Genomic DNA, 57671 nt, shown 5'->3' on the forward strand with positions numbered 1-57671 from the left:
AGAATTCGAATATGAGATAACTCATACTATAACTGAAAAATTCAATCTAGTACTTGGCGTTTGTTCATTCAATAATGAAATTCAAATAGTTGAAATATACTATGATTTAAAACAAAAATCATATATCTGTCAAGCAAATGTTATATCTGAAGATTTTAATATTTCTAAAAAAGAATTGTTTCGACTGACAAAAGAAGATGTGAAGAAAGTTGGTTACTTTAATTTAGAATCTACATTTAATGAGCGGATTGGTAAAATATGGACAAACGATATTTCAGGAGATATAAGTAAAATTGACAATGCTTTTGATTTTAGTTTTAACTTTTATAATAGACAACCAATAACAAAAGGAAATAAACCAGATATAGTAATGACAGTAAATGAAGCAAAAAATGCATTTGCTATTTCTATAGATTATAATGCCAAAAATTCAGAATATTTGAAATTGTATTTGTTTGACAAAGAATTGAATAAAAAAATAGAAACTGAATTCTCAAGAGAAATCAACGATAAAAAATATAATTTTCAAAATATTCAAGTTGACCCCAATGGAAATTATATTTATTTATTAGGAAAAGCATATACAGAACTACAAGACAAGAAAAAAGAGGGTGGAAAATATTTATTTGAATTAACAAAAATCAATTCTGATTCGCAAAAATCCCAATTAATTAATATCAATGAAAATTTTATTGGCTCTTTAAAATCTGTTTTTCACAATAATCAACTGATTTGTATTGGATTTTATTCTGAAATTAACGATTTCCAGTACAAAGGAATAAGTTATTTTAAATTGGATACCAACTCGCTAGAAATTTTACAATCAAAATACAACCCGTTTTCTGAGCAATTTATGGTTGACAAATATGGGGAGGAAAAAGATAAAGAATTAAAATATTTAACTTTAAAAAATTATTTTTTTACCAAAAACGATGAGCTTTTACTTAACGCTCAGGAAGAATATTTAACCATTTCATCTTCCGGTTCTGGAATGAATGGTTTTGGTGGTGGTACTAGAACTTATGCTTCCTATGACGATATTGTTTCTGCCAAATTAAGTGTCGATGGTGATCTAGTTTGGGCAAGGAATATCAATAAAAAACAAGGTTTCCAAAATAGTGAAAATGAAAATTATGTTTCATACACCGCTGCAATAGTTGGAGACATGCCTTATTACTTTATTAATGCTGGAGAAAGAGTTAAGGAATTAGATGATAAAAGAATAGAGTTTAAAGATTCAAACAAAAACAAAGCCAATATCAATCTGATTAGAATAAAAGAAGATGGTGATTTTGAATATGAGAAAATTTTAGAAAATGAAGAAAACGAAGTTCCCTTTGTGGTTTCAAAAGAGGTTTAATTAGGTAGTTCTGTGTTTTTTCTAGGTCGAAAAAGGAGTAAAAAGCAACTATTAAAAGTAACGCTATAAATTTCAACGATTTCAATTATAATTTGAAGTACTTTAGTACATAACCCTTAAATTTGCATTTCTATTAAGAATAATTCATTAAAAACAAAACCTATGTCCTTCCAACCCGTATTTGCTGAATTTTGGGAAAAAGTAAAAGAAAGTATTGCCAATAAAACGTATGCAAAATTGACTCTCGCAAAAACCATAGGTGATACCGAACTGAAAAACATTTATGTACGACCAGTTTTGAATGAAGGTGTTTTTAGCCTTTCGGTAACTGCACGCTATAAAACCGAAGAAATTGAGAGTTTTCATACTCTTGATGAAACTTACATTGTTCTTGCTCCATATATGAATAACCCGTTTTTGACGGCACTTTTATTCACCACCGAAAATGATATTACCTTTAAACTCAACAAAAAAAGAGTGGGAAGCATCATTGAACAAGCGCCAACTTTTAAAAATGCATCGGATGTGATATTGGAAATGAAAGAGAAAGGTCTGTAGGTTTCAGAAGGCAGAATTCAGGTTGCAGATTATCCTAAACATTTAAGTTTTTACCTCATAATTAAAAGACTATTTAATTATGAGGTAAAAACTCTGAAATCTAAATTCAGCCTTCTGCAATCTACTGCTCCCCGTCCCATTCGGCATAAAACTGTGCGAGGAAGCCTTCCATATAGTGATGTCTTTCTTTGGCAATTTGTTTGCCTGTTTCGGTATTCATTTTGTCTTTCAACAATAACAGCTTTTCATAAAAATGATTGATGGTGGGTGCCTGACTGTTTTTGTATTCTTCCTTGGTCATGTGCAAATTGGGTGCAATTTGAGGATCATACATCGTTCTGTTCTTAAATCCGCCATAGTTGAATGCTCTCGCAATACCAATGGCCCCTATTGCGTCAAGACGATCCGCGTCCTGAACGATATCCAATTCGATAGACGAGAACTGCTTTTCGTTTTTTCTGCCTTTAAAAGAGATGTTATCTATAATTTGAATTACATGTTCGATAACCGATTCCGAAACGGACTGGCTCTTCAAAAATTCGCGAGCTATTTTTGGACCAACGGTTTCATCCCCATCATGAAACTTACTGTCGGCAATATCATGAAGTAATGCACTAAGTTTAACAACAGTTTCGTTGCACTTTTCTCCTTTTGCAATTAACAGCGCATTTTTATATACTCTCTGAATATGAAACCAATCATGACCTCCTTCGGCATTGACTAATTTTTCTTTTACAAAAAGAATCGTTTTATTTATTAAATCCAGATTACTCATTTGCTTTGTATTTATAAAAAAGCTGATTTTTAAAGTGTAAACCTCAAAAATCAGCTATGTCAATATTAATTTCTACTTTGAAAATCTAAATTCAGAATTTTAAAAATTACAATCTCGCAGGTTCAACCCATTTGAATTGAAAAGACTCCGAAGGAATAACCAATCTTTCAGAAATTTTTGCCATTCTGCCAGGTAATTTCATCAAATAATCACGTGCTTTTTCTGCTTCATCTGTCAAACCGGAAAATTTATCTATTTCCCATTTTTCGATTAATTTTTGCATAATTTCGACATAATCATTGGCCGTATAAACGCCAATTCGTTGTGCCGAATCTGAAAAATGTTCGAATGCAGAGCTGATTTTATTTCCAGATTCTCTCAGGAAATGTGCAGGCATTACGATTTTTTGTTTCATCATGTATTGAAAAGCAAGCATCATTTCGCTTGGATCTACTTTGAAAATTTGAGTAACAAATTCGCTATACGCATGATGATGACGCATTTCGTCACCCGCAATCATTTTGCACATTTTGGCTAATTTTTTGTCTCCGTAACTTTTTGCCAATTGAGAAACTCTATTGTGAGACACATAGGTCGCCAATTCCTGAAAACTGGTGTATACAAAATTTTTGTACGGGTCTCTACCGGTACCAATATCAAAACCATCGTTGATAAGATGTTGCGTGGTCATTTCGATTTCGCGCATATTTACACGACCGGACAAATACAAGTACTTATTTAATAAATCACCATGACGGTTCTCTTCTCCAGTCCATTGACGCACCCACTTGGCCCAGCCGTTTCTTTCAAGATTATCCACACCTTCTACTTCCATCAACCAATTCTCATAGGTTGGCAAAGCTTCTTCGGTAATCATATCTCCAACCATGGCTACCCAAAAATCATAGGGCAAATCTTTGGAGATTTCTCTAAGTTCTTTTACTTCTTCAAGAAAATTATCACTTTCTGAATTGGGTAAAAAGTCTGAAGGTTGCCAAATTTTTTCTACTGGAATCAAGTATTGATCAACAAAACCATCAACCTTACTTTCTAGAAATTGCATTACTTCTAGGCGAATGTTTTTTATAGACATTTTATATAAATATTAAATTTTTATTCCTTTTACAATAGCAGTTTCAGTCTTTTCCATGATTTCTTTAAACTCAAAATCCTTAACTGCAAATCCTTCATGAACTACAAAGGTAATACGATTTCCTAAACCATACGGAAAAGATCCATATTTTACGAGTTTCCATGAATTATTAATACTTATGGGAACGATATATGCCGATGGTGCATTCTTGCATAAAATCTTCAAACCAGTTTGGGCAAATTCTTTTGGTTTTCCGTCTCGACTGCGCGTCCCTTCAGGGAAAATAACAGCAGAACGTTTGTGTTTCTCAATATAATCGGCCATTTTTTTAATAGACGGAATGGCTTGTTTTGGGTCTTTACGGTCAATCAAAACCGAACCGCCATGACGCAAATTAAAAGAGACACTTGGAACTCCTTTTCCTAATTCTTTTTTGCTCACAAATTTGGGATGAAAACGTCGTAAAAACCAAATCATTGCAATGATATCATACAAACTTTGATGGTTGGCAACAAAAATAATAGGAACTCCTTTTGGAATACTTTCTCTATTCTCGAAACTAAAAGTTGTTCCAAGTAAGTGTACAATTCGCAATAAAATAAAATTTAGATAATCAACACTTTTTTTATGCGCCTGATAACCAAATACGTTTAAACATATCCATTGAATGGGGTGAAAAACAACCAATGTCAACAGAATTAATATTAAAACAATAAAAGATAAGGGATACGAAATTAACTTTAGCATACTATTAAATTTGCCACAAAAGTAAGAAATATATTTTTAGGAGATTTATATACAAAGCAATAAAACAAAATAGAATTAGACTATTGTATTTCAATTATTTAGATATTCATTTGAAATTTTAGTCGGCTCATTTTCTAAAAACAAGTTAAAATTCACTTAACCTGCATTTATTGTATCGCTGTACTTTAATTGTACCTTTGCCTATTACTAATTTTGACTCTTTTAAAAAAATGAACTTTACCTATCCCAAAACGGAGAAACTAAAAAGCAAAATCACCATTGGACTATTGTTTACCGAAGGAAAGTCGGTTTCTAAATATCCGTTGCGATTGGTTTATAATAAAGGAACTTTTGGTGATGGGGAGAAAATAAAAATTGGGGTTTCAGTTTCAAAAAAATATTTCAAAAAAGCCGTAGATCGCAACTATTTCAAAAGAGTTTTGAGGGAAACCTACAGACTGAACAAGCATTTACTACTAGACAATTTGGAGCAACCCTATTCTTTTATGCTTTTTTATCAAAGCAAAGACAGATTACCTTATGAAGAAATCAATACCAAAACCATACAGTTGTTTGAGAAATTTTTGTTGCAAATAAAGAAAGAAGAATAGCAATCGACATCATTTTATTTAAAAAAGAGATACAATTCAGCTTAGCTTGTAATCTAAATTAATTTTGTATTTTTAAAAATAAATTACAGCCCTATGAAATCAAAATTAATAATTACTCTTTTATTTTTATCGTTTTTTAGTTGTAAACAAGCCGACGCCGAAGCCTCTTCAAATGTATCAATGCAGGCAATTAAATTAGCTCCAAAAAAAAATATTGTTTCGGAAGATGCTAATTTTGAATCTCCGAATGCAGCGGACAAAATAATAACGCAAAAAATAATCAAGAATGGTAATTTGAGGTTTGAAACAGACAATTTGGAAACCACTTATGACCAAATAAAAATTGCCGTAAAAAAAGGGAAAGCCTTCATACAGAATGATAGTGAAGGAAAAGAATATAATTCAATTTACAGAAGAATAACGGTAAGAATTCCTAGTGAGAATTTTGATTCCTTTATAAAAGATATTTCAACCGGAGTTGCTTATTTTGACAATAAAGAAATTAGTTCCGAAGATGTTACCGAAGAATACATTGACATTGATGCTCGATTGAAAGCCAAAAAAAAACTGGAAAACAGGTATCTGGAACTTTTAGCTAAAGCAAACAAAATGTCTGAAATGCTGGCAATTGAAGCGCAGCTTTCGGCGATTCGAGAAGAAATTGAAGCCAAAGAAGGTCAATTGAGATACATGCAAAACCAGATTTCTTTGAGTACCATAACAATAGAATTTTATAAAACGGTGGCACAGGAAAGCGGTGTTACCATATCCTACGGAGCCAAAATCTGGAATGCTATTAAGTCAGGTTTTTATAGTGTTTCAAGCTTCTTTTTGGGATTATTAGAGATTTGGCCCTTTATTATTATAGCTACAGCCCTGTTTTATTTTATAAAAAAACGATTCAAGAAAAAAAACATATAACCATGCGTACCTTTTTCCAAAAAAAAATAATTATTCCCGTTGTTGCATCAGCCTTTTTATTTGTTGGGGTTAGTTTCAAAGATGACTACTTTGAAATCGCCAAACAATTGGAAATTTTCACTACATTATTCAAAGAACTGAATAAAAATTATGTAGACGAAACGACTCCAGCGGAGCTAATGAATAACGCCATCAAGGGAATGTTAAGTTCTCTCGATCCCTATACAGTTTACTTTAACGAACAGGAAGTTCTCAAATTTAAAATCAACAATACGGGTGAATATACAGGTATTGGGGCATTGATTACACGAAAAGACGACAAACTGATTTTAAGGGAACCTTATAAAAATTTTCCTGCAGATAAAGCGGGGCTCAAAGCAGGAGATGAAATTATTCAAATTGGAGATACTCCTCTTACCGACTTTAAAGACGATGCTTCACAACTTTTAAAAGGTTCAAAAAATACCAAAATTGACATTAAATACATTCGCCAAGGAAAAACACTCTCAACGGTTATTGTATTGGATGAAGTCGAAATTAAGTCGGTTCCCTATTTTGGAAAAATAGATGATAAAACCGGTTATATTGTGCTAGCTCGTTTCAACAATAAAGCCTCCAATGAAACTAGAGATGCTTTAGAACAATTAAAAAAACAAGGTGCCGAAAGAATTGTCCTCGATTTAAGAGGAAATCCTGGTGGATTGCTAAATGAGGCTGTAAACATTTGCAACCTTTTTGTTCCAAAAAATGAAATTATAGTAACGACAAAATCAAAAGTAGAAAAACACAACAACACTTATAAAACATCAAAAGAGCCAGTAGATACAAACATTCCTTTAGTGATTTTGGTAAATGGACGAAGCGCTTCTGCCTCCGAAATTGTTTCGGGTGCCTTACAGGATTTGGATCGTGCGGTAGTTTTGGGAAGCCGCAGTTTTGGAAAAGGATTGGTGCAAAGACCTGTAGAATTAACATACGGAACGCAACTCAAAGTGACAATATCCCGTTACTACACACCATCAGGCAGATGCATTCAAGCTTTAGATTATGCCCATAAAGATAAAAATGGTGTCGCCACAAGAACAGACGCAAAAAACTATAACACTTTTAAAACCAGAAAAGGCAGAACGGTTTATGATGGCGGAGGTGTTTTACCAGATGTTGAAATGGAAGAAACCAAGACCAGTACTATCGCTAATGCATTGCTAAAAAACGATGGAATCTTTAATTATGCGACTAATTATTATTACAAAAATCCAAATTTAGGAACTAAAATTCCAGTCTTGACAGACGCCGATTACTTGGATTTTAAACAATTTTTGAAAGCACAAAAACTCACTTTTGACACCGAAACAGAAATAGCTCTGAAAAACACTTTGACTACAGCCAAAAAAGAAAAACTAGACGAATCAATAGCGCCAGAATACCAACAATTACTTACTGCTTTGCAAAAATCCGAAAATGCTAAATTGGACAAAAACCAAAAAGAGATAAAAGGATTATTGCTTGATGAAATTATCATACGATACCAATACCAGGAAGGCTTGTATGATTATTATATAAAAAATAATGCCGAAATCAAGAAAGCGGTCAGTATTTTGAATAATCCTACTGAATACAATTCGATATTGAAAATATAACGAAAGCAAATATCAACCCCTAACCATCTCAATATGCGGAATGTCATCCTCAAGATACATTTCGCTTGTCTGAACAAAACCATGAGTTTCATAAAATTTTTTGAGGTATAGTTGTGCGCCTATAGTGATTTGACTTTCATTAAAATGAAGAAAAACACCTGCAATGGCTTCCTTCATCAACTCATGACCCCATTTTCTATCCCTATAATCGGGATCAACAGTTACTCTGCCAATCGAGGCATTGTCAAAACTAATACCAGATTTAAATAATCGTGCATGAGCCACAATTTTACCTTCAAAAGTTCCGAACAAATGTAAAGCCAACTTATCCTTACCGTCAGGATCAAGATAGACACAGTTTTGTTCAACAACAAAGACTCTACTTCGCAATTGTAGTATATCATACAATTCATTTGCTGTTAGCGCCTCAAAAGGCTTTATTTTCCATTCTAGGGACATATTCTCAAGTTAATGTTAATTAAAAAATACTGTTTTAATTATTGTATTTGTACTCCCTCGATAATTGATTCAAGTTCATGCATATAATCCCGTTTGTCCTTTGATGGAAAATAGCTAAAACCCGCAATAAACAAAACTCGATTTTTATCAGGATCTTCAATAAAATAATTGACATAGGAACCAAACATAAAACTGTCTCTCAATCGCCAAGTTCCTTTGGTTTGATAGGTCGTCTTAACGTCGATTTTTGTTTTCAAAAAATAAATCGGATAGGATTTGTCAATATACATTTTCGATAATGAGTCGGCTCCCTTTACATATAACGCACTAATGGAGTCCTGAATTTTTAAAATTCTAGAAGATAAATTGGATTTGTTTTTTAAAGCATTCAAAGGCAGTTCTGAAATCAACAAACTATTACTGCCGCCTACGAATTCTCTTTTAAACCATACAAAATCATTGTTTCTGATAATATAAGAATAACTTGAAGGAATCTTTAGCGTGATTTTGAATTGATTTTGGATTGATTTTGGATTAGAAATAGAATCACTAAGCAATCTTTGATGCTCAACGATTTCTCCTTTTTTTATAATTTGAATAATATTGGGAGCATTTTTTTCTAAAACATCAAGAATTGCAGCGACTGAATTTCCGGTAATATGAAAAACATTCTGAGGGCTTGCATATTGATTTTTATTGATGCTAAAACTATTCGAATCTCCTTTTTTAATGACGATTATTGACCTGCTATTGGTCATAAATCCTTCCATAAAATTAAGGGGGTATTGATTGATATCAAATAGCGGTTCTTCTTTTGGCAAACCTTCTACTGGTGCGGCAAATTTGTTTCGAATACTGTCACCCACCACTCCGTTCCATAACTTATCATCGATAACAACAGAAATAGAATTGATATTTCCTGAAGATGTTCTTGACAACTTATCCTCTTTCTTAGAACAAGAAAGAAAGAATGGAAAAACGATCAGAAATAAAACAGCAATTTTATTCATTATACATTTGAATATAAAATAGACTTCAAAAGTATAGAAGTTTATTGTATTATCCTTTTATTTTTAAATCCATTCCTGGTTTTAAATCGTCACCAGTAATATTATTCCATTTTTTTAAGTCAGATATAGTAACGCCTGGGTATTGTTTGGATATGCTAAATAATGAATCTCCTTTTTTTACCAAGTAGCTACTCTCACTATTTATTGAAGTTGTATTGTCTTTCTTCTTGAATGAATCAACAGTCGCTTTATTTGTAACAATAGCAATTTGATTTTTGGCTACAATTAAAGTATTTCCTATTGCAAGGTTATTGTTTGATAAATTATTCCATTGTTTAATATCCGTCAAAGAAGTTCCAAATTTCTTTGCAATGGTTCCTAAATTATCTCCTTTTTGAACAACATATTGAATGTCTTTTAGTTCTGGAGTATTTACCGCCACTATTTCTTTGCTTTCAATTGCCTGGTTGGCTATTTGTAAAGTTGCTCCCAATTTAACATTTGCAGAGGTTAAGTGATTCCATTCTTTAATTTCGGCTACAGTAGTATTGTATTTTTTTGCTATAGCATTGAGGTTGTCTCCTTTTTGAACAACATAAAAAGGAGCTGTATTAGAAACTAATGTATCCGTCTTGTCAACAATTGTTTTAGAATCCGTTGTCGTTGCTTTTTGGCTTTCTTTGGCAAAATTTGCTTTATTTGCACTTAGACTTGCCACCATGCTCTCTTTTTCGCCTGTGGCGTTTTCAATAATAATCTTCAAGGATTTACCAGATGCTACTGAATTGCCTTTAATGTGATTCCATTTTTTTAAATCAGAAACAGCAACATCATTCTTTCTCGCTATATCGCTAAGATTATCACCGCGTTTTACCTTGTAATATTTTGTTTTTGTATTAGAAGCTAGAGCAATTGCAGCAGAATCTTTAATGAAGAAATTCTTTTTCCCCTGATTCGTTTTTTCTCTTTTATCTAATTCGTATTGAGCGTAAGCATAAATTTTGTCTTCGTTTGAAGTAAAAACAGCAACTTTGGAAGAAGGCAGTGTTAGATAATGGTTTTTTCCAGCATAATTTGGAATCACATTCCGTTTGTAAGAAGGATTTAAAGCTTCCAATTGTTCAATAGGAATGTCTAATAAATTTGAAATTTGAGCAAAAGACATTTCCTTTTTAATCATTATCGTATCGGTAGCAAAGTGTTTTACAAGTGCTTTTTTCGGAATGATTCCGTGTACTGTATGATATTCGTAAATGTACATTGTTGCAAGAAATGCCGGAACATAACCTTGAGTTTCTTTTGGTAATTTATCTTTAATATTCCAAAAATTTTGCTGGCCTCCAGAGCGTCTGATGGCTTTGGTAACATTTCCAGGTCCTGAATTATAGGATGCTAGAACCAGATCCCAATCTCCAAAAATTGCAAACATATTGGTCATATATTGTGCTGCGGCTTCAGAAGATTTCAATGGATCAGACCGTTCGTCTACATAGGAATCAATGTTTAGATTGTATTGTTTCCCTGTTTGGTACATGAATTGCCACAAACCGGTTGCTCCTACCTTAGAAACTGCTTTTGGATTTAAAGCGGATTCTACAACGGCCAAATATTTAATCTCTAAAGGAACGTTTTGTTTGGCTAATGCTTCTTCGAAAATAGGAAAATAATATTCGGATATTGCCATTTGATTGGCAAATGCTTTTCTTCTGTTTTTAAGAAATGATTTTATCAAGTTTTCCAAACCCTGATTGTATTCAATATTAAAAGGAGATTTGGCATCCATTGCCGCCAGTCTTTCTTTCAATAATTCAGTAGGCAATTCTTTATCGATATCTTTATCAACATTAACTGTATTTATTTCTTTATCAAGGTCACTATAAATATCACAATTGGCCACTTGATTCATCCATAAACTATCTGTTTTAATAGTTCTGTCGTATTTAACAAAAGTGTTTTTAATGGAATCTAAATAAGATATTGGGGAATCTTTGATCAGTACTTCACTTTTCGACGCAAAATTTTGCGAAAACATAGAAATAGAAAGCAAAAGAAAAAACGATAAGATTGTATTTTTCATAGGATGAAATTTATTGTTTTTTTAAAGGTTTTCCTAAGCAATGACAGGAATTCACATTAAATAATGGTAGCTAAAATTTTTCTCGAATAATGATCATTTCATTGTCATAAATGCCAGATCAATGTGCTATTATTCAAATGATTACAAATCCTTTAATGCAAACTTAAAATGTATTTTTTAAAATCAGACATAAATAATGTTAAATGTACAAAAAAAATCGCTATTTGACCTAAATATTTAAAATTTGTATGAAAAAAATTTCAAATAAACATTTCTTCATTAAATATAAACTTGCCTTAAAAAATAATTTATGCAAACACATCTGATTCTTAGAAAAGTAAAAAAATTAAATTGACTTAAAGAGAACAACGTCATTAAATTCATATTATTTCATAAAAAAAACCTATTAGCGAAATGAATCACTAATAGGTTTTTAAAATATCTAAATAAAATTGTCAATAAATTGCTGTATTAGTCTAAAATCGCAGCAATTCCAGGCAATGTTCTTCCTTCCAACATTTCTAACATTGCACCACCTCCTGTAGAAACGTAACTCATTTTGTCTTCTAGACCAAATTGTTTAACTGCCGATACTGAATCACCTCCACCTACAAGCGAAAACGCCCCATTTGCAGTAGCAGCCGCAATATAATTTCCAAGTGCAATAGTTCCTTTTGCAAAACTTTCCATTTCAAAAACACCTAAAGGTCCATTCCAAAGAATAGTTTTTGATTCCATTATGACTTTTTCAAAATTGGCTAACGATTTTGGCCCAGCATCGAGTCCTTGCCATCCATAGGGTATTTGCTTTACATCTACAATTTGAGTATCTGCGGTATTAGAGAAGTCATTGGCAGCAATGACATCAACTGGTATATGAATTTGAACGCCTTTTTCTTTGGCTAATCTTAATATTTCTAATGCCAATTCTTGTTTGTCATCTTCGCAAATAGAATCACCGATTTTACCTCCTAATGCTTTAACGAAAGTAAATGTCATTCCACCACTAATAATCATGTGGTCTACTTTATCAAGAATATTTTCGATTACGGTAATTTTTGAAGACACTTTTGATCCACCAAGAACTGCCGTTACCGGTTTTTCACTGTTTTTAAGTACTTTATTCAAACTTTCAATTTCTTTGGCCAATAATAATCCAAAACATTTGCTTTCAGGAAAAAATTGAGCAATAATAGTGGTTGAAGCATGTGCTCTGTGTGCCGTTCCAAAAGCATCGTTTACATAAATATCACCAAGTGATGCCAATTCTTTAGCGAATGCAACATCTCCAGCTTCTTCTTCGTCGTGGAAGCGTAAATTTTCTAATAATAAAACTTCTCCAGGCTGCAAATTTTTTGCTGCCTTTTGAGCCTCTTCACCCACACAGTTTGAAGCAAATTGAACGGGTACTCCAAGTATTTCAGAAGTAGTTTTTAGGATATGCTTTAGGGAGTATTTATCTTGCGCACCTTTTGGTCTTCCTAAGTGAGACATCAAAATTACGCTTCCTCCTTGAGCTAAGATAGCATCTATAGTTGGTTTTGCCGCTTCGATACGAGTGGCATCAGTTACATTAAAGTTTTCGTCTAAAGGAACATTAAAATCAACACGGATTATTGCTTTTTTATTTTTGAAATCAAAATTATTTAACGTCTTCATGGTTCTTTTTTTTAGTTGTTTTTGAAAGAATAACAAAGATAGAACATTTAAATAAGTAATAAATTTGAAAATTCTAAAAAAATTGTGAATTTACTAACGAAATCGATGTAAACTCCATAATAACCCGTTGGGTGAAATTATTTTTTACCACATAGAAACATAGAATTTATAGTTTTTAAAAGAAAGAAATAGACGTTTTACTCTTCACATAGATATTCTATGTGTGAAATAGTGCTATTTCTATATATTCTTTGCCTATTTAACATTAATCTATGATTCTATGTGGTTAAATTCTTATTTTATTTGAATTTAACCCAACGGGTAAACAATACTAAAAGAAGTCAAAATATCAAAATCAAATTAATACAAAAAAAAGAGATGCACAGTTGTACATCTCTCCAAATAAAATATATAATTTTTTAACTTTAATCGTGTACAGGACTTTGCGTGCAAGGACAGTTACTAGCGCCCTGAAGAAATCTAAGTCCAATTGTTAAGGAATGTGTACCAGAATTATGTTCTGCTAAATTGTTAAGTGTTATTTGGTACGAATACCCCATGGTAAATATGCCTTTTTGAAACCCAAATATAGGTCCAATACCCAGCGGTTTCCCAATTTGATCGTTCAGGAAACGGTACGATGCGCCTATCCAATAATACTCTTCGTATCGGTTAAATTTCCTGTATTTAAAGTTTAAATCCGTACTAGAACGTCCATCACTTTGAAACAATTGATAAAAAACGGATGGTTCCAGCTCTTCCCTGTTTCCGATATCAAAAACATAACCTGTATAAATTTGATAATTGGTCAGTAAATTAGGTTCAAGTTGAGTTGTATAATCAAGATTCTTTTGCAAAATATTAGTGGCATTAAAACTCGCATAAAACCCCCCAAATCGATATAAAAGTCCCACCTCAAAGTTGTTATTGGTTGTCGATCTATTATCGGTAATTCCAGGATCTAATTCATGGGGAGGCAAAACAAATCTAAATGAGTTAAAAATGTATGAAATACCAAAAGACAAATATTGTTTGGAATAATAATCTAAAATAATATGGTGCGCAAAAGTAAGCTTCCCCCCAGCTTGACGAGTGTTTCCATTGCTGTCATTATACAAAGACAATCCAACCCCCGATTTGTCTAAAACCCTAAAATCGGCATAAAGTGCTTGGCTTTCTGGAGCGTCTTTGACTCCCACCCATTGCTTATATCCATTAAGATTGACTCTAAAATTATCTCCGATCCCAGCAAAACTTGGAGATAAAATAAAAGGATTATCTGCTAAATATTGAGTAGCTACCGGCACATTCAACTCCTGACTGTAACTATATGTTACAGTCAAAAGGAAAAAGTATATTACGATTTTTTTCATTTTATTTTGTTTTATTTATAAGATAACCTCTTAATATTTGTTATCTGTACAACGTAAAGTGACCAATAAATTCGCGATCGTCTTTGGTGTTTCTGAGTTTCAAGATATACCAGTAGTCACCCATTGGCAACTCAGTTCCATTGTATGTACCATCCCACGATTGTCCAGAACCAAAGGTACCTACTTCACGGCCATAACGGTCATAAACTACAAACTTAATATCTGGATAGTTTTCTGTGTTGGTTGGTTTCCATGTATCATAATGACCATCACCAGTAGGTGTAAATATTGGTGGTATAATAATATCGATAAACTCAAAGTACTTAGTTACTGTGACCGAACAGCCATAACTGTCTGTTACTGTAACTGTATAATCACCCGATTTATAATAAATGTACTTGTTGTTTGAACCCGTTGATTCCCCATTAAAAGTGTACTGATAAACACCAGAACCTCCTGTTGTGGTCGCAACAATTTCATTTAAACCACCAAGACCTAAGGTCATAGCCACAGGCTTGATATCGTCAATAACAAAATCTTCGGTTTTCTGACTACAACTATTAGTATGTCTTGCCATAACAAAATGGGTACCCGGAGCTACATCCCTAAAAGTATTGTCAGCTTGATAAGGAGGAATTCCGTCTAAAGCATAATCCACATCAGCTGGATTAGTATTACTTTTATCTATTGAAATTGTTACTACATTACCTGGTGCATTATTAAAACAATTATATTCCCTTTCTATATGAGGATCTAAAAATACTGCAGGATCTAATGGCACAAGCAATTCAAATGTACATAAATTGGCATCCTTAATATAAACAGTGTGGTCGCCACCAGAAAGCCCCGTGAATAAAAATTGATTCAGAACATAAGTCCCGTTAGGATCATCTATACTTGTGCTGTAAGGAGCCGTTCCTGAACCAGGAGTAATCACAATACCAAACTCACCTGTTTTTTCACCTGCACATAATTCCTGTACGATAGGGATAAGAGGATCTACTTTGGCATCTATCGGAAGTGGTTCAGTGATTTTAAAATCATAAACATAATTACATCCCTTTACATCCTGAATAATTGCTTTGTAATCACCAGGTACTAAATTTGTAAAATTACCGGTAGATACAAATTTGCTCAATTCAGGAGACAACGCATATACAATGGCAGGACTACCACCTGTAGCAATGATTTCAAGCTTACCATCGCCATTACCATTACAAGTAACAGGGACAACATTTGGCACATAAGTTAATTTTGAGCTAGGCGCTCCAATCGTAATTGGTTTACGAGCAGATGTACAATCTCCACTTTTCACTTCCACCAAATAACTTCCTGCTGGAAGACCTCTAAAGAAACCAGGAGTTGGTTGTGTTGGAGTTGGAACAATAGAATTACCAGCACTATCCAATAATGTGTAAATATAATTTCCAGAACCCCCTTCAGCAATTGCAGTAATTTGTCCATTACTATCACCAAAACAATTGATGAATGGAGCATCATTTTCAAATTTGAAATCTAAAGGCTCTAATGGAGCTACAGAAACACTATTTGATGAAGAGCTTGAACATCCGTTAAAATCTCTTACATAAAACAATGGATTTATACCTACGGCAGTAAACGGAACTGTAATCGGTGTTGAATTTGCAAATGAACCCAATACAGTAGCAAAATTTGGATCTGCACTATACGTATAAGGACCTGTACCACCAACTGCTGATAATATAAGCGTAGCAGGACTTAAACAAGTTTGTACAGAAGTCTTAACCAAACTAGCCGACACAACTGTAGGTTGAGCAATCACTAAAGTATTTGTATTAGCAGAACAATTCCAAGTATCCGTAACAATGGCTTTATAACTTGCAGCACCTAAATTGATAAATACATTAGACGGTTGTGGACCATCAAGCGTAACTGTTCCATTAGGATAAGTTGCTTCTAGAGAATAATTGTAAACTCCAGAACCTCCATTTACTGTATTGACCGTTATGGTAGCATTAGTCTCTCCAAAACAAGTTAACATCGGTTTATCAACAATTATTGTAGCAGTAATTGGAGTTGGATTAACAAGACTAATTGGAACTTGTCTTTCACAAAAAGTACTGTTTAAACTTGTTTGATTGTCTCTTACTTTTACAATATAATTACCCGCAATTAATCCATTAAAATCGGTAGTTGCACTCCAAGGTGAGATAATTCCCGAGGTCGTTTCTTCCAATTGGAAAACATAATCTCCAGGCCATCCGCCAATAGCTGAAACAGAAATACTACCATCGTTATTTGCACAAGTAATTGCAGTATGTGTTTCGGTTATTGCTAATGCTTGTGTAGGTTGGTTAATAGTAAAACTTCTAATCTCAGTAGTACATTGTGGACTAGTAGGACTAGTAAGTGTAGCCGTAATAGAATACGTTCCGGCTATTAAACCAGTAATTAATTCTGGCGCTGCATTTGTACTGTTTCCAGTACGCACAATTGCACCAGAAGCATCTTTAATGATATAGCTATACGGTCCAGATTCATCTGTAGGCAATGGACTTCTATCAATAAAATTGAATTCCACACTACCTTCATTAGAACCATAACATACCACGTCTGATTTGTTAACTACATTTAAGTCAAACGTATTTGGCTCATTTACGTAATGTATCTTTTGAATAGCACAACCAGTTTCTGGGTTGGTTACAGTAACCATATAATCACCTACTGTTAATCCAGTAAAGACTCCTGTTGGAATAGGATCTGTAACATTGTAAGTACTACCCGCGCTTAGTCCTTTTACATTATAAATTAAGGTTGGCATAGGTACTTTTGTTCCAGTTGTAGCCACATTTACTTGGATTTCTTCATCATTAACACAAGTTATTGCTTTAGTTACATTAATAGCAGTAGCTGCAAAATCAATACTTACAAATGGATTTATAGTTGCTGTAGTTGTTCCTACGCAACCTTTAGTATCATAAACATTTATAGTAAATGTACCTCCAGACAAATCGGTTTGGGTAAACACATTACTAGCTCCACTTTGAACTATTGTGGCCCCTTTTACAAATTCGTAAATAGGATACGTTCCAGAACCACCCGTTGGAGGATTCACAGTGATGGTAGCCAAGTTCAGAGTATTCGACGGAGTTGCAACAGAACAACCATAGTCTACCACTACAGGAGCAGGAACAACAATCGTTGCTGGTTCATTAACCGTGATTGTTTTACTGTCTGGACAACCTCTCGATGATGTTGTGGTAATCGTATAAGTTCCTGCTTCTAAATTGTCAAAAACATTAGAAAGCTGGTTCGGTCTACTTACAGCTACCCCAAGAGGCAACGGATTTAAAGTAGTACCAGTTAAACTATAATTGTAATCCGGGTTATTATTTACTGTTAACGTAGAAGGATCTAAAGCTACAGTAATAGAACCATCGCTACTACCTTGACAACTTACAGCTAAAGGAGTTAAAACCATACCCGTCACCAATGTTGGTGCATCAATAATTACTTGTACTGATTGTACACAGAAAGGTAAAGGAGTTCCTGTATCTCTAACGTTCAGGGTGTACGTTCCCGCTGCTAAATTGCTAAATACATTAGACGGACCATAAGCTCCTGCTCCAATGCTGTATTCATAGTTTGGTAAACCAGAACCATCACTAGCAGTCAATGTAATTTCACCATCAGGAAGAGCGTTACAACTTCTAGGTTTAGAAACAACTCCTTGTAATCCAAGCGGTTTTAAAATAATTGCAGGAACAACCGATGTAGCTGTACATTGATTCGCGTCTCTAATTGTTACAGTATAACTTCCTGGAGTACTAACATTAAATGAAGTAGTGTTTTGGAAACTATTTCCATCCAAGCTGTATTCTAATGTTCCAACTCCAGTTCCCACAACATTGATAGTATATCCAGCAGCATTAGCACATTGGCTAGCAACTGTTGCAGTAACTGTTGGCAATGGATCAACAGAAATGTTTACCGTTTGCATAGCTGTACATAAATTCGCATCTTGTACATAAACATCTATTGCATCAAACAATGGAGCAATTTGACTCGTTACAATTGCTTTGGTATTAGATGAAGTGTACAAACCTAAAGGCGATGAACCCGAAGGTACAAAAGCATAAGTATAACCCGGAGTTCCATCTTTTACAGATGTACTTGGAACAGTAATCGTAGCTCCAAAATTGTTGCAATTTTGATTTACCACTGTAATAACAGCCGATAAGTCTAATAGAGCAGGTTCCGTAATAATCACAACATTTGAAGTTGTAGTACAACTTGGAAAAGCAGTCTCTATCACTTTAACTGTATAAGTATTTCCAGCACCAAGTCCAAACGGAATTACAAATGGATTTGAAGTAGCCGTATCGTGTGAACCTGTAGTAAGAGGCAACGGATTTACTCCATCGTACACTTGATAATCATATGTGCCAGAATAACCCGTTACGTTGATTTCTATAGCACCATTGGTCTCGTTTGTACATTTTACATTTGCCGCTGTTGTAGCAACAACATTGATTGTATTAAATAATGGAACATCATAAGTCGTTGATGTTAAACTACAAGTCGTATTATTATCAAATACTTTAAACTCATAATAACTACCTGCACTTAAAGCATTATATACAAATGAATTGCCTACAACTGCTGTTATTGGCCCAACGGCAACACCATCTTGGTATGCTTGATACGTGAATGGGCTCGGAACATTCGATCCTCCAGTAATCACCACATTCATTTGCTGTTGGTTGTTTAAACAATCCATCGCTGGACCATTTGTGGCAATCACAGAAATTAATTTCGGCAATGGGTTTACAGCTGTTGTCAAAATCGTGCTTTGAACACATCCATTCGAATCTTTTACAAAATACGTTGGGTTCTGAACTGCGCCATTATCTACTAAATCAAAAGTATTGGTAGCAAAGTAATTCGTTCCGTCTGCGCTATAGGTATAAGTACCCGTTCCTCCACCACCTATTACAGTTACCACTGTTTTGGTTGGATCAACAGCACAACTGAATGCAGGTGCCGAAGCCGAAGCCGTTACGGCAACCGGAGTGGCAATGGTTACCCCAACAGGAAGTGAAACGCAGCCTCTTCCCGAAGTTACCGTTACATCATAAGTTCCAGGAGCTAATCCTATGAAAACAGGAGTCGTTTGCGTAAGAGGTAAACCTGGCGCAGCAGGCGTTAGCGTATAAGTATAATTTGGATTGTTGTTTAATGGATTTAAAGTAACAGTAATCGTTCCGTTGTTGTTCGTGCCTTGTGCGCCGTTACAGTCTACTGCAGTAATGGCAATATCCGAAGCTACCAAAGATACTGGTGTTGGATCAACCATGATTACAGCTGGTGTAGTGGTAAACTGACATCCTTTGCTATCCGTGATTTCAAAAACATAGCTGCCAGCAGCCGCTACCGAATAATCAGTATCAGTAGGATTAATAAATGCCGTTCCAACAGCCGAGAAAGTAACTCCATTATCTGAAGAAACTTTATAAGTGTAAGGACCATAACCACCCGTTGCCGTAATTTTAATTGTACCGTTTGTAGGTGCAATACAAGTCACTTCTTTGGTCTTAACAGCAGTTGCAAAAAGCTGTGGTTTTATAACGGTATTTGTAGCTACTGAAGTACACCCAAATGCATCTTTTACAACCACATCATAACTACCCGGAGTTACATTATTGAAGGTATTCGACACTTGGAAAGTTACTCCATTGTCAATACTGTACTCAAAAGGAGTTACCACAAACGTTGAAGCCGAGGTCGCATTGACAACCAGTGTCGCAGCATTAGTGCCATCATAGCAATAATCTGACGTTACATCAATAGTAGCTGTTGGATTAACTGGAACCAGTAAAGTAAAGTTATCAGCCACAGTATTACAACCATTAGCATCTGTTACCATAATTGTATAAGCTCCAGTAGTATCAGATAAATTATCAAAAACACCTGTAGTATTAGTTACTATTGGTCCTACCGGAGGCGTAAGTGTATAGGTATAATTACCCCATCCGCCAATACCAGCAATGGTTACAGCTCCATTGGACGCACAAGTTAGTGGTGTAACAGAAATAGTACGACTCAAAGGTAGAGTAGGTTCCGTAATAATCACAACATTTGAAGTTGTAGTACAACTTGGAAAAGCAGTCTCTATCACTTTAACTGTATAAGTATTTCCAGCACCAAGTCCAAACGGAATTACAAATGGATTTGAAGTAGCCGTATCGTGTGAACCTGTAGTAAGAGGCAACGGATTTACTCCATCGTACACTTGATAATCATATGTGCCAGAATAACCCGTTACGTTGATTTCTATAGCACCATTGGTCTCGTTTGTACATTTTACATTTGCCGCTGTTGTAGCAACAACATTGATTGTATTAAATAATGGAACATCATAAGTCGTTGATGTTAAACTACAAGTCGTATTATTATCAAATACTTTAAACTCATAATAACTACCTGCACTTAAAGCATTATATACAAATGAATTGCCTACAACTGCTGTTATTGGCCCAACGGCAACACCATCTTGGTATGCTTGATACGTGAATGGGCTCGGAACATTCGATCCTCCAGTAATCACCACATTCATTTGCTGTTGGTTGTTTAAACAATCCATCGCTGGACCATTTGTGGCAATCACAGAAATTAATTTCGGCAATGGGTTTACAGCTGTTGTCAAAATCGTGCTTTGAACACATCCATTCGAATCTTTTACAAAATACGTTGGGTTCTGAACTGCGCCATTATCTACTAAATCAAAAGTATTGGTAGCAAAGTAATTCGTTCCGTCTGCGCTATAGGTATAAGTACCCGTTCCTCCACCACCTATTACAGTTACCACTGTTTTGGTTGGATCAACAGCACAACTGAATGCAGGTGCCGAAGCCGAAGCCGTTACGGCAACCGGAGTGGCAATGGTTACCCCAACAGGAAGTGAAACGCAGCCTCTTCCCGAAGTTACCGTTACATCATAAGTTCCAGGAGCTAATCCTATGAAAACAGGAGTCGTTTGCGTAAGAGGTAAACCTGGCGCAGCAGGCGTTAGCGTATAAGTATAATTTGGATTGTTGTTTAATGGATTTAAAGTAACAGTAATCGTTCCGTTGTTGTTCGTGCCTTGTGCGCCGTTACAGTCTACTGCAGTAATGGCAATATCCGAAGCTACCAAAGATACTGGTGTTGGATCAACCATGATTACAGCTGGTGTAGTGGTAAACTGACATCCTTTGCTATCCGTGATTTCAAAAACATAGCTGCCAGCAGCCGCTACCGAATAATCAGTATCAGTAGGATTAATAAATGCCGTTCCAACAGCCGAGAAAGTAACTCCATTATCTGAAGAAACTTTATAAGTGTAAGGACCATAACCACCCGTTGCCGTAATTTTAATTGTACCGTTTGTAGGTGCAATACAAGTCACTTCTTTGGTCTTAACAGCAGTTGCAAAAAGCTGTGGTTTTATAACGGTATTTGTAGCTACTGAAGTACACCCAAATGCATCTTTTACAACCACATCATAACTACCCGGAGTTACATTATTGAAGGTATTCGACACTTGGAAAGTTACTCCATTGTCAATACTGTACTCAAAAGGAGTTACCACAAACGTTGAAGCCGAGGTCGCATTGACAACCAGTGTCGCAGCATTAGTGCCATCATAGCAATAATCTGACGTTACATCAATAGTAGCTGTTGGATTAACTGGAACCAGTAAAGTAAAGTTATCAGCCACAGTATTACAACCATTAGCATCTGTTACCATAATTGTATAAGCTCCAGTAGTATCAGATAAATTATCAAAAACACCTGTAGTATTAGTTACTATTGGTCCTACCGGAGGCGTAAGTGTATAGGTATAATTACCCCATCCGCCAATACCAGCAATGGTTACAGCTCCATTGGACGCACAAGTTAGTGGTGTAACAGAAATAGTACGACTCAAAGGTAGAGTAGGTTCCGTAATAATCACAACATTTGAAGTTGTAGTACAACTTGGAAAAGCAGTCTCTATCACTTTAACTGTATAAGTATTTCCAGCACCAAGTCCAAACGGAATTACAAATGGATTTGAAGTAGCCGTATCGTGTGAACCTGTAGTAAGAGGCAACGGATTTACTCCATCGTACACTTGATAATCATATGTGCCAGAATAACCCGTTACGTTGATTTCTATAGCACCATTGGTCTCGTTTGTACATTTTACATTTGCCGCTGTTGTAGCAACAACATTGATTGTATTAAATAATGGAACATCATAAGTCGTTGATGTTAAACTACAAGTCGTATTATTATCAAATACTTTAAACTCATAATAACTACCTGCACTTAAAGCATTATATACAAATGAATTGCCTACAACTGCTGTTATTGGCCCAACGGCAACACCATCTTGGTATGCTTGATACGTGAATGGGCTCGGAACATTCGATCCTCCAGTAATCACCACATTCATTTGCTGTTGGTTGTTTAAACAATCCATCGCTGGACCATTTGTGGCAATCACAGAAATTAATTTCGGCAATGGGTTTACAGCTGTTGTCAAAATCGTGCTTTGAACACATCCATTCGAATCTTTTACAAAATACGTTGGGTTCTGAACTGCGCCATTATCTACTAAATCAAAAGTATTGGTAGCAAAGTAATTCGTTCCGTCTGCGCTATAGGTATAAGTACCCGTTCCTCCACCACCTATTACAGTTACCACTGTTTTGGTTGGATCAACAGCACAACTGAATGCAGGTGCCGAAGCCGAAGCCGTTACGGCAACCGGAGTGGCAATGGTTACCCCAACAGGAAGTGAAACGCAGCCTCTTCCCGAAGTTACCGTTACATCATAAGTTCCAGGAGCTAATCCTATGAAAACAGGAGTCGTTTGCGTAAGAGGTAAACCTGGCGCAGCAGGCGTTAGCGTATAAGTATAATTTGGATTGTTGTTTAATGGATTTAAAGTAACAGTAATCGTTCCGTTGTTGTTCGTGCCTTGTGCGCCGTTACAGTCTACTGCAGTAATGGCAATATCCGAAGCTACCAAAGATACTGGTGTTGGATCAACCATGATTACAGCTGGTGTAGTGGTAAACTGACATCCTTTGCTATCCGTGATTTCAAAAACATAGCTGCCAGCAGCCGCTACCGAATAATCAGTATCAGTAGGATTAATAAATGCCGTTCCAACAGCCGAGAAAGTAACTCCATTATCTGAAGAAACTTTATAAGTGTAAGGACCATAACCACCCGTTGCCGTAATTTTAATTGTACCGTTTGTAGGTGCAATACAAGTCACTTCTTTGGTCTTAACAGCAGTTGCAAAAAGCTGTGGTTTTATAACGGTATTTGTAGCTACTGAAGTACACCCAAATGCATCTTTTACAACCACATCATAACTACCCGGAGTTACATTATTGAAGGTATTCGACACTTGGAAAGTTACTCCATTGTCAATACTGTACTCAAAAGGAGTTACCACAAACGTTGAAGCCGAGGTCGCATTGACAACCAGTGTCGCAGCATTAGTGCCATCATAGCAATAATCTGACGTTACATCAATAGTAGCTGTTGGATTAACTGGAACCAGTAAAGTAAAGTTATCAGCCACAGTATTACAACCATTAGCATCTGTTACCATAATTGTATAAGCTCCAGTAGTATCAGATAAATTATCAAAAACACCTGTAGTATTAGTTACTATTGGTCCTACCGGAGGCGTAAGTGTATAGGTATAATTACCCCATCCGCCAATACCAGCAATGGTTACAGCTCCATTGGACGCACAAGTTAGTGGTGTAACAGAAATAGTACGACTCAAAGGTAGAGTAGGATTATTAATGGTTATGGTTTGCTCAGAGAAACATGTGGTTTCATCATCTGTAACTCTTATTAAATAAGTGTTTGCGGCCAAGCCTGTTAAGCTAATTGTTGGAGATGTATTACCATTAGGCGCTACTAATGGGAATGGTACCCCATTGATAGTACAGCTATATGTCCCAACACCAGTTCCGAAACCAATTACCGCTAAAGTAGCCGTACCAGTAGCCGAACCATTACAAATTACATCAGTTTTTGATGTAACTTGAAGGTCGATTTTAGTAACATCTATTACTTTGTAACTAACTTGATCTGTACAGAAATTGGAATCTGTTACGCGGAAAACATAATCACCAGGGATTAAACCAAAAAACACATTACTTGCACCATTATTGACAATCATTGGTGAAGGCGCAATGGTTTCATAAGTTAGTGTTCCAACTCCATTTGTGCGAATCACAGTAACATCACTAGTAGGAGCTAGACAAGTAACTGTAGATTGTGTAAATGCAGGCAAATTGAAAACTGGAGGATTCAGTTTGAAAATATCTACAGTACCCAACACTTCACAATTGTTGCTGTCTTTTACTTTATAAGGTATAGCCAACTGATCAGAACCTGTATCGTTTACAGTAAATATTTTTACAGTTCCATAAGCACCTCCGTTAAAACTATATTCGTAAGGACCTGTTCCCGTTAATGGTGTAGCGTTAAGCGTTACTGTAGCCGCTTGTGCCACATTTCCTGCGCCACAAGTAAGTGGAGCAATAATTGGCACATCAACCGCTAATTGGGTAGGTTGAGCAACTGTTATAGGTGCATTAGCATACTCACACAAATTTCCTTTGCTTCTAACAGTAACAATATAGGTTGTTGCTGCAGTTAGTAAATTAAATTGATTTGAATCTTGGTATGCATAAGAAACTGGACCTCCCGTTAATTTATATTCATATGGTCCTTCACCAGAAGTAACATCAACCGATATACTTCCCGTACTATCACCAAAACATTTTACATCTACTACTGTAGTAGTAAATACGGTTGGCACTTTAGGATCAACGACAATTGTTTCAGTTACACTACAGGTACCATCAGTAATAACAAAAGTATAGGTGTCAGGTGTCGCTGCCGAATAATCGAAAGTAGTACCAACAATTGGCACACTTACTCCAAAAGCACCGCTACCAATTTTCACTGTATAAGAATACGTACCACTACCAAAACCACCTGCAACATCCCCATGAATTGTAGCATCCTCTGTACCCACTGTACAATCCAATTGTTTGGTAATACTAAGTCCTGATACTATCTCATCCCTTACTACATAAGGAGTAGGCGCAATACATCCATTTCCATCTTTGATTGCCAAAGTATAAGAACCTGGTGCGCTTATTGTAAAATTAGGACTTGATTGAAAACTGCTACCGTTAATGCTGTACGTTGGAGAACCGATGGTAAATGCACTAAAAGTGGATAAATCCAAATTAATATTCAATCCTGCAACAAAACATGGTGGTGTTTGAGGTGTAATTGTAGGAGGTGTATCATTTATCAAAGTTTTAGACACCATTTTTATACAATTATAAGCATCTTTAACCCAAATATAATAAGTATTGGCAGCCAATCCTGTGAAAGTATTGCTAGCATTCCAATTCAAATCAGCAACTGCTGGTTGAACATTAACCGTAGTAATTTGATATAAATAAGGAATCGGTATAATTGTAAGATCCGTAGGATCAGCAAGAACAACTTTTCCTCCACTTGCATTAGCGGTAATTATACCTGCTGTTAAATTACATGTATTGGGTTGTTTTGAAATGGTTGCATTAATTGTCAAATCAAAAGCCGCTTCAGTAATATCAAAAGGAACCGTAGCAAAACTACAACCTGCATGAGTTGCTCCTACATCTTCTTTAACTAAAACAAAATAGTTACCAAAAGGTAAAACCCCAAAATTATTTACTACTAAGATACCACTTGCAGGCACAATATCAGAAACAATTGCTCCTACCGCTGAGGCAGTTTGTGAATTGTAAATCTGATAAGTGACAGGAGTTGCAACACCATAAGGATGATTAATAGTGAAGGTAACATTACCGTTTGCAGCTCCTTTACAGGTAATATTATTAGCAACTAAGGGATTAACTGTTATTAATGAATTAGTAGGAATTGGAACCGTTGAGGTTTCGTAATAATAGCATCCTGATCCTGTTCCTCCATGGGCAGCATCTGCATCATATACCATAAACGTGTAAGTAACACCTGGTATCAAATTAGTAAAAGTAGCTTGCTTACTAAGAAGAGGAGCTTCTGGAATCCAAGTCGGGTCAAGGGCGTTATATACAACACCAGGTCCAGTGTAGATTCTAAAATAGAAAGGTCCAGTTCCTGTTATACTGCTTAGGGCACCAATTGAAACCGTAGCAGACCCTGGAGTAGAACAATCTGCAGGAGGAGAAACAACACTAATGTCCAAATCATCTGGAGGCGACGCTACCAATACGTTTTGAACTATTTTAGTACAACCATTAGCATCAACAACATTGATTTGGTACAACCCAAAATCAACAACATTAAAAGTAATAGAAGTGGTTCCTGTATTATTCAATTCAGATTGACTATAACCATTAACACCTGTTACAAAATAATTATAAGGACCAGTTCCCCCACTTCCACCAATAGCACTTACACCGTCTGTAATTTTATCAATAATAATTGAACCTTTAGATACTCCCAAGGCACCACATGTAATAGGTAATTCATGATGTAGAACCACAATTGTAGTCGGCTCTGTAATAATTATATCTTCAGTATCGGTACATCCTTTAGCATCGGTAACCGTAACTGTATAATCTCCTGCTGTCAAACCAGAAGTTTGAGTCCCATAATTATTATAAGTTGGTGACGTTCTTTCTACTATAAATACAAATGGTGCAACACCTTTTGTATTATCAATTGCAATAGCAATCGACGCAGTAGCCTCACCATTACAATTAATAGATCCTGTTTGAGTAACCCCAATAGCCCCTGGCAAAACAGTATTATCAATCACTGGATTTACAGGAATAGTAACAGAAATACCCGCAGTAGTAGCTACACTACAGCCACTGGCATCTGTAATACTGAACGTATAAGAACCCGCTGTATTTGTCGTGAAAACATTTCCAGCAAAAGTTCCACTAGCTGGAATACTCGTGTAAGTGTAGGAACCAGTTCCTCCTGCTGCTGTCAATGTTATTTGGGCATCATTAGAAGTAAAAGGAGCAGTAAAAGCACAAGTAATGTCTTTATCCAAAATACCACTTAATGTCAATTTAGGAGCAACCGCTACCACATTACTAGGAGCAGTACAGCCATTTCCGTCTCTTATGGTTACCGTATAATTATTCGCAGTAGTAATGGTAAAAGTATTGGATAGTCCAAAACTTCCTCCATTCAAACTATAGGTTGGAGTGCCAAATACAGTAGGTCCCGGAGTAGCCGTTATAGTATATGTTCCTGTTCCTAAACATTGTCCTACTGCACTAGCAGTCACTGTTGGTAAAGGATCACTTACTACAGTTGCCGTTCCCATAGGAGCAGGACAACCGTTCTTATCTTTAACATACACATCATAAGACAAGCCATCAACAGTAGTATCTTTATTAAACACATTACTACTTTGGTAATCTCCTGGTACTGGTACTACTAAATGTTTTACTACGGCATACGCCAATGGTGAAGTTCCACCAGTAGCGGTTACGGTAATAGTCGAAATTGGTTTGGTACAGAAAACTTTGCTAGCCGTTGTTCCAGTTATAGCTACAACAGTTGGTTCAATAACTGTTAATGCTTTTGTGGCTGTACAAGCTGTCGCTGGGTTGGTAATAGTTATGGTATAAGTATCTGCTGCCAAACCTGTATAGTCAATAACATTCCCGGTTTGTGTAGACTGTCCAATTGGCACTGTTGTACCCAAACTGTTTTTAAGCACATAAGTGAAAACACCTGAATTACCCGAAACAGTAAATGTAAGCTTCCCATCAGCTGAGCCTTTACAGCTTACATTCGAAACTAACGAACCATTTACAATAACAGGCAATACGTCTTTTACTTTGTAAACTCCAGTTACAAAACAATTATTAGCATCTGTCACTTTAATTGTATAATCCCCAGGAGTCAAACCTGTAAGAGTTGACGATCCTTGTTGTGGTTTTATGATTGGTGATGGGGCGATTGTTTCATATTTCAACACTCCTGTTCCTGTTCCGGCTGTGATACTAACAGTTACATCACTGGTCAATTCGGTAGCTTTACATGAAATTGGTCTTTCTACAAAAGTAGCATTCAACGGTGGGTTCAATGCCACAATATTCATAGCTGGGGTTGTAAACGGACATAGTCCACTATCTGTTACAGTTACCGTATAACTTCCCGCTACGCTAATATTATTGAATACTCCTGTAGTATTTGAAGATACTGCAGTAGCGCCTCTATTTAAAGTATAATTGTAAGGTCCCGTGCCTCCTGAAATGCTCGTTACAGAAATCACAGCTGAACCATTACAAGTATAAGGTGTCGTTATAGCCGCTACAGCTGTGAGTACTGCTGGAGCTGCTAATGTAACTTTAGCTGTTGTAACTGTACAGCTCTTGGCATCTGTAACTCTAAACCAATAATCTCCTGCTGGTGCACCAGAATATAAACTTGTAGCCATGGCAACAAAAGGCCCTGTTGAAGAAACTGTTGAAACTTCATACGTATAAGGTGCCAATCCTGAGCTGGCATTGATCAAAACAGATCCATTATTTCCTCCAAAACAAGTTGGATTCGTTGGTGTTGTAGTTACTGTTGGAGACACTCTGGCGCTAATATTCTGGGTTACCTCAATAACACATCCTTTAGCATCGGTAATTTCAAACTTATAGGTTGCTGCAGCAGCTCCTGTTGTTGTTGTATAAGGAAAACTAGTAACACCTGCTCCTAACGGAATTGGTAATCCACTATAACCACCTCCATTGGTATTTACTCGGTATGAATAGTCTGGATAACCATTACCAACTGTAACTTTAATTACTGCATCAGGAGATGTAGTACAATCTAAATTTTTAGTCACAGCCGTATTTGCCGTAACTTGATTGGCTATTGTTGCCAATAAATCAATAGAACAATTCGTTGAAGTATCCGTTACACGAATGGTATAATCGCCTGGTATAAGATTAGCAAATGTACCATTTGCTTGTGATGTACCTCCATTGATGCTGTAAACATAGTTGGCTTGTGTATTTGGAGAAACGACAAGGGTCGCTTTATTGGTGCTATCATAGCAAAAATCGGAAGCACCAATACTAGCAGTAGGCGTAACCTTCGCAGCGATAGTAAAGGCAATCGAAACTGTACATCCATTCAAATCAGTTACCGAAGCGGTATAGTCTCCTGCTGCAAGATTTGAAAAAGTCTTACTAGGCTGTGTAACAGCAGCCACTACAGGAGCAGTTCCCGTAACGGTATAACTGTTACTTCCCCAACCTCCCGTTGTATTGATAACTGCCGTAGCATTTGCTGAACAGGTTATCGGCGTGATTGTTGGTGGCGTAATGGCTAATGCTAATGCAGGTGAAGCAACTGTTAATGCTTTTGTGGCTGTACAAGCTGTCGCTGGGTTGGTAATAGTTATGGTATAAGTATCTGCTGCCAAACCTGTATAGTCAATAACATTCCCGGTTTGTGTAGACTGTCCAATTGGCACTGTTGTACCCAAACTGTTTTTAAGCACATAAGTGAAAACACCTGAATTACCCGAAACAGTAAATGTAAGCTTCCCATCAGCTGAGCCTTTACAGCTTACATTCGAAACTAACGAACCATTTACAATAACAGGCAATACGTCTTTTACTTTGTAAACTCCAGTTACAAAACAATTATTAGCATCTGTCACTTTAATTGTATAATCCCCAGGAGTCAAACCTGTAAGAGTTGACGATCCTTGTTGTGGTTTTATGATTGGTGATGGGGCGATTGTTTCATATTTCAACACTCCTGTTCCTGTTCCGGCTGTGATACTAACAGTTACATCACTGGTCAATTCGGTAGCTTTACATGAAATTGGTCTTTCTACAAAAGTAGCATTCAACGGTGGGTTCAATGCCACAATATTCATAGCTGGGGTTGTAAACGGACATAGTCCACTATCTGTTACAGTTACCGTATAACTTCCCGCTACGCTAATATTATTGAATACTCCTGTAGTATTTGAAGATACTGCAGTAGCGCCTCTATTTAAAGTATAATTGTAAGGTCCCGTGCCTCCTGAAATGCTCGTTACAGAAATCACAGCTGAACCATTACAAGTATAAGGTGTCGTTATAGCCGCTACAGCTGTGAGTACTGCTGGCGCTGCTAATGTAACTTTAGCTGTTGTAACTGTACAGCTCTTGGCATCTGTAACTCTAAACCAATAATCTCCTGCTGGTGCACCAGAATATAAACTTGTAGCCATGGCAACAAAAGGCCCTGTTGAAGAAACTGTTGAAACTTCATACGTATAAGGTGCCAATCCTGAGCTGGCATTGATCAAAACAGATCCATTATTTCCTCCAAAACAAGTTGGATTCGTTGGTGTTGTAGTTACTGTTGGAGACACTCTGGCGCTAATATTCTGGGTTACCTCAATAACACATCCTTTAGCATCGGTAATTTCAAACTTATAGGTTGCTGCAGCAGCTCCTGTTGTTGTTGTATAAGGAAAACTAGTAACACCTGCTCCTAACGGAATTGGTAATCCACTATAACCACCTCCATTGGTATTTACTCGGTATGAATAGTCTGGATAACCATTACCAACTGTAACTTTAATTACTGCATCAGGAGATGTAGTACAATCTAAATTTTTAGTCACAGCCGTATTTGCCGTAACTTGATTGGCTATTGTTGCCAATAAATCAATAGAACAATTCGTTGAAGTATCCGTTACACGAATGGTATAATCGCCTGGTATAAGATTAGCAAATGTACCATTTGCTTGTGATGTACCTCCATTGATGCTGTAAACATAGTTGGCTTGTGTATTTGGAGAAACGACAAGGGTCGCTTTATTGGTGCTATCATAGCAAAAATCGGAAGCACCAATACTAGCAGTAGGCGTAACCTTCGCAGCGATAGTAAAGGCAATCGAAACTGTACATCCATTCAAATCAGTTACCGAAGCGGTATAGTCTCCTGCTGCAAGATTTGAAAAAGTCTTACTAGGCTGTGTAACAGCAGCCACTACAGGAGCAGTTCCCGTAACGGTATAACTGTTACTTCCCCAACCTCCCGTTGTATTGATAACTGCCGTAGCATTTGCTGAACAGGTTATCGGCGTGATTGTTGGTGGCGTAATGGCTAATGCTAATGCAGGTGAAGCAACTGTTAATGCTTTTGTGGCTGTACAAGCTGTCGCTGGGTTGGTAATAGTTATGGTATAAGTATCTGCTGCCAAACCTGTATAGTCAATAACATTCCCGGTTTGTGTAGACTGTCCAATTGGCACTGTTGTACCCAAACTGTTTTTAAGCACATAAGTGAAAACACCTGAATTACCCGAAACAGTAAATGTAAGCTTCCCATCAGCTGAGCCTTTACAGCTTACATTCGAAACTAACGAACCATTTACAATAACAGGCAATACGTCTTTTACTTTGTAAACTCCAGTTACAAAACAATTATTAGCATCTGTCACTTTAATTGTATAATCCCCAGGAGTCAAACCTGTAAGAGTTGACGATCCTTGTTGTGGTTTTATGATTGGTGATGGGGCGATTGTTTCATATTTCAACACTCCTGTTCCTGTTCCGGCTGTGATACTAACAGTTACATCACTGGTCAATTCGGTAGCTTTACATGAAATTGGTCTTTCTACAAAAGTAGCATTCAACGGTGGGTTCAATGCCACAATATTCATAGCTGGGGTTGTAAACGGACATAGTCCACTATCTGTTACAGTTACCGTATAACTTCCCGCTACGCTAATATTATTGAATACTCCTGTAGTATTTGAAGATACTGCAGTAGCGCCTCTATTTAAAGTATAATTGTAAGGTCCCGTGCCTCCTGAAATGCTCGTTACAGAAATCACAGCTGAACCATTACAAGTATAAGGTGTCGTTATAGCCGCTACAGCTGTGAGTACTGCTGGAGCTGCTAATGTAACTTTAGCTGTTGTAACTGTACAGCTCTTGGCATCTGTAACTCTAAACCAATAATCTCCTGCTGGTGCACCAGAATATAAACTTGTAGCCATGGCAACAAAAGGCCCTGTTGAAGAAACTGTTGAAACTTCATACGTATAAGGTGCCAATCCTGAGCTGGCATTGATCAAAACAGATCCATTATTTCCTCCAAAACAAGTTGGATTCGTTGGTGTTGTAGTTACTGTTGGAGACACTCTGGCGCTAATATTCTGGGTTACCTCAATAACACATCCTTTAGCATCGGTAATTTCAAACTTATAGGTTGCTGCAGCAGCTCCTGTTGTTGTTGTATAAGGAAAACTAGTAACACCTGCTCCTAACGGAATTGGTAATCCACTATAACCACCTCCATTGGTATTTACTCGGTATGAATAGTCTGGATAACCATTACCAACTGTAACTTTAATTACTGCATCAGGAGATGTAGTACAATCTAAATTTTTAGTCACAGCCGTATTTGCCGTAACTTGATTGGCTATTGTTGCCAATAAATCAATAGAACAATTCGTTGAAGTATCCGTTACACGAATGGTATAATCGCCTGGTATAAGATTAGCAAATGTACCATTTGCTTGTGATGTACCTCCATTGATGCTGTAAACATAGTTGGCTTGTGTATTTGGAGAAACGACAAGGGTCGCTTTATTGGTGCTATCATAGCAAAAATCGGAAGCACCAATACTAGCAGTAGGCGTAACCTTCGCAGCGATAGTAAAGGCAATCGAAACTGTACATCCATTCAAATCAGTTACCGAAGCGGTATAGTCTCCTGCTGCAAGATTTGAAAAAGTCTTACTAGGCTGTGTAACAGCAGCCACTACAGGAGCAGTTCCCGTAACGGTATAACTGTTACTTCCCCAACCTCCCGTTGTATTGATAACTGCCGTAGCATTTGCTGAACAGGTTATCGGCGTGATTGTTGGTGGCGTAATGGCTAATGCTAATGCAGGTGAAGCAACTGTTAATGCTTTTGTGGCTGTACAAGCTGTCGCTGGGTTGGTAATAGTTATGGTATAAGTATCTGCTGCCAAACCTGTATAGTCAATAACATTCCCGGTTTGTGTAGACTGTCCAATTGGCACTGTTGTACCCAAACTGTTTTTAAGCACATAAGTGAAAACACCTGAATTACCCGAAACAGTAAATGTAAGCTTCCCATCAGCTGAGCCTTTACAGCTTACATTCGAAACTAACGAACCATTTACAATAACAGGCAATACGTCTTTTACTTTGTAAACTCCAGTTACAAAACAATTATTAGCATCTGTCACTTTAATTGTATAATCCCCAGGAGTCAAACCTGTAAGAGTTGACGATCCTTGTTGTGGTTTTATGATTGGTGATGGGGCGATTGTTTCATATTTCAACACTCCTGTTCCTGTTCCGGCTGTGATACTAACAGTTACATCACTGGTCAATTCGGTAGCTTTACATGAAATTGGTCTTTCTACAAAAGTAGCATTCAACGGTGGGTTCAATGCCACAATATTCATAGCTGGGGTTGTAAACGGACATAGTCCACTATCTGTTACAGTTACCGTATAACTTCCCGCTACGCTAATATTATTGAATACTCCTGTAGTATTTGAAGATACTGCAGTAGCGCCTCTATTTAAAGTATAATTGTAAGGTCCCGTGCCTCCTGAAATGCTCGTTACAGAAATCACAGCTGAACCATTACAAGTATAAGGTGTTGTTATAGCCGCTACCGCAGTGAGTACTGCTGGCGCTGTTAATGTAACTGTTATGCTTTTAATACATTTATTGCTGTCTTTTACATAATAGGTGTAAGGTATTCCTGCACTCAATCCACCATAAGATGATATATTTGTATAAGTTATACCATCATTACTGTAGGTAAACCCACCTGATCCACCGCCAGGATTCAATTGTATGCTTCCATCCGAAGAACCATTACATTTTGGATTTGTATTCGTAGAACCTAAAGTAATAGGTACTAATGCATTTATAGTACCGGTAGTAGTTGTAGTGCAATTATTGGCATCTTTAATTTGAAATTTATAAATACCTGCAACCGCATTAGAATATGTAAAAGTATTTCCATTTCCAACAGGCTGAACCAAAGTTCCTCCAGTTCCTGAAGTGAGTGTAATCACAAATGGCGCTGTACCTCCAGAAATTGTACCCGTGATCACTGCTTGATCTGCAGGAGCAACATCACAGTCTAAAGCCGTTGTAACAGGAGTAACTGCAGTCAATTTATCATTAATAACTTGAGTGATTATTGGTGCTTTACAGCCATTACTACCTGTAACTTCAAACACATAAGTCCCCACTGCTGTTGCATTATAAGCAAAAGTGGCTGGGAAAGGAGGTCCATCAAAAGTAGCACTTGCTGAGCTTGTTGTACCTGAATTAAACTTTGTTGTATAAGTATAAGGCCCGACCCCTCCAGTAACATTCCCTTTGATAATGGCTCCCGTTGCTGGGTCAAAACACAAAGTTGAAGTTGGATCTAAGTTCGCAGTTGGACTCGTAGGACCTGCAATAGTTATTGTTGGATCTGTGGTTGGTTTACAACTATTGACATCCCTAACTACTACAGTATACGTACCTGGCGCAACGTTATTTAAAATTAAAGTATTCGGAAAATTAGTTACTGTAAAAGGAGCAACTGTATCAACCAACTGAATCGTATATGCACCTGTACCTCCAGTAGTTCCTGTTGCATCTACTGTAGCACCACCATTTGGAAGACAAGTAGCCTGTGTTTGTTTTGTTTTTACAATTATAGGCTGAGGGGCAATAATTTTGGTTAGCGTTAACGGAAATGTACAAGCACCCGCAGCATTATAACGCACTTGAGGCGTGTAAGAACCCGCAGCTAAATTGGTAAGTGTTACTGGTGAAGTAGTAGATTTAAGCCAAGTAATACCATCTTTAGAATATTCAAAACCAGCAATTGGATCAAAATTTTGGGCAGATATTTCGATAGTACCATCTGTAGATCCAACGCATTTTGTGTTGGAACTTGTGTTAACTTGAGCCGTAAACTTTTTATTGCTGGCTATCGTAAAATTAATGTCTTGGTACGAAGCACAAGCTTTAGGAAGTTGATAAACTTTGATGTCATCTATAGCCACATCGTTACCATTTCTATCGCTTTTATTAGAACGAATAATAAAGGTTAGTGTGGTATTGTTTCCAGGATTAAGCGTTATTGGCGTTTTAGGATATTTTTCCCATATTTTAATTATAGGAAGAGCGGCCGTTGTATTTTTTTTAGGAATATCGCCTGTTGTAAAAGTAGAAATTTCCTTTCCACTTGCGTCCACCAAAGCTACTGCTAAATTGGGATCTACTTGACCATTGCCTATTTGAAGCAAATTCAGTGCATATAACTCAAAATTAATGGGTTGAAAGGGAATGATGTCCTTAATTACTTGTTGATAGATAACATCTTTTGTACCAATTCTGTCTCCTAAGTTAACCACTAAGCATCTTCCTTTGGGTGTAGGAGGAACCGTTTGAGGCGTATGATCTCCTGGTTGCACCCAGGGACCAAAGGGCTTAACAATTTTAGCCGTTACAGAATACTCTCCATCATTAATTTCTGTTGTTGTACCACATTGTGTAGCTGTAACTTGTCGCTCAAAACAATAAAAAGTGGTATTGATTCCAGGAGATTGAGCGTCCTCTCCATACCCAAAATTTTCACTCAATAAATTACTGAACGTAGAAACACTTTTTAAAACATACCCCACTTTAATTATGTGAGGGCCAGAAGGAACACCAACAAAAACATTGGATGTAGGGGGTGTATTGAGAGTCCCATCTAATGAATAGGTATAATCGTAATTTACATTGGGCGGATTATTTACTGTAACGGTACTGGTGGCCGTTCCATCACAACTAAAAACAATAACAGGATCGGTAGTTATCGAAGGGGGAACTGGTAATGGATCTATTGTGACATTTGCCATCGGAAAAACACACAAATTCTTATCCCTGATGTAAACCGTATAAGTCCCTACAGGTTTGTAAGCATCGTTTACAGAAGTCCAATCAGACGCAGTAGCCGGATTATTAAAATTGTATTGATAAGGAGGTACACCGCCTTGAGGATTGGTAATTCTAATTTTTCCATCCAAGATATTTGGTGCCAAACCACAACCAGATAACTCAGATACTCCTGCAGAAGCTGTTAATGCAGCAGCTGGTCCTGTTAATGTAATCGTAGGCAAAACATCTTTACAGAAATTCACGCCGTCCAAAGTGTATCTTACTACCGGATTATATACGGTGCCAGCTACAAGCCCTGTAAAGTTAGGATTTGTAACAAAGTTGGTGCCGTCAATACTGTAATCAATAGTATAAGCCCCAAGATTAGTCAGTAAATTAAAATTAATAGCTCCCGTATTTGAACCATAACACAAAATGTCAGTCTTATTGACATTGTAAGTTGGTTTAGGAGTCGCATTTACGGTTATTTGCGGGATTGTATATTTACATCCTAATCCATTGGAATCGGCTACAACAATATCGTATTTTCCACCAGGTGCTACAACTGGAATGAGGTTGCTTGTTAAAAATGGCCCACTATTTACAGAGTAGTAATAGGGTGCTACACCTCCTTGTACAGTTACATTAATCTCACCATCAATACACGTTAATGGCTTAACTGCTGTTGTTGCTTTCAATCCTATTGGAGCATTTATTGTAACGGTACGGACATCATTACATCCATCAAGTGTCCAGGTTCTTATTACATAATCTCCAGGTGCTTTACCTGTAAAGTCATAATAATTTTGACCGTTTATTGTTCCTATTGGACCTACAGATTCTACCAAAGTGCCGTTTAGTGTTGCACTAAAATAATAACCAGGACGAACATCTTTAGCCTGAATTCTAAAACTTCCTAAATCTCCCGTACACAAAGGTTGTTTAACATTCTGTACTTCAACATCCATAGTAAATGGAGAGATTGTAATTGGTCCTTTAACAGGAATTTCGCAAGAACCTACACCTCCAGCTTTGAGCCTAACTTTTACATTATGTGAACCCAAAGCAACATTTAAAAAGTCTGGATTGTCCTGATAGGCTGCATTATCTAAACTATATTCATAACCTATCAAGGGGTTCACTTTTATAGAACCTGGTGTCGTACAATATTGATTTGTAGCAACAACAGTTGGATCCAAAGTATTTTTATATACATTAAAATAATAAACAATAGAACAACCACCTGTAAAACTAAAAGTAACTTTATAATATCCTGCGTCCTTGGCTAGAAAATCATTGGCAGTACCAACTACGTTCCACTTACAAGAAGGATTTTTATTGGCACATTCTTGATTAATTGGATAAGTAGGAATTGGACAACTTGTCTCGTCTAGTTTTTCCCATTTTGCAGTAGAATTATAAGAAAGATTGGTTTGTATTAATGCTTGATCACTGGCACTACAAAGAAAAATTTTAGGTAATTCTGCACCATCAATTTGACAATGATCTATTGTTCCTTTACTTGGATTGCGATTAACATAATCACTTATGGGATTTACAAAATTTTTAACATCCACTACCGTAATTTCTTCTTTGATCGATTTGCAAGGAAAAATGGTCGTATTATCAAACACATAATAAGTACCAGCCGCATTTGCAGTATAAAATGCATCGGGACCTGATTTTAAAACTGGGACTCCAGTTGGACTTGATGACCAAACATAATTTTCGTACCCTGGACGGGCAACCAAGGTTATATCCTTACCGCAATAAATCATTGTCTGAGTAAATTTACAGCTGTCGATACCAACCAAAAAATTAGTTGCTTGCGGAACAAAAACACAACCGTATGAATTTAAACTTTCGTCGGTAAAAACTTTGTCATTGTTGTACACCCCAATATAGCTAACATATGCTCTGTTGTCAATACTATTAATACAAGCATTTTTCAATTCATTACAATCTGCAACCACTTGAACTTTGAAGCGTATCTGGTACTCTGGACTATTTTGTTTCAATTGAGCTACAGGCATTGTAAACAAAAGCGTTCTGGTAGCAGGATCATAACTTAGTAAAGTAGCTCCACCCGCATGCGATAAATCAATAGAAGCGGGATCAAAATTTATGTTTTCAGGAAGAATATCTTTAATGATAAAAGGCACCGGATTTCCATTTCTATCCTTATCGCCTACATCATCACTACCTGAGTTCTTAAAGTTAATTTCATAAAAAAGCACATCTCCAAACTTAACGTTTGTATTTCCTATAGGATTGTTTTTGTCATCTTTTACCTCTTTAATCAACTTAACAATAGGTTCGATAATATCTACTGCAAAAGTGGTAACAAAAGCACCATATCCGTCCCCAGTGGTAGTCAATTTTAAATAGGCTCCTTGCTCGTCGTTTTGAAGTGTGGCATTATTGGTATTTGGAATCTTAACATAATCAATATCAAAACCCAAAGTATTGGAACTTTTTGGTTTTCTATTGGTTACAGCAACTCCATCTCTAGTGACAGTGGCATTAAAGAAATTTTTAGATGGATTTAGCACATCTGTTATTTCAGTAAAACCAGTCAATGGATTTGGAGCAGGAATTGGTATATTTTTTTTTCCCAAAATCTCAAAAGTATCTCCCATACCAGTTTGATCTCCTTCTAATGCACCAACACCAATATAAGCTTTAACAGCAAAACCAATAGGCAAAGTTCGAAATCCGTCAACATCAAATGTAATTTCAGGTAAATAACCAGGTGTGTTTACATCTGGATTTACCCCTTCGTACCCATCAAATACAGAAACAAATTTACTAGGTAATGTGGGAGTATCATAAACCACCACCAGAGTCCAACCTCCTGCACCACCACCATCTCTTTGACCTCTAGATGCCCTAACATTTGCTACTGTATATTCCCCATCTGCATCCGTTAATTTATCTAGAATTGAAGTAACATCCTTAAAACAAACATAAGGGGAGTCTTTGAAAGAATCTGAAACTTTAAGTTTTGGAGGATAATATTTATACCCATCAAAAATAATTTCGTCGGCCACCAAATCCCTATAAGCAGCATCTCCCGGCGCTTTGAATTTTATTGTATTAAAATCAGAATCTCTTAAGGATCCTTCGTATTTTTTGTTATACGTTACACTTCTATCATAAGGGTAAATTGCCGACCAATACAAGCCTGCAAAAACAATTTTTTTACATTTTTGATTGATAAATAATGTGGCAGAAGTCGAATTATAAGTAGAAAGATCGGTATCAAGATCTATATATTCAACAAAAAAATTATTGTTGTTACCCCCAGCAAAATTATCCAGGTTTGCCTCAGCTGTCAGTGCAGCTTGATTGGTTACTGTGCCTAAATACTTAACTCCATCAATTGGTCTTGCAGGGCTATACTGCACAGGATCACCATTATTCGGATTACCTTTTACAGATGAAACTTTATTTAAAACCGTATTTCCTATTAAAATAACATCCCCTTGTACCTTTATATTCGCTCCTGCAAGCCTTGGAAGAAATTTTCTACCTTCTTGCGCAACAATAGTACCGCTGCCTAACAAAAAGAATACAAGTAGTAAAGCAGCCACTTTATACTGTAACTTATAAAAAGAGCTTTTTACAAAAACAGATGTATTGAAGTTATAAAATTCTTTTACTAGGGATACACAAAAAAGCATACTTTTTATAAAAAAGTGTGTGAAAAGAAATAAAATCGAAAGAACTAATTTATAAAAAGTAGGTTTTTTCATGGTATATATTTTTTAAAGTATCTCTATTAAAAAAGCTTTTGGCGGGCCATGAAGCAATTTAATAGAAAACTAGTTTTTAATGAATTGTTGAATTTTTAACATAAATAATCCAAAATGTACTTTTATTTGTTAAAAAACATTCCTGACATTCTGTTTTTGTTTCTTTTATTGCCTTTAAAATTTTTAATTTTTTTCTAAATATAATCGACGAAAAGCATAAATAATCGTTTAAGGGTTTAAAAATAAACATTTTATAGGAATAACAAATACTATTCCAAAATATTTATTTAACAAAACATTTACAATTTTATTTTTCAATCTTAACAATTACCATTTTACCATTATACGGTTTAGTTCCTTTGGCCTCCAACGCTTGCGTAGCCTCTTCCAACATTTCAAACTTTTCTTGATAAATAAAATATTTACTTGAACTTGCATCATAGAAGAAATTCACCTCTTTTTGTCCAGCAGCAACAGTTTTGGTCACAAAGGCATCTCTTTTTTGTACGTCACTATGAACGGCCAATATCATATAATAACCACTTTCAACATTTTTATTATTTTTAATAATCTGCATATTAGTTTGATTATCTCCAAAATCAAAATCAGCAGCAGTAAGTGGTGTGGTACTTACTTTTGTTGTTTCTTTGATTCGTTTCAAAGTAGCCAAATCCTGATTGTAACGGTCTTGATCATTTAATGATGCGGCACGTTTAATTCTACGTTTTTTCTCAATTTCGGTTTCGACCTTAATTTGTTCCAATGTTGTAATCAAAGCTGCATTGGATTGCTCCGCTTTTATTTGTTCTGCTTTTAAAGCATCTATAGTTTTTAAATAATTTTGATTGATCAAATCATTTTTTGGTGCTTTTTTAAGTCTTTCATTATACAGTCTATTGAACTCCGCTAAAGATTCGTTTTGAGCTTTATTCACCTCTGCGATTTGTGCTCTAATTGATTCTAACTCACTATTTTCAGCAGCTGTACTTTTGAATTCAACAGTAGTTTTGACAATTCCTTTATCGCTCAAGTCATTTTCTTCTCTTAATTCTTTTAACGCTTTTTCTTTATTTGCGACAGAAACATCCAATCGGGATAATAATTGTTGTTGTTTCTTTTTAGAATCCTCAAGAATTTTTGTCAAATTATCCATAGATTTTCCAGTCTCATCTTTCGGCATTGCATCAGCTCTTGCTTTTGCAAGGGCTTCAATAGCTAATTTTGCAGCAGCAGCTTCTTCAATTTTATCTTGCTCCGCTTGAGCTGCAGCATCTGCTTTGGCTTTTGCATCGGCAGCCAGTTTTGCAGCAAGAGCAGCATCCGCTTTGGCTTTATTATCAGCAGCCAATTTCGCAGCAGCATCAGCATCGGCTTTCGCATCGGCAGCCAGTTTTGCAGCAAGAGCAGCATCCGCTTTGGCTTTATTATCAGCAGCCAATTTCGCAGCAGCATCAGCATCAGCTTTGGCTTTCGCATCGGCAGCCAGTTTTGCAGCAAGAGCAGCATCAGCTTTGGCTTTATTATCAGCAGCCAATTTCGCAGCAGCATCGGCATCCGCTTTGGCTTTTGCATCGGCAGCCAGTTTAGCAGCAAGAGCGGCATCAGCTTTGGCTTTATTATCAGCAGCCAATTTCGCAGCGGCATCAGCATCAGCTTTAGCTTTTGCATCGGCAGCTAGTTTTTCTGCTAGTGCAGCATCAGCTTTGGCTTTATTATCAGCAGCCAATTTCGCAGCAGCATCGGCATCCGTTTTGGCTTTTGCATCGGCAGCCAGTTTAGCAGCAAGAGCGGCATCAGCTTTGGCTTTATTATCAGCAGCCAATTTCGCAGCGGCATCAGCATCAGCTTTGGCTTTTGCATCGGCAGCTAGTTTTGCAGCAGCATCGGCATCCGCTTTGGCTTTATTATCAGCGGCCAATTTCGCAGCGGCATCAGCATCCGCTTTGGCTTTATTATCAGCAGCCAATTTCGTAGCAGCATCGGCATCCGCTTTGGCTTTCGCATCGGCAGCCAGTTTTGCAGCAAGAGCGGCATCAGCTTTGGCTTTATTATCGGCAACCAATTTCGCAGCAGCATCAGCATCCGCTTTGGCTTTTGCATCGGCAGCTAATTTTTCTGCTTGAGCGGCATCCGCTTTGGCTTTATTATCGGCGGCCAATTTCGCAGCGGCATCAGCATCAGCTTTGGCTTTTGCATCGGCAGCTAATTTTTCTGCCTGAGCGGCATCCGCTTTCACTTTATTATCCGCAGCCAATTTCGCAGCGGCATCAGCATCAGCTTTGGCTTTTGCATCGGCAGCTAATTTTTCTGCCTGAGCGGCATCGGCTTTGGCTTTATTATCGGCAACCAATTTCGCAACGGCATCAGCATCCGCTTTGGCTTTTGCATCGGCAGCTAATTTTTCTGCCTGAGCGGCATCGGCTTTGGCTTTATTATCGGCAGCCAATTTCGCAGCAGCGTCAGCTTTGGCATCAGCAGCAAGCTTTGCAGCGAGAGCGGCATCGGCTTTCGCTTTATTGTCAGCGGCCAATTTAGCTTGAGCAATTGCATCTGCTTTAGCCTTATTATCTGCAGCAAGTTTTGCAGCAGCATCTGCATCAGCTTTTACTTTAGAATCAACAGTTAGTTTTGCTTTGGCTTTTGCATCGGCTTTGGCCTGGGCATCAGCAGCCAATTTTGCTTCGGCAGCCAATTTTGCATTTGATTCAGCAAGTGCTTTTGCTTTTGCATCTGCTATAAGTTTAGCCGATGCATCTGCATCCGCTTTTGCTTTTGCATCTGCAGCAAGTTTAGTTTTATTAACAGGAGCGTCTGTTTTTTTAGCAGCAGCAACTAATGCAGCGGCAGCGGCAGCATCTGCTTTAGCTTTATTATTCGCAGCCAGTTTGGCTTTGTTTTGAGCAATAACAGCATCTGATTTAGCTTTTGCATCAGCAGCCAATTTAGCTCTCGCAGCAACAGCATCCGCTCTGGTTTGAGCAGCTGCAGCAAGTTTAGCTTTAGATTCAGCAGCTGCTTGAGCTTTTGCAGCACTTGCATCAGCGACAGTTTTGGTATCTGCTTTAGGTTTGGCAACTACTTTTGGTCGCGTATCTGCAGGAGGTATAATAGAACCTTCTTCTTCATCGTCACCATAATCATATTTGTTGTTTTTTAGCTTATATGCCAAAACAATTACATGGGAAGCCCCTAGATCTGAAATTGTACCCAATCCCATACCGTAAGAATATTCTAAGGCTATATTTTGGGTTATATTAAATCCTAATCCGGCTGATACACCCAATACAGAATTGTATCCAGCTTGTGCCCATATTCCTTTAGGAATAGTAAACATTGCTGATCCTGAAATTACTGTTTGATCTTTATTTAATTCCGTTTTTACAATTCCTGAGAATTTACTTTTGTCAAAAAAACCATAAGAATCAATAAATCCCGTATACATTACATGGGCTTCTATTCCTTGATTGGGATCATCTTTTAATAATCCTGAAGAAAAATTATAAGTAACCAAATTATTTAAACCAAGACCAAAATCTAAAAAAGCAGTACCATAATTGATACCAGGCGTAATGGCTATTTGTGTGTTGGATGGAAAATTTTGTAAAGATGGATCTGATGGATCTCCAGGATTTGAATTGTTTAGCCCGCTTCTATAAGCACTTAAATTAATTCCGAAAGTTAGATTACTGTCTTCCTGAAGCAGTAAATTGTGAGAAAAATTGGCGACCAAACCAAAAGTTGAAAAAGCCCCATAAGTTTGTTGAAAAACACCAAGTGCCACACCATCATTTTCTCTAAAACGCCCTGAATAACTCAATAAATAGGTTTTGGGAGCACCTTCAAAACCTGCCCATTGTGTTTTGTTAAACAACGTTATGTAAGCACTCTGTTGCCTAACAAAACTGAAAGTAGGATTGATGATAAATGAATTAAATTTTAAAGAGTTTCCTGGTGGGATAACATAAGACACAACACCATCTTCCTGCTGCGCATAGAAAGTTTGTATGATACAAAAGAAAAAGAAAACACTTAAATAAAATTTTTTCATACTATTTAACAAGAGTTATCGAGCCTTTTTTAGCAGACCCAGCAGAAGGAGTAATTATATAATAGTAAACAGGGTTGAAATTTTTAAAATCAATAGGCGCTTGCGGCCATCCACTATAGTTATCGTAATTTTCAGTTTGAAAAACATTTTCTCCGACTGAACTCAATATTAAAACATTAGCCTTGCCATTAGTATATTCATCAGGAATAATCCAAGTGTCATTGGTTCCGTCATTATTTGGAGAAATAATATTAGGAATTTTAGAAACATTGTAATCAACTTTATAAGAAACCTCAAAAGGAAATTCATTTACAATTTGACAACCCGAAGTTTGAGTAATAGTAACTTTGTATTTTCCTTGAGCAGTAATATCCAAAAAACTTTGTGTCTCTCCAGAAATAGGCACATCATTCAGAAACCATTGATAAGAAGGATTAACCGCCGTAGTAGTAGTAGTAACAGCCAATGCTTCACCATCTTGTATATAATTGATTTTATCAACATCAACACTAATCGTACTCGCAATTTGATCTGCTTTCAAATCGATTGTCCCAGTCGATTTACATCCACCAAAATCAACATCACAAGTGTAAATTCCAGGTAAATTGGTTTGATAGGTTTGGGCAATTTCCCCAGGCAGTACAGCACCATCTTTTTTCCAAACATACGAATTACCAGTACTTGCTGTCAAAGTTGTCATATTAGTAGTAGAACAAAAAGGGTTGCCCAAGCTAGAATTTATGTTCGCCACAGATCCCGACGCACCAGTTACCTTAACCGATTGAGAGTGTGTATTCACGTCAGTACAAGGTCCATAATTGATTTCAACATAATATTCGCCTATTTGATTAACCGATAAAGAACTACTAGTTTCATTTGGAATAATAGTCCCATCTTTATACCAATTGTATTTTAACTGTGGATATTGCAATGGAGATGAGTTAGGGACAGATGGAGTTGTGTTATCAATAGTGAGCGTGACACTTCCCCCATTACAAAAACTAACTGAACCGTTCTGATTATTAATATAAAATGGCCCAGAATAGGAAAGATAATAAATAGGGAATGATGATTGTAAATCACTAGCTTTAAATGGTTGGCTTATATAGCCAGTAGAACTTTGTACCTTTAATTGATAAATATCAGATCCTATAATATTTGAAGGCAGTTCAAATGTAAGTGTTTTATCGGTAGGAGTATCTGCTGGTGTATTTGGCGGAGAATTATTAGGTATAATCACTGGTTTAATAGGATTCGAAAAGCTACCTTTATCGTCAGACAATATTACAAAATAAGTAGTTGTTGCATCAAAACCACTAACTTTAAAAGAAACTTCATATCTATTATATCCTAACGGGTACTCAAAATTTGGTTTGTTAGCGCAAATTTCAGGATAACCTAATTTTTTAGGAGCAATAGTTTGAGCAACTAATGTCAGTGTTGAGGGCAGGACCAACAACATTAAAAATAACAAACAAGATTTTAAAAAAAAGAATGGGGTAGATTTATTTGTCATATTAAAATAGCATTTGGGGAAGCATTCAACAGAACTGTTTTTAATTAATAAAATGAAAGCCAAACCTTGTCTAAGGATTAACTTTCATTTTATAATAAAGTTCATAATATAACTTTAAATTTATTTGGAAGCGGTAAATTTAGAAAGAGACAATCTAAAATCCGGTCTTTTTGGGTTAGCAAAATCATTGAAAGTTTCTAAGTTGGTTGTTTTTGAATATAAATTAAAAAACACACTATTTCCATAATAACTTTCTAAGTCTTCATTATTTGTAGAACCTTCTGAAAATATGTTTCCATTACAGAAATTAAAATACATTTCTTCGATTCTAATCTTTTTAAGATTTTTATCGTTGATTTCTATCTTGCTTTCAAAGACAACAGCAGGACTATATCCTGAGATTACACTTTTTCTTAATACTAAAGAAGAATTCTCTGCTATATATACAGCCTCTTTAACCAAACCAGCTTTAATATCCTTATCGATGTCGTCACTATCATTAGCTAACGTAAGATTAGTAGCTGTAACAAAGGTTTGCTTTTTGGTAAAATCAACATCCGCTTTATTACTATAAGAAGAAATATCTAACGAACGAGAATCAGTACTATTCGAAGTATAAGAAGATCTAACAGCTAATGAATTATCAATTTTTGCTTGAGCTCCTAAAGTAAATTTAAAATCTATTCCGCCTGAACGATAACAAACAGCTTTGTTAATAATTGGTTCGCCTCCCAGCACTTCAAATGCATCAGCAGAAGCATAACTAACCATGATATTCTCTAATATGGTTTTGTTACCAATACCTCCCAATAATATTGCGTTGAAAGTTTCTGAACCTCTTACTTTTTTCCCAGCATATTCAACTCTAACGAATTTTAAAACACCTGAATTGCTTGCAGAATTAGATCCCCCATAAGTAGTAAGAGTAGGATCTAAGTCGTAATTTACGGAAGAATAACTCCCAAATTTATTAATAGGTGCATCACCAAGGATTACAATTCCTCCCCAATCACCTCCTTTTTTAATAGTTTTGCTTGAAGTAAACACAATAGGATCTGTTTCCAAACCTTGTGCCATAATTTGAGATCCTTTTGTAATAATTAAAGTACCTTTTGAATCAAAATCACCTAATATAACCGTTCCTGGCTCAATAGTAAGAACTGCATTATTGGTTACATAAACATTTCCCTGTAACACATATACATCTTTCTTGACAAGTGTAGTATTAGTCGAAATATTTCCTGCAAGTATAACTGTAGCATCGCCATAGTCCACTTTTGCTGGCTTAAATTCTGTCCAGTTATTTAACCAATTGCTTGATCCAAAAATTCCTTTTTCTTGTTGTGCATTAACTGAACACAAAGTAAAAAGAAAAACCCACATAAGTAAATTTATGTTTTTCATAGGTTTGGGGTATTAAAATTAAAATTATAAATCTCTGTAGGATAAGAGTGTAAACTCATTTAAGAGTTAAAGAACGGCTTAAGAACTATCTAATTCTTAAAAACAAATATTATTGATGATCAAACTCATTCAACGATTTTAAAGTTTGCTCGTAAAATATAATTGAATTCACTAACTGAGATTTATCAGAATAAGGAAGCATTTTTCTTTGGAAATCAACGGTGATTTCTAAGAATGCTTGTGTTGCTTCTGATTGTAAATCTAATGCTTTTCTGTTATTAACATCATCTGGAATACCCAAATCAGTCATTGTAACCCCTGGCTTTGTAGCCAATGCAACATAAGGCAATATTTTTACTAAAACTTTTATGCGTTCGATATATAATTCCAACAATTCGCCTTTTGACATTGCATTCAGCGTTTTATCGTCGTGATATGTACGAATAGCCGCATTTGTACTAATAATACTTTTTGGCATATTAGGTTTTGTTTGTGCCAAAGTTTTAGAACTTAATGCTAACATAAAAATACTGAAAAAAATAATTTTCCCTTTCATATCTTGGATTTATTTGATTAATAAAACAAAAATATACAAATTAATTGAATTTGCAAGTCCTTTAAAAAAAAATCAGAAGAAAATTTTATTTAAAAATACTTAAAACATTCATTCTGTCGAGTAAAATCAACACTTTGTCGATGTAATTGAATTATACAACTAAATGATAAATTAACATTAAACGAAAATAAAATGTAGCTCTATATGTGTTAATATATTTTTTTTTTTAACTACAATTCGATTAGGCGTTAATAGTATACAAAAGTTATTAACAATTTTATTTTTGAATTACAATATAAATTACGTTCAAACTTTTTTACTCTTTTACAAATCACAAAAACAGTACATTGCAAAATTACATTAGAAAATTTTTGCCTTTATCATTTTCTACTATCTTTGCTTATGCAATTTTCAGACATTCTAGGGCAGGATTATATAAAAAATCATTTAACAAAAAGCGCCGATTTAGGTCGGATTCCACACGCTCAATTGTTTATTGGCCCAGAGGGCTCGGGGACATTACCAATGGCCATAGCCTATGCTCAATATGTACTTTGCAACAATACGGATGGAGAAAACAACGGCACTAATGAGTCTTGTAATATTAAATTTCAGAAAATATCACACCCTGATTTGCATTTTGTATACCCAACCGTTACAACGGAAGAAGTAAAACAAAAACCAAAAAGCATCGATTTCATTGCCGATTGGAGAGAATTTATAATTGAAAAACCCTATGGCGGATTATTCGATTGGTACGCAAAATTAGGTGTTCAGAATAAACAAGGTGAAATACGCGTAGATGATGCCCAGGAAATTTTAAAATCCCTATCTTTAAAATCTTATGAAGGTGGCTATAAGATTATGATTGTATGGATGGCCGATAAATTGAATATCGCAGCATCCAACAAATTACTTAAACTTTTAGAAGAACCTCCTGAAAAAACCATATTCCTACTAATATCAGAAAACGAAGAAGATATCATTCAGACCATTCGTTCCCGTTGCCAAATTTTACATTTCAATGGACTGAGCGAAAAGATCATTTCAGATGCATTAATCAATAGAGAACAGGTTGACCCGAAAACAGCATTAAAAATAGCACATCAAGCACAAGGAAATTATTCCAAAGCAATTCATTTATTACAAGATAACGCTGATGACTTGCCATTTGATGAATGGTTTGTGACTTGGGTGAGAGCTGCATTTAAAGCCAAAGGCAATGCTGCAGCGATTCAGGATTTGATTCTTTGGAGTGAACAAATAGCGGTATTGGGAAGAGAAACTCAGAAAAAATTTCTTCAGTTTTGTATCGAAATGTTCCGACAGGCTTTATTGCTCAATTATGAGACTAAACCTTTAGTCTATATAGAGCCAAAAGTCGAAAAGTTTAAACTGGAAAATTTTGCGCCATTTGTAAACGGAAATAACATTAACGACATTTTCAACGAATTATCAGATGCGATGTATCATATTGAACGTAATGGAAATGCCAAAATAATTTTAACTGATTTATCCATCAAACTTACACGTTTAATACATAAAAAATAGCCCCTATGAACAACATTGCCTCAATCTTAATTTTAGTTTTTTTAGCCATTACTTTTTTGCAGTCTGCACAAGACAAAATATTTCATTGGAAAGACAATGTAGATTGGTTAAAAGAACATTTTCTCGAAACGCCCTTACGAAATCAAGTGCCATTGGCTTTACTTAATGTGCTGATATTGGAATTAATTTCTGGTGTTTTGTGCATTGTCGGAAGTATAGAAATTGCCTTAAACAGCGGAAGACTATACGGTTTGTACGGTGCAATATTTTCGTGCATAACCCTTATAATGCTATTGTTTGGTCAGCGCTTGGCCAAGGATTATGATGGTGCAAGAACTATCGTACTATATTTTATTCCTGCAGTAATGGCCGTTTATTGGTTGAATTAAACTTAAAAATTGTAATTAAATATAAAAAACAAACAATCCCCTTTTTTTAAATATGACACCAAAACACCCTTCAGAATCATTAACAATTTTAACCGATTTGGTTTTACCGAGCGAAACCAATCCTTTGAACAACTTGTTTGGTGGGGAATTATTGGCTCGAATGGATCGTGCTGCTAGTATTGCAGCAGGCAGACATTCCAGAAGAATTGGAGTAACTGCGTCTGTTAATCATGTCGCTTTTAATAAAGCAATTCCGCTGGGAAGTGTAGTCATTATTGAAGCCAAAGTGTCTCGAGCCTTTAAAAGTTCGATGGAAATCTATCTGGATGTTTGGGTAGAAGATCGTCAATCTGGCAATAGAACCAAAGCCAATGAGGCGATTTACACTTTTGTAGCAGTCGATGATACCGGAAGACCTGTTGAAGTACCTTTGCTGGTTCCTGAAACGGAGTTAGAAAAACAACGGTTTGATGCCGCTTTAAGAAGGAAACAACTAAGCTTAGTCTTGGCCGGAAAAATGAATCCTCATGACGCAACTGAATTGAAAGCTTTATTTGATTAAATCTAAATTTTGAGGAGAAAGCATCAAATAAGAACTGTTCTTTTGGCAAGCTGCTTTTTAAACTAGAATCATTTCTATAACAAATAGCGCAATTTGTTCAAAAAAAACAACTGTTGCAACTTCGAAAAAAAGAAGTATTTTTACGAAAATAAATTGAAATCCATCCAATATTTTAAGCTTAAATAATTGGAATAAAATATGAAAATAAAAGAAAAAGAGATGAAAGAAAAGACTGGTTCAGAGAAAGAAGCAAAATTAAAAGCGTTACAACTTACACTTGACAAATTAGACAAAACCTACGGAAAAGGAACTGTAATGAAAATGGGCGACAAAGCCATTGAGGAAGTTGAAACAATTTCGTCTGGGTCTTTGGGAATCGATTTGGCTTTGGGAGTTGGTGGTTATCCGAGAGGACGAATTATAGAAATCTACGGACCGGAATCGTCTGGTAAAACAACTTTGACACTGCATGCAATTGCCGAAGCCCAAAAAGCGGGTGGAATTGCAGCTTTTATAGATGCTGAACATGCTTTTGACAGAAACTATGCTGAAAAATTGGGTGTAGACATTGAAAATCTAATTATTTCACAACCGGATAATGGGGAGCAAGCATTGGAAATTGCCGAAAACCTGATTCGCTCAGGAGCTATTGATATTGTGGTTATTGACTCGGTTGCAGCCTTGACTCCAAAAAGTGAGATCGAAGGCGAAATGGGAGATTCAAAAATGGGTCTACACGCCCGTTTGATGTCACAAGCTTTAAGAAAATTAACAGGAACGATTAGCAAAACCAATTGTACCGTATTCTTTATCAATCAATTGAGAGAGAAAATTGGTGTAATGTTTGGAAATCCTGAAACAACGACTGGAGGAAATGCTTTGAAATTTTATGCTTCAGTACGTTTGGACATTCGTCGTTCAACTCAGATTAAAGACGGTGATAACGTACTTGGAAACAGAACCAAAGTTAAAGTGGTTAAAAACAAAGTAGCTCCACCATTCAAAGTAGCAGAATTTGATATTATGTATGGCGAAGGAATCTCTAAAACAGGTGAAATACTAGACCTTGCGGTAGAATTTGAAATTATCAAAAAAGCGGGTTCTTGGTTCAGTTATGGAGAAACCAAACTAGGACAAGGTCGTGATGCTGTAAAATCACTGATAAAAGACAATCCTGAATTGGCAGACGAACTAGAAGCAAAAATCAAAAATCACATCAAAGAATTAGCAAATGCTTAAATAATTCGAAACCGGCTGAAAATCAATTCAGTCGGTTTTTTTTTAGAATCAAATCTTTGTCTATTATCAATTACCAAAAAAAAGTCACGCAACCAATATGAGTTTTAATCATCTTTATTAAAATCAATATAATTTAATAAAAATTTAAAACCATGAAAAAATTAAGATTACAAACCGTAGCAATGATTCTTTTTGTTGCTGTTTCATTAACTGCTTGTTCTAAAGACGATGACCAACCACAACTGATTACAAAAACTTCTTTAGTTAGTGCAGTTACAGGACCAACTACAGGAGTTCCCAATCAAGAATTGAGTTTTACGGTTACTTATGCAGTAGAGAACAATTGTGGAACTTTTAATAAGTTTATCGAAATAACTACTGAAAAAACAAAACAAATTGAAGTACAATCTAAGTATGAAGGAACAAGTTGTGGCACAACACCCACAACTAAAACAACAACCTATAAAGTGACACCAGTTGCTGAAGGAACGTACACTTTAAAATTTAAAAAAACCGCAACAGAATTTGTTACTCAAACAATAGTTGTAAAAAAAGCATCATAAATAAATTAAAAAGAAGACTTTCAAAAATAGAAAGTCTCCTTTTTTTATATAAGAATTTAAATTATTTCATCTTATCTTTTTTCTCAAACTCGAGTAATTCATTATAAATTAAATCTCGAATTTCCTCTCGAATTTCTCTTCTATCTGTAACAGCAGTTCTACCAGCAGTTTCAACATAAGGAAGGATTTTAACACGCATTAAACCTGGACTTCCGCTATAAAATGTATACGATAATCTTTTTTTATTGTCTGGAAACACCAAAGGCACAATTGGCAATTCATGTTCTATGGCCAATCTAAAGGCCCCATCTTTGAAATTATCCAATAAAATAGATTCGTCATGTGGAACTCCTCCTTCTGGGAAAATACAAATGCTTAATCCGCGATCTATTCTCTTTTGAGCTTCATTAAACACTTCCATTCTGCTTTTTGAACTATTTCTATCTACCAAAATACTAGTACGTTTATAGAAAAAACCAAACAACGGAATTTTAGCCAAAGACATCTTGCCAACAAACACAAATGGATTATCAACGGCAGCAAGCATAAGCATTATGTCTGTCATTGAGGTATGATTGGCCACAAACATATAACTTTTGTTATGGTCTAATTTTTGAATTTTTTCTATTTTATAATAAAAACCCATACCAAAAAGTACACATTTGGCCCAAATACGAGACATTTTAAAAAAATAGGGATATCCACTTTCGGTTAATATTGAAGCTACCAAAAAAGGGAGCATAACAAGGATTGGAATCAGCATTACAACGTAAAACCAAACCCGCCAAATGGCCCATAAAATCTTTTTTATACTTTTCATAAAGTCAAAAGTAAGGAAACTTGCGGAAAATTTAGCAAAAGAATTAACTTTGCGATAAAATAGTATACCACAATACAATCATACGAGATTTAAATAACTAAAAATGGCAAAAATACTTACAGGTGTCCAAAGTACAGGAACTCCGCATTTGGGAAACCTATTGGGCGCAATTATACCCGCAATAGCATTATCAAATAAACCAGAAAACGAATCTTTCCTTTTTATAGCCGATTTGCACTCCATTACCCAAATAAAAGATGGTGAAACACTAAGAGCAAATACTTACAGTACAGCCGCGGCTTGGTTAGCTTGCGGATTGAATGTAGACAAAGTTGTTTTCTACCGTCAGTCCGATGTGGCACAAACCGCAGAGTTGTCTTGGTATTTGAGTTGCTTTTTTCCTTTTCAACGTTTGACCTTGGCGCACTCTTTCAAAGATAAAGCCGATCGATTGGAAGATGTTAATGCCGGTTTGTTTTCATATCCAATGCTTATGGCAGCCGATATTTTGTTATACGATGCTCAATTCGTCCCAGTTGGAAAAGATCAGTTACAGCATTTGGAAATTACACGTGATGTCGCGTCGCGTTTCAACCACCAAATGGGAGAAACTTTCGTGATTCCGGAAGCAAAAATCCAGGAAGACAACATGCTAATTCCTGGAACCAACGGCGGTAAAATGAGTAAATCTGCCAATAATTTTATCAATATATTCTTGGATGATAAAGCCTTGCGCAAACAAATCATGAGCATTGAAACCGACAGTACACCACTAGAAGATCCTAAAAATCCTGATACTTGTAACTGTTTTGCTTTGTATAAATTGTTGGCAGACGAAAGTCAAATCGGAGCGATGAGAGTCAATTATTTGGGAGGAAATTACGGTTACGGTCACGCCAAACAAGCCTTGTTTGAATTAATCGTTGAAAAATTCAAAACAGAAAGAGAAAAATACAACTATTACATTAACAATCTTCCAGAAGTAGATGCATTATTGAAAAAAGGTGCTGCAAAAGCCAGTACTGTTGCGACTGGTGTTTTGAATAGAGTAAGAGAGAAATTGGGATTTGAGGTTTAAAGAACAACTCGAAGTCAAATAACAGTCAAACTATAACTACCAAAACCGAAAGCCAAAAATGGAGTCAGAAAGAATTAAGAGTATAACCATAAATATCAGCTTACTACTGTTCTTTATTTCATTAACTCAAAATGCAATAAAAATAGACTACCATGGAGAATGCTCCATATCTTCCTTGAGTTATCTTCTAACAGGAAGTACCGCTTTTGCTGGTGGGGGATTATTGGAGGAGATTATTTGGCTTGCAAATCCTTTATGTTTATATGCAATAATTATGTTGCAAAGAAATGATCGAAAAGCAATTATATTTAGCTGTATAGCTTCGGTCTTGGCAATTAGTTTTTCATTTTGGACTGAAATACTTGGGTCTGAAAGTGGTTCATTAGCAAAAATTTTATCTTTAGAATTGGGTTATTTTCTCTGGTTACTGAGTATTATTACATTAACAATCGGTACATTTCTCTTTTTTATAGTAGAAAAAAAGGAGCTTATTGAGGAGGAAAATAGTATTGTTTAGTTCCAAAAATTAAGGAAAACGCGAATTGCCCTAAGTTTCACGAATCAATCCGTAAAACTTAGAGCAATTGCTATTTATAGAGGCTACTGTATCGGCAAATTTTTCTCAAAAGCCGATCCAAAAGAAATAAAAGAATCCGTTCCCCCCACTCCTTCAATAATATGTATTTGCTCGTAGATTATTTTGCGTAGCTCTTCGTTATTTGCCGCTACAATTTTTATAAACAAAGCATATTTACCCGAAACCCAGTGGCATTCCACAATCTCGGGAATCAGTTTTAATTGCTCGGCTATTGAATAGGCAAAACGGGCTTCTTTGGTGGTGATTCCGGTATAGGTAATGGTTTCAAAACCATTGGCTTTCGCATTCAATTTTACAGAAAACCCTGCAATCACTCCCGATTCCTGCAATTTTTTTACCCGTAAATGTACCAACGAATTAGAGACTTTTAATTCTTTGGCCAATTCAGAATAGGGAATTCTTCCGTTCTCACTCAGCTTTCTGATGATTTCTTGGTCTAAATAATCAGTATTTTCGTTGTTTTTGGTGTTTAACATCACTTAACTATTTGGTTGGAAACTATAACATTGACAATTCTAAAGCAAAAACAATGCTTACTACTGTCAAAATTACACAAATATCAATCAAATATGTCTATTTATAAATAATCGAACCATAATTATGTTAGTTCAACAGATTTCTATCTAGTTTTGCGTCATTATTACAACTTAAAAATACTGACAGAAATGGATAAAAATCAACTGCTTTCGAAACTATGGGAACAATATGCTGAAATAACCCCATCTGCAAAAAAAATACACACTTTATTAGAGCAAAAAGGCGAAAAAATTCAAAATGACCACATTGCGATTAGAACATTTAATGACAAAAGAGTCAACATCTCTGTGTTAGAAAAAATTTTCGTAAACGTTGGATATGAAGCCCGTGGAGAATATGTTTTTGAATCTAAAAAATTGTTTGCAAAACACTACGAACATACTACAGACACAGATGCACCGCGAATTTTTATCTCTGAGTTAGAGCTAGAAAAATGTTCAGAATCTCTACAAAATACAGTAAAAAAATTACTGGATGATTGTGACCCTAATGAATTTAATCATCCCGAATTAGCTTTAAACAGCACTTTTTGGAAATCAGATTCACAAGCCATATACAAATCACTTTTGGAGGAATCAGAATATGCAGCTTGGATGTATATCTATGGTTTTCGTGCCAATCATTTTACAATTAGTGTAAATGGGCTTAAACATTTTCAAAAACTGGAAGAACTAAACGATTTCTTGGAAGAAAACGGGTGGAAACTGAATGCTTCGGGCGGAAAAATAAAAGGAACTCCTGAAAAATTATTAGAACAATCCAGCACCTTAGCCGATTTATGCACCATCAACTTTGAAGAAGGTTCATTTGAAATTCCATCTTGCTATTATGAGTTTGCATTACGTTATGCTATGCCTGATGGAAATTTGTATCAAGGTTTTGTGGCTTCATCAGCCGATAAAATTTTTGAAAGTACAGATGTAAAATTACAAAATTAGAGACTAAAAAAAATCCAATAACTTGTCAAATTCTCTGTTTCGTATAGCGAATAGTGACGAGTTATTGCTTTTTTTAAGAAATATCGTTCTCCTTTTACGGAAATCAATTTATTAAAGCGTTTTTAAAATAAATAAAACAAAATTTAAAATTGATTTTAGCAGTTAAAATTTAAAATTACCCAACCAAAAAGAGAATTTATAACAATAATCTCAATTCTCGTTAAACTGTTTAGTATTATACCAATAAATTTTCAGAAAACCAATAGAGGGGCTATCTTTGAAAAAAATTGACAAATAACTTCTATTTGTGAAAAACAGTAAAAAGATGACAGAAAATCAGGAAACATTTATATTCGATTTTGACAGTACTTTTATGAAAGTCGAAGCACTAGATGTATTATGCGAAGTAATTTACCAAGATAGTGCCGCAGGCGTTCAAATATTAAGCGAAATTCAGCGATTAACCGACCTTGGAATGGAAGGTAAATTGTCCTTAAAAGAATCTTTGACTCAAAGAATTCAATTATTACAGGCCAATAGAGATCACATAGGTGCCGTAATTGAAGAATTAAAAAAGAAAGTGACTGCATCGGTGATCAGAAATAGAACATTCTTCAAACAACACGCTGAAAACATTTATATCATTTCAAACGGTTTTAAGGAAATCATCATCCCAATCGTTCAAGAATACGGAATCAAACCAGAACACGTTTTGGCCAATACGTTCAAATTTGACCACGAAGGAAACATCATTGGTTTTGACGAGAAAGACGAATTATGTGAAAATCAAGGAAAAGTTAAAAAAATCAAATCATTAAACCTTCAAGGAGAAGCCATAATGATTGGTGATGGTTATACCGATTACGAAACCCTTGAAGGTGGAGCGGTATCCAAATTTTTTGCTTTTACCGAAAATGTGAGCCGAAAAATTGTGGTAGAAAAAGCCAGTCAAATAGCACCGTCATTGGATGAAATTCTTTATGAACTATCCTATAAAGCTTCGGTTTCTTATCCAAAAAACAGAATTAACGTTTTGTTGTTGGAAAATGTTCATGAAGACGCTGTAAAAATCTTCGAACACGAAGGTTATAATGTAGAAACCATCAAAGGGTCATTGTCCGAAGATGAATTGATTGAAAAAATAAAAGGCGTTTCTATATTGGGTATCCGTTCTAAAACTCATGTTACCGCCAAAGTTTTGGAACATGCCAAAAAACTGCATGCGATTGGAACATTCTGTATAGGAACCAATCAAGTAGATTTGAATGCTTGCAGTATGAAAGGAATTTCAGTTTTCAATGCGCCATACAGTAATACCCGTTCGGTAGTAGAATTGGCTTTGGGTCAAATCATAATGTTAGTTCGTAACACTTTCGAAAAAAGCAAAATGATGCATGCTGGTGTTTGGGATAAATCGGCCACAAACAGTGTTGAAATACGCGGAAAAAAATTAGGGTTGGTTGGATACGGAAGTATTGGATCACAACTTTCTATTATAGCCGAAGCATTGGGTATGAAAGTCTATTTCTATGATGCGGTTGATAGACTGGCTCTAGGAAATGCAAAAAAATGTTCTTCATTGAAGGAATTATTGGCACTTTCGGATGTGGTTTCTTTACATGTTGACGGACGCGCCAGCAATAAAAACTTAATTGATGCCGATGCTTTTGAATACATGAAGCCAGGAGTTATCTTTTTGAATCTTTCAAGAGGACATGTTGTAGATATTGATGCATTGGTAGCCAACTTGAAAAGCGGAAAAATTCGTGGTGCTGCAGTGGATGTTTTCCCTGAAGAACCAAGCAGTAATGACGACCCTTTCGTATCTGAATTACAAGGAATGCCAAATGT

29 protein-coding genes (2 of these 29 running past the window's edge) are annotated in these 57671 nt (G+C 36.0%); 14 read left to right on the forward strand and 15 right to left on the reverse strand.

The window, feature by feature from the left end:
• Positions 1–1360 carry the 3' portion of a hypothetical protein gene (locus tag OLM57_RS04215; protein ID WP_264565993.1) on the forward strand. The gene continues 242 nt to the left of window position 1, outside the view, so the window shows 1360 of its 1602 coding nt (coding positions 243–1602); its start codon lies beyond the left edge, outside the window; its stop codon occupies positions 1358–1360.
• 162 nt (positions 1361–1522) lie between these two features.
• On the forward strand, positions 1523–1918 hold the full coding sequence (locus tag OLM57_RS04220; RefSeq protein ID WP_264565994.1) for a hypothetical protein: 396 nt from the start codon (positions 1523–1525) through the stop codon (positions 1916–1918).
• Between the two features lie 121 nt (positions 1919–2039).
• Here the strand turns inward: OLM57_RS04220 and OLM57_RS04225 are convergent, their stop codons facing one another.
• The 3 genes from OLM57_RS04225 to OLM57_RS04235 form a co-directional block, all read right to left on the reverse strand.
• Positions 2040–2693, reverse strand: a complete 654-nt coding sequence (locus tag OLM57_RS04225) for an HD domain-containing protein (protein WP_264565995.1) — start codon at positions 2691–2693, stop codon at positions 2040–2042.
• Positions 2694–2799: 106 nt separating this feature from the next.
• Positions 2800–3786 (reverse strand): acyl-ACP desaturase, encoded by a 987-nt coding sequence (locus OLM57_RS04230; protein ID WP_264565996.1) that lies wholly within the window; start codon positions 3784–3786, stop codon positions 2800–2802.
• 12 nt (positions 3787–3798) lie between these two features.
• The gene (locus OLM57_RS04235; protein WP_264565997.1) at positions 3799–4533 is read right to left on the reverse strand and encodes a lysophospholipid acyltransferase family protein; all 735 of its coding nucleotides are present in this window, start codon (positions 4531–4533) and stop codon (positions 3799–3801) included.
• A gap of 230 nt (positions 4534–4763) precedes the next feature.
• Between OLM57_RS04235 and OLM57_RS04240 the strand changes: the two genes are divergently transcribed.
• From OLM57_RS04240 to OLM57_RS04250, 3 genes are all read left to right on the forward strand, one after another.
• Positions 4764–5144: a ribonuclease P protein component gene (locus OLM57_RS04240; protein WP_264565998.1), complete on the forward strand. Its 381-nt coding sequence runs from the start codon at positions 4764–4766 to the stop codon at positions 5142–5144.
• 93 nt (positions 5145–5237) lie between these two features.
• Positions 5238–6065 (forward strand): DUF4349 domain-containing protein, encoded by an 828-nt coding sequence (locus OLM57_RS04245; RefSeq protein ID WP_264565999.1) that lies wholly within the window; start codon positions 5238–5240, stop codon positions 6063–6065.
• A 2-nt stretch (positions 6066–6067) separates the two neighbouring features.
• Positions 6068–7705 carry a S41 family peptidase gene (locus tag OLM57_RS04250; RefSeq protein WP_264566000.1) on the forward strand — a complete coding sequence of 546 codons (1638 nt, stop codon included), beginning with the start codon at positions 6068–6070 and terminating at the stop codon, positions 7703–7705.
• Between the two features lie 12 nt (positions 7706–7717).
• On the opposite strand, the gene OLM57_RS04255 is transcribed toward OLM57_RS04250, so the two are convergent.
• The 10 genes from OLM57_RS04255 to OLM57_RS04300 all read right to left on the reverse strand — a co-directional run bounded on the left by OLM57_RS04255 (position 7718) and on the right by OLM57_RS04300 (position 47545).
• The gene (locus tag OLM57_RS04255; protein ID WP_264566001.1) at positions 7718–8164 is read right to left on the reverse strand and encodes a GNAT family N-acetyltransferase; all 447 of its coding nucleotides are present in this window, start codon (positions 8162–8164) and stop codon (positions 7718–7720) included.
• A 38-nt stretch (positions 8165–8202) separates the two neighbouring features.
• The gene (locus OLM57_RS04260; RefSeq protein ID WP_264566002.1) at positions 8203–9174 is read right to left on the reverse strand and encodes a DUF4837 family protein; all 972 of its coding nucleotides are present in this window, start codon (positions 9172–9174) and stop codon (positions 8203–8205) included.
• 49 nt (positions 9175–9223) lie between these two features.
• Complete coding sequence (locus OLM57_RS04265) at positions 9224–11251, reverse strand: LysM peptidoglycan-binding domain-containing protein (RefSeq protein WP_264566003.1); 2028 nt, start codon at positions 11249–11251, stop codon at positions 9224–9226.
• Between the two features lie 471 nt (positions 11252–11722).
• The gene (locus OLM57_RS04270) at positions 11723–12910 is read right to left on the reverse strand and encodes a phosphoglycerate kinase (protein WP_264566004.1); all 1188 of its coding nucleotides are present in this window, start codon (positions 12908–12910) and stop codon (positions 11723–11725) included.
• A gap of 425 nt (positions 12911–13335) precedes the next feature.
• On the reverse strand, positions 13336–14283 hold the full coding sequence (locus OLM57_RS04275) for a type IX secretion system membrane protein PorP/SprF (protein ID WP_264566005.1): 948 nt from the start codon (positions 14281–14283) through the stop codon (positions 13336–13338).
• A 40-nt stretch (positions 14284–14323) separates the two neighbouring features.
• Positions 14324–40021: a T9SS type B sorting domain-containing protein gene (locus tag OLM57_RS04280; RefSeq protein ID WP_264566006.1), complete on the reverse strand. Its 25698-nt coding sequence runs from the start codon at positions 40019–40021 to the stop codon at positions 14324–14326.
• Between the two features lie 307 nt (positions 40022–40328).
• Entirely contained in the window at positions 40329–44069 is a 3741-nt protein-coding gene (locus OLM57_RS04285; RefSeq protein WP_264566007.1) for a type IX secretion system membrane protein PorP/SprF, read from the reverse strand.
• A 1-nt stretch (position 44070) separates the two neighbouring features.
• The gene (locus OLM57_RS04290) at positions 44071–45585 is read right to left on the reverse strand and encodes a gliding motility-associated C-terminal domain-containing protein (RefSeq protein WP_264566008.1); all 1515 of its coding nucleotides are present in this window, start codon (positions 45583–45585) and stop codon (positions 44071–44073) included.
• A gap of 120 nt (positions 45586–45705) precedes the next feature.
• A complete protein-coding gene (locus OLM57_RS04295) occupies positions 45706–46989 on the reverse strand; it encodes a hypothetical protein (protein WP_264566009.1) in 1284 nt (427 codons plus the stop codon).
• Positions 46990–47098: 109 nt separating this feature from the next.
• Positions 47099–47545 carry a hypothetical protein gene (locus OLM57_RS04300; RefSeq protein WP_264566010.1) on the reverse strand — a complete coding sequence of 149 codons (447 nt, stop codon included), beginning with the start codon at positions 47543–47545 and terminating at the stop codon, positions 47099–47101.
• Positions 47546–47947: 402 nt separating this feature from the next.
• Between OLM57_RS04300 and OLM57_RS04305 the strand changes: the two genes are divergently transcribed.
• The 5 genes from OLM57_RS04305 to OLM57_RS04325 all read left to right on the forward strand — a co-directional run bounded on the left by OLM57_RS04305 (position 47948) and on the right by OLM57_RS04325 (position 51849).
• Positions 47948–49096 carry an ATP-binding protein gene (locus OLM57_RS04305; protein WP_264566011.1) on the forward strand — a complete coding sequence of 383 codons (1149 nt, stop codon included), beginning with the start codon at positions 47948–47950 and terminating at the stop codon, positions 49094–49096.
• A 5-nt stretch (positions 49097–49101) separates the two neighbouring features.
• Positions 49102–49485 (forward strand): DoxX family protein, encoded by a 384-nt coding sequence (locus OLM57_RS04310; protein ID WP_264566012.1) that lies wholly within the window; start codon positions 49102–49104, stop codon positions 49483–49485.
• Positions 49486–49537: 52 nt separating this feature from the next.
• On the forward strand, positions 49538–50047 hold the full coding sequence (locus tag OLM57_RS04315) for an acyl-CoA thioesterase (RefSeq protein ID WP_264566013.1): 510 nt from the start codon (positions 49538–49540) through the stop codon (positions 50045–50047).
• Positions 50048–50245: 198 nt separating this feature from the next.
• Positions 50246–51286 carry a recombinase RecA gene (gene recA, locus OLM57_RS04320; protein ID WP_319800270.1) on the forward strand — a complete coding sequence of 347 codons (1041 nt, stop codon included), beginning with the start codon at positions 50246–50248 and terminating at the stop codon, positions 51284–51286.
• A gap of 152 nt (positions 51287–51438) precedes the next feature.
• Positions 51439–51849, forward strand: a complete 411-nt coding sequence (locus OLM57_RS04325) for a hypothetical protein (RefSeq protein WP_264566014.1) — start codon at positions 51439–51441, stop codon at positions 51847–51849.
• Positions 51850–51910: 61 nt separating this feature from the next.
• On the opposite strand, the gene OLM57_RS04330 is transcribed toward OLM57_RS04325, so the two are convergent.
• On the reverse strand, positions 51911–52669 hold the full coding sequence (locus OLM57_RS04330; RefSeq protein WP_264566015.1) for a lysophospholipid acyltransferase family protein: 759 nt from the start codon (positions 52667–52669) through the stop codon (positions 51911–51913).
• Positions 52670–52772: 103 nt separating this feature from the next.
• On the opposite strand from OLM57_RS04330, the gene trpS reads away from it, so the two are divergent.
• Both trpS and OLM57_RS04340 read left to right on the forward strand, forming a co-directional pair.
• Positions 52773–53747 (forward strand): tryptophan--tRNA ligase, encoded by a 975-nt coding sequence (trpS, locus tag OLM57_RS04335; RefSeq protein WP_264566016.1) that lies wholly within the window; start codon positions 52773–52775, stop codon positions 53745–53747.
• A 58-nt stretch (positions 53748–53805) separates the two neighbouring features.
• Complete coding sequence (locus tag OLM57_RS04340) at positions 53806–54264, forward strand: hypothetical protein (protein WP_264566017.1); 459 nt, start codon at positions 53806–53808, stop codon at positions 54262–54264.
• 83 nt (positions 54265–54347) lie between these two features.
• Here OLM57_RS04340 and OLM57_RS04345 read toward each other — a convergent pair whose 3' ends face one another.
• Positions 54348–54821, reverse strand: coding sequence for an Lrp/AsnC family transcriptional regulator (locus OLM57_RS04345; protein ID WP_264566018.1), 474 nt, complete (start codon positions 54819–54821; stop codon positions 54348–54350).
• 189 nt (positions 54822–55010) lie between these two features.
• Here OLM57_RS04345 and OLM57_RS04350 point away from each other — a divergent pair, with 189 nt between their 5' ends.
• Both OLM57_RS04350 and serA read left to right on the forward strand, forming a co-directional pair.
• A complete protein-coding gene (locus OLM57_RS04350) occupies positions 55011–55820 on the forward strand; it encodes a DUF1338 domain-containing protein (RefSeq protein WP_264566019.1) in 810 nt (269 codons plus the stop codon).
• 325 nt (positions 55821–56145) lie between these two features.
• Positions 56146–57671: the 5' portion of a phosphoglycerate dehydrogenase gene (gene serA, locus OLM57_RS04355; protein WP_264566946.1), read on the forward strand. The gene runs 370 nt beyond the window's last position; the window shows 1526 of its 1896 coding nt (coding positions 1–1526); the start codon lies at positions 56146–56148; the stop codon falls past the right edge of the window.

This window comes from Flavobacterium sp. N3904, from assembly GCF_025947305.1.
In the GTDB taxonomy this organism is placed as follows: Bacteria; Bacteroidota; Bacteroidia; order Flavobacteriales; family Flavobacteriaceae; genus Flavobacterium.

Excerpts from the sequence above, each read along its gene's own strand:
- OLM57_RS04220 (WP_264565994.1), top strand. The coding sequence starts at position 1,523 with ATGTCCTTCCAACCCGTATTTGCTGAATTTTGGGAAAAAGTAAAAGAA.
- OLM57_RS04225 (WP_264565995.1), bottom strand. The coding sequence starts at position 2,693 with ATGAGTAATCTGGATTTAATAAATAAAACGATTCTTTTTGTAAAAGAA.
- OLM57_RS04230 (WP_264565996.1), bottom strand. The coding sequence starts at position 3,786 with ATGTCTATAAAAAACATTCGCCTAGAAGTAATGCAATTTCTAGAAAGT.
- OLM57_RS04235 (WP_264565997.1), bottom strand. The coding sequence starts at position 4,533 with ATGCTAAAGTTAATTTCGTATCCCTTATCTTTTATTGTTTTAATATTA.
- OLM57_RS04240 (WP_264565998.1), top strand. The coding sequence starts at position 4,764 with ATGAACTTTACCTATCCCAAAACGGAGAAACTAAAAAGCAAAATCACC.
- OLM57_RS04245 (WP_264565999.1), top strand. The coding sequence starts at position 5,238 with ATGAAATCAAAATTAATAATTACTCTTTTATTTTTATCGTTTTTTAGT.
- OLM57_RS04250 (WP_264566000.1), top strand. The coding sequence starts at position 6,068 with ATGCGTACCTTTTTCCAAAAAAAAATAATTATTCCCGTTGTTGCATCA.
- OLM57_RS04255 (WP_264566001.1), bottom strand. The coding sequence starts at position 8,164 with ATGTCCCTAGAATGGAAAATAAAGCCTTTTGAGGCGCTAACAGCAAAT.
- OLM57_RS04260 (WP_264566002.1), bottom strand. The coding sequence starts at position 9,174 with ATGAATAAAATTGCTGTTTTATTTCTGATCGTTTTTCCATTCTTTCTT.
- OLM57_RS04265 (WP_264566003.1), bottom strand. The coding sequence starts at position 11,251 with ATGAAAAATACAATCTTATCGTTTTTTCTTTTGCTTTCTATTTCTATG.
- OLM57_RS04270 (WP_264566004.1), bottom strand. The coding sequence starts at position 12,910 with ATGAAGACGTTAAATAATTTTGATTTCAAAAATAAAAAAGCAATAATC.
- OLM57_RS04275 (WP_264566005.1), bottom strand. The coding sequence starts at position 14,283 with ATGAAAAAAATCGTAATATACTTTTTCCTTTTGACTGTAACATATAGT.
- OLM57_RS04280 (WP_264566006.1), bottom strand. The coding sequence starts at position 40,021 with ATGAAAAAACCTACTTTTTATAAATTAGTTCTTTCGATTTTATTTCTT.
- OLM57_RS04285 (WP_264566007.1), bottom strand. The coding sequence starts at position 44,069 with ATGAAAAAATTTTATTTAAGTGTTTTCTTTTTCTTTTGTATCATACAA.
- OLM57_RS04290 (WP_264566008.1), bottom strand. The coding sequence starts at position 45,585 with ATGACAAATAAATCTACCCCATTCTTTTTTTTAAAATCTTGTTTGTTA.
- OLM57_RS04295 (WP_264566009.1), bottom strand. The coding sequence starts at position 46,989 with ATGAAAAACATAAATTTACTTATGTGGGTTTTTCTTTTTACTTTGTGT.
- OLM57_RS04300 (WP_264566010.1), bottom strand. The coding sequence starts at position 47,545 with ATGAAAGGGAAAATTATTTTTTTCAGTATTTTTATGTTAGCATTAAGT.
- OLM57_RS04305 (WP_264566011.1), top strand. The coding sequence starts at position 47,948 with ATGCAATTTTCAGACATTCTAGGGCAGGATTATATAAAAAATCATTTA.
- OLM57_RS04310 (WP_264566012.1), top strand. The coding sequence starts at position 49,102 with ATGAACAACATTGCCTCAATCTTAATTTTAGTTTTTTTAGCCATTACT.
- OLM57_RS04315 (WP_264566013.1), top strand. The coding sequence starts at position 49,538 with ATGACACCAAAACACCCTTCAGAATCATTAACAATTTTAACCGATTTG.
- recA (WP_319800270.1), top strand. The coding sequence starts at position 50,246 with ATGAAAATAAAAGAAAAAGAGATGAAAGAAAAGACTGGTTCAGAGAAA.
- OLM57_RS04325 (WP_264566014.1), top strand. The coding sequence starts at position 51,439 with ATGAAAAAATTAAGATTACAAACCGTAGCAATGATTCTTTTTGTTGCT.
- OLM57_RS04330 (WP_264566015.1), bottom strand. The coding sequence starts at position 52,669 with ATGAAAAGTATAAAAAAGATTTTATGGGCCATTTGGCGGGTTTGGTTT.
- trpS (WP_264566016.1), top strand. The coding sequence starts at position 52,773 with ATGGCAAAAATACTTACAGGTGTCCAAAGTACAGGAACTCCGCATTTG.
- OLM57_RS04340 (WP_264566017.1), top strand. The coding sequence starts at position 53,806 with ATGGAGTCAGAAAGAATTAAGAGTATAACCATAAATATCAGCTTACTA.
- OLM57_RS04345 (WP_264566018.1), bottom strand. The coding sequence starts at position 54,821 with ATGTTAAACACCAAAAACAACGAAAATACTGATTATTTAGACCAAGAA.
- OLM57_RS04350 (WP_264566019.1), top strand. The coding sequence starts at position 55,011 with ATGGATAAAAATCAACTGCTTTCGAAACTATGGGAACAATATGCTGAA.